Source organism: Streptomyces sp. SDT5-1 (genome assembly GCF_052245995.1).
In the GTDB taxonomy this organism is placed as follows: Bacteria; Actinomycetota; Actinomycetes; order Streptomycetales; family Streptomycetaceae; genus Streptomyces.
Window position 1 is genome coordinate 4665399 of sequence record NZ_CM125963.1, and the last position, 54618, is coordinate 4720016.

54 protein-coding genes, 1 tRNA gene and 1 riboswitch (2 of these 56 running past the window's edge) are annotated in these 54618 nt (G+C 71.6%); of the genes, 33 read left to right on the forward strand and 22 right to left on the reverse strand.

All coding sequences use genetic code 11. The features are described 5' to 3' along the window. Positions 1 to 142, reverse strand: partial view of a phosphate signaling complex protein PhoU gene (phoU, locus tag ACTWJ8_RS21545; protein ID WP_356375672.1) — the beginning only. Its footprint begins 536 nt before the window's first position; the window shows 142 of its 678 coding nt (coding positions 1-142); the start codon lies at positions 140 to 142; its stop codon lies beyond the left edge, outside the window. 196 nt (positions 143 to 338) lie between these two features. On the opposite strand from phoU, the gene ACTWJ8_RS21550 reads away from it, so the two are divergent. Continuing rightward, complete coding sequence (locus ACTWJ8_RS21550) at positions 339 to 1625, forward strand: sensor histidine kinase (protein WP_356375669.1); 1287 nt, start codon at positions 339 to 341, stop codon at positions 1623 to 1625. Further along, positions 1622 to 2302 (forward strand): response regulator transcription factor, encoded by a 681-nt coding sequence (locus ACTWJ8_RS21555; protein ID WP_356375667.1) that lies wholly within the window; start codon positions 1622 to 1624, stop codon positions 2300 to 2302. Before ACTWJ8_RS21550 ends, ACTWJ8_RS21555 begins: the two co-directional genes overlap by 4 nt. Before the next feature lie 79 nt (positions 2303 to 2381). On the opposite strand, the gene ACTWJ8_RS21560 is transcribed toward ACTWJ8_RS21555, so the two are convergent. Beyond that, positions 2382 to 3023, reverse strand: a complete 642-nt coding sequence (locus ACTWJ8_RS21560) for a DUF461 domain-containing protein (RefSeq protein ID WP_443260044.1) — start codon at positions 3021 to 3023, stop codon at positions 2382 to 2384. Between the two features lie 632 nt (positions 3024 to 3655). On the opposite strand from ACTWJ8_RS21560, the gene ACTWJ8_RS21565 reads away from it, so the two are divergent. The 11 genes from ACTWJ8_RS21565 to ACTWJ8_RS21615 all read left to right on the forward strand — a co-directional run bounded on the left by ACTWJ8_RS21565 (position 3656) and on the right by ACTWJ8_RS21615 (position 15775). After that, the gene (locus ACTWJ8_RS21565; protein ID WP_266712542.1) at positions 3656 to 4138 is read left to right on the forward strand and encodes a CarD family transcriptional regulator; all 483 of its coding nucleotides are present in this window, start codon (positions 3656 to 3658) and stop codon (positions 4136 to 4138) included. 238 nt (positions 4139 to 4376) lie between these two features. After that, positions 4377 to 5138 carry a 2-C-methyl-D-erythritol 4-phosphate cytidylyltransferase gene (ispD, locus tag ACTWJ8_RS21570; protein ID WP_356375660.1) on the forward strand — a complete coding sequence of 254 codons (762 nt, stop codon included), beginning with the start codon at positions 4377 to 4379 and terminating at the stop codon, positions 5136 to 5138. Next, a complete protein-coding gene (gene ispF, locus ACTWJ8_RS21575; protein ID WP_356375657.1) occupies positions 5128 to 5631 on the forward strand; it encodes a 2-C-methyl-D-erythritol 2,4-cyclodiphosphate synthase in 504 nt (167 codons plus the stop codon). The genes ispD and ispF overlap by 11 nt, the downstream gene beginning before the upstream one ends. 86 nt (positions 5632 to 5717) lie before the next feature. Continuing rightward, on the forward strand, positions 5718 to 6263 hold the full coding sequence (locus tag ACTWJ8_RS21580) for a GNAT family N-acetyltransferase (protein ID WP_443260045.1): 546 nt from the start codon (positions 5718 to 5720) through the stop codon (positions 6261 to 6263). Beyond that, positions 6263 to 7732: an ABC transporter substrate-binding protein gene (locus tag ACTWJ8_RS21585; RefSeq protein WP_443260046.1), complete on the forward strand. Its 1470-nt coding sequence runs from the start codon at positions 6263 to 6265 to the stop codon at positions 7730 to 7732. The genes ACTWJ8_RS21580 and ACTWJ8_RS21585 overlap by 1 nt, the downstream gene beginning before the upstream one ends. Further along, positions 7729 to 9447 carry an ABC transporter permease subunit gene (locus ACTWJ8_RS21590; protein WP_356375648.1) on the forward strand — a complete coding sequence of 573 codons (1719 nt, stop codon included), beginning with the start codon at positions 7729 to 7731 and terminating at the stop codon, positions 9445 to 9447. Before ACTWJ8_RS21585 ends, ACTWJ8_RS21590 begins: the two co-directional genes overlap by 4 nt. 312 nt (positions 9448 to 9759) lie before the next feature. Beyond that, positions 9760 to 11082 carry an MDR family MFS transporter gene (locus ACTWJ8_RS21595; RefSeq protein ID WP_443260047.1) on the forward strand — a complete coding sequence of 441 codons (1323 nt, stop codon included), beginning with the start codon at positions 9760 to 9762 and terminating at the stop codon, positions 11080 to 11082. 4 nt (positions 11083 to 11086) lie between these two features. Then, positions 11087 to 11491 (forward strand): PPOX class F420-dependent oxidoreductase, encoded by a 405-nt coding sequence (locus ACTWJ8_RS21600; protein WP_356375642.1) that lies wholly within the window; start codon positions 11087 to 11089, stop codon positions 11489 to 11491. Positions 11492 to 11587: 96 nt separating this feature from the next. Further along, positions 11588 to 12985, forward strand: coding sequence for a cysteine--tRNA ligase (gene cysS, locus ACTWJ8_RS21605; RefSeq protein WP_356375639.1), 1398 nt, complete (start codon positions 11588 to 11590; stop codon positions 12983 to 12985). 87 nt (positions 12986 to 13072) lie between these two features. Then, positions 13073 to 14023 (forward strand): 23S rRNA (guanosine(2251)-2'-O)-methyltransferase RlmB, encoded by a 951-nt coding sequence (rlmB, locus tag ACTWJ8_RS21610; RefSeq protein WP_356375636.1) that lies wholly within the window; start codon positions 13073 to 13075, stop codon positions 14021 to 14023. Positions 14024 to 14116: 93 nt separating this feature from the next. Next, on the forward strand, positions 14117 to 15775 hold the full coding sequence (locus ACTWJ8_RS21615) for a DoxX family protein (RefSeq protein ID WP_356375633.1): 1659 nt from the start codon (positions 14117 to 14119) through the stop codon (positions 15773 to 15775). Between the two features lie 66 nt (positions 15776 to 15841). Here the strand turns inward: ACTWJ8_RS21615 and ACTWJ8_RS21620 are convergent, their stop codons facing one another. The 4 genes from ACTWJ8_RS21620 to ACTWJ8_RS21635 form a co-directional block, all read right to left on the reverse strand. Then, positions 15842 to 16597, reverse strand: coding sequence for a nucleotidyltransferase family protein (locus tag ACTWJ8_RS21620; protein ID WP_443260048.1), 756 nt, complete (start codon positions 16595 to 16597; stop codon positions 15842 to 15844). Between the two features lie 64 nt (positions 16598 to 16661). After that, complete coding sequence (locus tag ACTWJ8_RS21625; RefSeq protein WP_356375628.1) at positions 16662 to 17120, reverse strand: hypothetical protein; 459 nt, start codon at positions 17118 to 17120, stop codon at positions 16662 to 16664. Positions 17121 to 17360: 240 nt separating this feature from the next. Then, positions 17361 to 18497 carry an ABC transporter ATP-binding protein gene (locus tag ACTWJ8_RS21630; protein ID WP_356375625.1) on the reverse strand — a complete coding sequence of 379 codons (1137 nt, stop codon included), beginning with the start codon at positions 18495 to 18497 and terminating at the stop codon, positions 17361 to 17363. 363 nt (positions 18498 to 18860) lie between these two features. Beyond that, entirely contained in the window at positions 18861 to 20264 is a 1404-nt protein-coding gene (locus ACTWJ8_RS21635) for an RNA-guided endonuclease InsQ/TnpB family protein (protein WP_443260049.1), read from the reverse strand. A gap of 183 nt (positions 20265 to 20447) precedes the next feature. On the opposite strand from ACTWJ8_RS21635, the gene ACTWJ8_RS21640 reads away from it, so the two are divergent. Both ACTWJ8_RS21640 and ACTWJ8_RS21645 read left to right on the forward strand, forming a co-directional pair. Further along, positions 20448 to 20520 (forward strand) — tRNA-Thr (locus tag ACTWJ8_RS21640). Between the two features lie 157 nt (positions 20521 to 20677). Further along, positions 20678 to 20959, forward strand: a complete 282-nt coding sequence (locus ACTWJ8_RS21645; RefSeq protein ID WP_356375616.1) for a hypothetical protein — start codon at positions 20678 to 20680, stop codon at positions 20957 to 20959. Here the strand turns inward: ACTWJ8_RS21645 and ACTWJ8_RS21650 are convergent. Further along, a complete protein-coding gene (locus ACTWJ8_RS21650) occupies positions 20956 to 22386 on the reverse strand; it encodes an NAD(P)/FAD-dependent oxidoreductase (protein ID WP_356375613.1) in 1431 nt (476 codons plus the stop codon). The genes ACTWJ8_RS21645 and ACTWJ8_RS21650 overlap by 4 nt on opposite strands. A 77-nt stretch (positions 22387 to 22463) precedes the next feature. On the opposite strand from ACTWJ8_RS21650, the gene ACTWJ8_RS21655 reads away from it, so the two are divergent. The 3 genes from ACTWJ8_RS21655 to ACTWJ8_RS21665 are packed head-to-tail and all read left to right on the forward strand — an operon-like array spanning position 22464 to position 24807. Continuing rightward, entirely contained in the window at positions 22464 to 23351 is an 888-nt protein-coding gene (locus tag ACTWJ8_RS21655) for an aminoglycoside phosphotransferase family protein (RefSeq protein ID WP_443260050.1), read from the forward strand. A 43-nt stretch (positions 23352 to 23394) separates the two neighbouring features. After that, positions 23395 to 23868, forward strand: a complete 474-nt coding sequence (locus tag ACTWJ8_RS21660; protein WP_356375607.1) for a GNAT family N-acetyltransferase — start codon at positions 23395 to 23397, stop codon at positions 23866 to 23868. 42 nt (positions 23869 to 23910) lie between these two features. After that, positions 23911 to 24807: a bifunctional helix-turn-helix transcriptional regulator/GNAT family N-acetyltransferase gene (locus ACTWJ8_RS21665; protein WP_443260051.1), complete on the forward strand. Its 897-nt coding sequence runs from the start codon at positions 23911 to 23913 to the stop codon at positions 24805 to 24807. A 12-nt stretch (positions 24808 to 24819) separates the two neighbouring features. Here the strand turns inward: ACTWJ8_RS21665 and ACTWJ8_RS21670 are convergent, their stop codons facing one another. Further along, positions 24820 to 25827, reverse strand: a complete 1008-nt coding sequence (locus ACTWJ8_RS21670; RefSeq protein ID WP_443260052.1) for a zinc-binding dehydrogenase — start codon at positions 25825 to 25827, stop codon at positions 24820 to 24822. Between the two features lie 48 nt (positions 25828 to 25875). Then, positions 25876 to 27060 carry an NAD(P)-binding protein gene (locus tag ACTWJ8_RS21675; protein WP_443260053.1) on the reverse strand — a complete coding sequence of 395 codons (1185 nt, stop codon included), beginning with the start codon at positions 27058 to 27060 and terminating at the stop codon, positions 25876 to 25878. A 133-nt stretch (positions 27061 to 27193) separates the two neighbouring features. Here ACTWJ8_RS21675 and ACTWJ8_RS21680 point away from each other — a divergent pair, with 133 nt between their 5' ends. After that, the gene (locus ACTWJ8_RS21680) at positions 27194 to 27868 is read left to right on the forward strand and encodes a pentapeptide repeat-containing protein (protein ID WP_443260054.1); all 675 of its coding nucleotides are present in this window, start codon (positions 27194 to 27196) and stop codon (positions 27866 to 27868) included. Between the two features lie 16 nt (positions 27869 to 27884). On the opposite strand, the gene ACTWJ8_RS21685 is transcribed toward ACTWJ8_RS21680, so the two are convergent. The 3 genes from ACTWJ8_RS21685 to ACTWJ8_RS21695 all read right to left on the reverse strand — a co-directional run bounded on the left by ACTWJ8_RS21685 (position 27885) and on the right by ACTWJ8_RS21695 (position 30353). Further along, complete coding sequence (locus ACTWJ8_RS21685) at positions 27885 to 28385, reverse strand: hypothetical protein (RefSeq protein WP_356375592.1); 501 nt, start codon at positions 28383 to 28385, stop codon at positions 27885 to 27887. Positions 28386 to 28449: 64 nt separating this feature from the next. Further along, a complete protein-coding gene (locus ACTWJ8_RS21690; RefSeq protein WP_356375589.1) occupies positions 28450 to 29082 on the reverse strand; it encodes a response regulator transcription factor in 633 nt (210 codons plus the stop codon). Continuing rightward, the gene (locus ACTWJ8_RS21695) at positions 29079 to 30353 is read right to left on the reverse strand and encodes a sensor histidine kinase (protein WP_443264957.1); all 1275 of its coding nucleotides are present in this window, start codon (positions 30351 to 30353) and stop codon (positions 29079 to 29081) included. The genes ACTWJ8_RS21690 and ACTWJ8_RS21695 overlap by 4 nt, the downstream gene beginning before the upstream one ends. A gap of 326 nt (positions 30354 to 30679) precedes the next feature. Between ACTWJ8_RS21695 and ACTWJ8_RS21700 the strand changes: the two genes are divergently transcribed. The 4 genes from ACTWJ8_RS21700 (at position 30680) to ACTWJ8_RS21715 (ending at position 34630) form a co-directional block, all read left to right on the forward strand. Then, positions 30680 to 31246 (forward strand): GlcG/HbpS family heme-binding protein, encoded by a 567-nt coding sequence (locus ACTWJ8_RS21700; protein ID WP_356375586.1) that lies wholly within the window; start codon positions 30680 to 30682, stop codon positions 31244 to 31246. Between the two features lie 185 nt (positions 31247 to 31431). Continuing rightward, complete coding sequence (locus tag ACTWJ8_RS21705) at positions 31432 to 32031, forward strand: ankyrin repeat domain-containing protein (RefSeq protein ID WP_356375583.1); 600 nt, start codon at positions 31432 to 31434, stop codon at positions 32029 to 32031. Next, entirely contained in the window at positions 32028 to 33173 is a 1146-nt protein-coding gene (locus ACTWJ8_RS21710; protein ID WP_443260055.1) for a YncE family protein, read from the forward strand. Before ACTWJ8_RS21705 ends, ACTWJ8_RS21710 begins: the two co-directional genes overlap by 4 nt. Positions 33174 to 33223: 50 nt before the next feature. Further along, a complete protein-coding gene (locus ACTWJ8_RS21715) occupies positions 33224 to 34630 on the forward strand; it encodes a M1 family metallopeptidase (protein WP_443260056.1) in 1407 nt (468 codons plus the stop codon). Here ACTWJ8_RS21715 and ACTWJ8_RS21720 read toward each other — a convergent pair. Continuing rightward, positions 34623 to 36191 carry a M4 family metallopeptidase gene (locus tag ACTWJ8_RS21720; protein WP_356375996.1) on the reverse strand — a complete coding sequence of 523 codons (1569 nt, stop codon included), beginning with the start codon at positions 36189 to 36191 and terminating at the stop codon, positions 34623 to 34625. The genes ACTWJ8_RS21715 and ACTWJ8_RS21720 overlap by 8 nt on opposite strands. Before the next feature lie 313 nt (positions 36192 to 36504). Then, positions 36505 to 37080: a TerD family protein gene (locus ACTWJ8_RS21725; protein WP_356375574.1), complete on the reverse strand. Its 576-nt coding sequence runs from the start codon at positions 37078 to 37080 to the stop codon at positions 36505 to 36507. A 161-nt stretch (positions 37081 to 37241) separates the two neighbouring features. Between ACTWJ8_RS21725 and arfB the strand changes: the two genes are divergently transcribed. Continuing rightward, positions 37242 to 37667, forward strand: a complete 426-nt coding sequence (gene arfB / locus ACTWJ8_RS21730; RefSeq protein WP_443260057.1) for an alternative ribosome rescue aminoacyl-tRNA hydrolase ArfB — start codon at positions 37242 to 37244, stop codon at positions 37665 to 37667. An 8-nt stretch (positions 37668 to 37675) separates the two neighbouring features. Here the strand turns inward: arfB and ACTWJ8_RS21735 are convergent, their stop codons facing one another. Then, complete coding sequence (locus ACTWJ8_RS21735; RefSeq protein ID WP_443264959.1) at positions 37676 to 38257, reverse strand: flavin reductase family protein; 582 nt, start codon at positions 38255 to 38257, stop codon at positions 37676 to 37678. 307 nt (positions 38258 to 38564) lie between these two features. Here ACTWJ8_RS21735 and cdgB point away from each other — a divergent pair, with 307 nt between their 5' ends. Further along, positions 38565 to 40262: a diguanylate cyclase CdgB gene (gene cdgB / locus ACTWJ8_RS21740; protein ID WP_356375568.1), complete on the forward strand. Its 1698-nt coding sequence runs from the start codon at positions 38565 to 38567 to the stop codon at positions 40260 to 40262. A 111-nt stretch (positions 40263 to 40373) separates the two neighbouring features. Then, entirely contained in the window at positions 40374 to 41336 is a 963-nt protein-coding gene (locus ACTWJ8_RS21745; RefSeq protein ID WP_443260058.1) for a carbohydrate-binding protein, read from the forward strand. Between the two features lie 37 nt (positions 41337 to 41373). On the opposite strand, the gene ACTWJ8_RS21750 is transcribed toward ACTWJ8_RS21745, so the two are convergent. From ACTWJ8_RS21750 to ACTWJ8_RS21760, 3 genes are all read right to left on the reverse strand, one after another. Further along, positions 41374 to 42303: a 1-phosphofructokinase family hexose kinase gene (locus ACTWJ8_RS21750; protein WP_356375562.1), complete on the reverse strand. Its 930-nt coding sequence runs from the start codon at positions 42301 to 42303 to the stop codon at positions 41374 to 41376. A 104-nt stretch (positions 42304 to 42407) separates the two neighbouring features. Then, entirely contained in the window at positions 42408 to 43544 is a 1137-nt protein-coding gene (gene nagA, locus ACTWJ8_RS21755; protein WP_356375559.1) for an N-acetylglucosamine-6-phosphate deacetylase, read from the reverse strand. Beyond that, the gene (locus tag ACTWJ8_RS21760; RefSeq protein WP_356375556.1) at positions 43544 to 44494 is read right to left on the reverse strand and encodes an ROK family protein; all 951 of its coding nucleotides are present in this window, start codon (positions 44492 to 44494) and stop codon (positions 43544 to 43546) included. The genes nagA and ACTWJ8_RS21760 overlap by 1 nt, the downstream gene beginning before the upstream one ends. A gap of 139 nt (positions 44495 to 44633) precedes the next feature. Between ACTWJ8_RS21760 and ACTWJ8_RS21765 the strand changes: the two genes are divergently transcribed. From ACTWJ8_RS21765 to otsB, 3 genes are all read left to right on the forward strand, one after another. Next, positions 44634 to 45905, forward strand: a complete 1272-nt coding sequence (locus ACTWJ8_RS21765) for an ABC transporter substrate-binding protein (RefSeq protein ID WP_443260059.1) — start codon at positions 44634 to 44636, stop codon at positions 45903 to 45905. A 10-nt stretch (positions 45906 to 45915) separates the two neighbouring features. Continuing rightward, positions 45916 to 46143, forward strand: coding sequence for a DUF3263 domain-containing protein (locus tag ACTWJ8_RS21770; RefSeq protein WP_356375550.1), 228 nt, complete (start codon positions 45916 to 45918; stop codon positions 46141 to 46143). 184 nt (positions 46144 to 46327) lie between these two features. Continuing rightward, positions 46328 to 47158 (forward strand): trehalose-phosphatase, encoded by an 831-nt coding sequence (gene otsB / locus ACTWJ8_RS21775; protein WP_443260060.1) that lies wholly within the window; start codon positions 46328 to 46330, stop codon positions 47156 to 47158. Here the strand turns inward: otsB and ACTWJ8_RS21780 are convergent. Both ACTWJ8_RS21780 and ACTWJ8_RS21785 read right to left on the reverse strand, forming a co-directional pair. After that, positions 47135 to 48520, reverse strand: coding sequence for an alpha,alpha-trehalose-phosphate synthase (UDP-forming) (locus ACTWJ8_RS21780; protein WP_443260061.1), 1386 nt, complete (start codon positions 48518 to 48520; stop codon positions 47135 to 47137). The genes otsB and ACTWJ8_RS21780 overlap by 24 nt on opposite strands. A 44-nt stretch (positions 48521 to 48564) precedes the next feature. Further along, positions 48565 to 49512 carry a glucosyl-3-phosphoglycerate synthase gene (locus tag ACTWJ8_RS21785; protein ID WP_356375542.1) on the reverse strand — a complete coding sequence of 316 codons (948 nt, stop codon included), beginning with the start codon at positions 49510 to 49512 and terminating at the stop codon, positions 48565 to 48567. A 162-nt stretch (positions 49513 to 49674) separates the two neighbouring features. Beyond that, a riboswitch (SAM riboswitch) is annotated at positions 49675 to 49829 on the forward strand. Between the two features lie 18 nt (positions 49830 to 49847). Between ACTWJ8_RS21785 and thrC the strand changes: the two genes are divergently transcribed. From thrC to groL, 4 genes are all read left to right on the forward strand, one after another. Then, entirely contained in the window at positions 49848 to 51149 is a 1302-nt protein-coding gene (thrC, locus tag ACTWJ8_RS21790; RefSeq protein ID WP_356375539.1) for a threonine synthase, read from the forward strand. 51 nt (positions 51150 to 51200) lie between these two features. Further along, positions 51201 to 51476, forward strand: a complete 276-nt coding sequence (locus ACTWJ8_RS21795) for a MoaD/ThiS family protein (protein WP_188337653.1) — start codon at positions 51201 to 51203, stop codon at positions 51474 to 51476. Positions 51477 to 51898: 422 nt separating this feature from the next. Continuing rightward, positions 51899 to 52105, forward strand: a complete 207-nt coding sequence (locus tag ACTWJ8_RS21800; RefSeq protein WP_030576453.1) for a cold-shock protein — start codon at positions 51899 to 51901, stop codon at positions 52103 to 52105. A 304-nt stretch (positions 52106 to 52409) separates the two neighbouring features. Continuing rightward, positions 52410 to 54032 carry a chaperonin GroEL gene (gene groL, locus ACTWJ8_RS21805; protein WP_356375535.1) on the forward strand — a complete coding sequence of 541 codons (1623 nt, stop codon included), beginning with the start codon at positions 52410 to 52412 and terminating at the stop codon, positions 54030 to 54032. 74 nt (positions 54033 to 54106) lie between these two features. Here the strand turns inward: groL and ACTWJ8_RS21810 are convergent, their stop codons facing one another. Both ACTWJ8_RS21810 and ACTWJ8_RS21815 read right to left on the reverse strand, forming a co-directional pair. Then, on the reverse strand, positions 54107 to 54394 hold the full coding sequence (locus ACTWJ8_RS21810; protein WP_356375532.1) for a hypothetical protein: 288 nt from the start codon (positions 54392 to 54394) through the stop codon (positions 54107 to 54109). A 59-nt stretch (positions 54395 to 54453) separates the two neighbouring features. Continuing rightward, on the reverse strand, positions 54454 to 54618 hold the 3' end of the coding sequence (locus tag ACTWJ8_RS21815; protein ID WP_443260062.1) for a DMT family transporter. It continues 240 nt past the right edge of the window; 165 of the gene's 405 nt are visible here — the last part of the coding sequence; its start codon lies off the right edge, out of view — the gene reads right to left on this strand; it ends in the stop codon at positions 54454 to 54456.

Genomic DNA, 54618 nt, shown 5'->3' on the forward strand with positions numbered 1-54618 from the left:
CGGCGATCACGGCCTCCGCCAGCTTCAGGTCGGCGTCGAGCATGGCCGTGGTGGCGCGCCCGATCGCCGACCCGACAAGGCGGGCCATCTCGACCAGGCCCTCGCCGATCGAGTCAAGTTCCTCGTGGTACGCGTCACGCATACGGCGTTCCCTCTCTGTACCTGGCTACGTATGGAACCCGTTCGGCCCCACGCTCCCACGTTCCGGCCTGTACGCGTCCGAATCCGGCACCGCAAGTGAATCGACCCCGTACCCAAGGTGAACTCTGGGCGACGAGTGTTCGAGCTGCCACTCGGATGGCTGTGGAGGAGCGCTCGATGCCGCATAACCTGAAGACATGGACGTGAACGCGGCGGTCGCCGCAGCGGCAGCGATCGCCGGAGTGTGCACCGGCGTCATCGCCATGCTGGCGTTCCGCTGGAGCGAACGCGACCAGAAGCGCCCCACCCGCACCTCCCTGCACACGGACCCGGTCCTTCCGCCCGGCGTCGACACCGTGCTCTCCGTGCTCCGCTCCTCCGCCGTCGTCCTCGACGAGGCGGACAGCGTGGTCAAGGCCAGCTCCGCCGCCTACGCCCTCGGCCTCGTACGGGGCGGGAAGCTCGCGGTCGAGCCGATGCTCCAGATGGCCCGCGACACCCGCCGCGACGGCGAGATACGCCAGGTCGAGCTGGACCTGCCGCGGCGCGGCACCGGCCGCGGCGACGCCCTCGCGGTGTCCGCCCGCGTCGCCCCGCTCGGCTCCCGGCTCGTGCTGCTGCTCGTCGAGGACCTCACCGAGGCCCGGCGCATCGAGGCGGTGCGGCGCGACTTCGTCGCGAACGTGAGCCACGAGCTGAAGACGCCGGTCGGCGCGCTCTCGCTGCTCTCCGAGGCCGTGATGGACGCCTCAGACGACCCCGAGGCCGTCGAGCGGTTCGCCGGCCGCATGCAGAACGAGGCGACCCGGCTCACCAGCCTCGTGCAGGAGCTCATCGACCTCTCCAGGGTGCAGAACGACGACCCGCTGGAGGACTCCGAGCCGGTGCGCGTCGACGAACTCGTCGCCGAGGCCATCGACCGCTGCCGCCAGGCCGCCGCCACGAAGCAGATCACGATGGCCGCCGGCGGCACCGCCGACCTGCGCGTCTGGGGGAATCGGGGGCAGCTCGCCGCCGCCCTCGGCAACCTCGTCGAGAACGCCGTCAACTACTCGCCGGCCCGCACCCGCGTGGGCATCGCCGCACGCCGCGTCAGCGCGGGCGGCGGCGACCGCATCGAGATAGCCGTCACCGACCAGGGCATCGGCATCTCGGAGAAGGACAAGGAGCGCGTCTTCGAGCGCTTCTACCGCGTGGACCCGGCGCGCTCCCGCGCGACCGGCGGCACCGGCCTCGGCCTCGCCATCGTCAAGCACGTGGCGGCCTCGCACGGCGGGGAGGTGACCGTGTGGAGCTCGGAGGGACAGGGCTCCACCTTCACGCTCCGGCTGCCCGAGGCGGCCGCCCACCGCAGCAACCCCAAGAACTCCCGAACCAGTGGCCCCGGAGACGTACGCGACGAAGACGACGCACACGGGCCCGACAACACAACCGCATACGCATCCCTTCCCGCCACTCCTGCCGCCCCGGAGGTCCTTCCGTGACCCGAGTGCTCGTCGTGGAGGACGAAGAGTCGTTCTCCGACGCCCTGTCCTACATGCTTCGCAAGGAGGGTTTCGAGGTCGCCATCGCGGCCACCGGGCCCGACGGACTCGACGAGTTCGAGCGCAACGGCGCCGACCTCGTCCTGCTCGACCTGATGCTGCCGGGCCTGCCCGGCACCGAGGTCTGCCGCCAGCTGCGCGGCCGCTCCAACGTCCCGGTGATCATGGTGACCGCCAAGGACAGCGAGATCGACAAGGTCGTCGGTCTGGAAATAGGAGCCGACGACTACGTCACCAAGCCGTTCTCCTCGCGGGAGCTGGTCGCCCGCATCCGCGCCGTGCTTCGCCGCCACGGCGAGCCGGAGGAGGTCGCACCGCAGGCCCTGGAGGCCGGGCCCGTCCGCATGGACGTCGACCGGCACGTGGTGACGGTCGGCGGCGGCAAGGTCGACCTGCCGCTCAAGGAGTTCGACCTCCTGGAGATGCTGCTGCGCAACGCGGGCCGCGTACTGACCCGCATGCAGCTCATCGACCGAGTGTGGGGCGCCGACTACGTGGGCGACACCAAGACGCTCGACGTCCACGTCAAGCGCCTGCGCGCCAAGATCGAGCCGGACCCGGGCGCCCCGAGACACCTCGTGACGGTCCGCGGCCTTGGCTACAAGTTCGAGCCGTAAGCCGCATCACACACGCACACAACGGCGGAGGGCGGAACCCGATGGGTTCCGCCCTCCGCCGTTGCGCATCGCCCGCGTGTCAGTGGCCCGCGGCGCTGTGGGAGGCCGAGGGGGACTCGGACGTCGGCGCCGAGGCGTGGTCGTCCGGAGAGGCGGACGTGGAGGCCGACGTCGACGGGGACGCGGAGGCGCCCGGCGCGGCCGGGACCTTCGTCGGGCCCCACTTCTCGAAGTAGCTCTCCGCCGGCACCACGAACGCCTTCAGCTTCACGTCTCCGGCCTTGCTGAAGGAGAAGGTGATCGGCTGCGCGTTGCCGTCGAGGACGGCGGTGCGGCTGTTGGGCAGCTCGGCGGAGGCGTTGCCCTTGCCGCCGAGGACGACCGAGCCGCCGGCGGGCACGGTGATCTTCGAGCCGCCCTTGGGGTCCGTCAGCTTCGCGGTCTTGCCGACGCCGTCGACGGTGATCGCGTCGAGCGTCTGGTCGGAGCTGCCGTTGTTGAAGAGCGTGCCCGTGACGACGGCCGGGCCCTTGGACTCGCGGTCCGGCTGCGTGATGACGGTGGCGTTCTGCACCTTGATGTCGCCGACGGAGGTCGCGGCGTTGTCCGGCTTGACCTCGAGGGTCTGCGCGTTGTTGCCGGCGCCGCACGCGGCGAGCGAGGCGATCGAGAACGCGATGGCGGCGGCGGCGAGGGCGCCGCGTCGAAGGCTGCTGCTCACGGCGGCGGCAACTCCTTGAACGTGGGCGGGCACGGGCGGCTCGCTTGTAAAGCCGCCCTAAGGGTCTGTCAGCGGCCTTAGATTACCGAGCCGTTCCCGCGCCGCCGCACCCGACCCGCCCCTGACGTCCGGACACCGTGCGGTACACGCGCCTCTCGCACCCCGATCACCTCGTGTTCCCCACGGCCGTCATTGGGTCGCGCGGCTTCACGAAGGCCCCTCGTTCACCATTCACATAAGTCCTGTCCAGGCCCCGGGGCGGATATCGGGTAAGGAATGCGCGGGGGTCCGGAAAAACGATCACGGGCGGCGGCGATTCGCGAAGATCAATTCCGGATTCGGCTCGAACGTGTCTCCGCGTCCCTGAACGGAGTAGCGAAAGTTCATCGCTTCGAAGCACGCAAACCGGGACGTTCAGCCCCTGGCGGGCCCGCCGGAGGGGCCGTAGCGTACCCGTTTCCGCTTCCTCGAAGAACGGCTCCGACCTGCGAATACCGCCCTCCACCACCCCCGCGCAGCACGTTCCTGAGGGAGTTGTCAAGCCCCGAGATATGCCCTGACCTGCGAAAACGCCATTCAGAACCCGCAGTTTCCGTGTTACCCTGGATAGCCACGGAAGGGGTACCTGTCACATGACGTTCAAGGTTGGCGACACCGTGGTCTATCCCCATCACGGGGCCGCGCTGATCGAGGCTATCGAAACTCGCCAGATCAAAGGCGTGGACAAGACCTACTTGGTGCTGAAGGTCGCCCAGGGCGACTTGACGGTACGTGTGCCAGCGGACAATGCGGAGTTCGTCGGCGTACGTGATGTGGTCGGTCAGGACGGGCTCGACCGGGTCTTCGAGGTGCTGCGCGCGTCGTACGCCGAGGAGCCCACGAACTGGTCGCGCCGTTACAAGGCAAACCTGGAGAAGCTCGCGTCCGGCGATGTCATCAAGGTCGCGGAAGTGGTCCGTGACCTGTGGCGTCGGGAGCGCGAGCGCGGACTGTCCGCGGGTGAGAAGCGCATGCTCGCCAAGGCTCGCCAGATCCTGGTGAGCGAGCTCGCTCTCGCGGAGAACACGAACGAGGACAAGGCCGAGGCCCTGCTCGACGAGGTTCTCGCGTCCTGATACGCGCGACTGTCGCGTATTGAAACAATGCCGTAGTGCCCGCTGACCCTCACGGTGTCGCCGGGCGCTGCGGCATGTTCGTACCCGTACTCACACGCACGCCGGCCCGTACTTGGCGTGCCGGGCCCGGGCAGTCGGCTCGACCAGGACTGTCACGGAAGGGCCCTGTCAAGGCGTCGCGCCCGGCACGCTGTGGCCATACCCACCTCTGCCGAGCGCACAAACCTGAACGGAACCGATGTCTGACGAAACGCGTCCATGGGACAACGCAGCAGGCAGCGCAGTACGCACCGCGGCCGTGATTCCGGCCGCCGGACGGGGCGTGCGCCTCGGTCCCGGCGCCCCCAAGGCACTGCGCGCGCTGAACGGCACACCGATGCTGATCCACGCCGTCCGCGCGATGGCGGCGTCCCGCGCCGTCTCCCTCGTCGTGGTCGTGGCGCCGCCCGACGGCGCCGCGGAAGTGAAGTCGCTGCTCGCCGATCACGCGCTGCCGGAGCGTACGGACTTCGTGGTCGTGCCCGGCGGGGAGAGCCGCCAGGAGTCGGTGCGGCTCGGGCTCGAGGCCCTGCCGTCCGGCATCGACATCGTGCTCGTGCACGACGCGGCCCGGCCGCTGGTGCCGGTCGACACGGTCGACGCGGTGATCGAGGCCGTACGGGACGGGGCTCCGGCCGTCGTGCCGGCGCTGCCGCTCGCGGACACGGTCAAGGAGGTCGTGCCGACGACGGACGGTTCGCCGGAGCCCGTCGTCGCGACGCCCTCGCGGGCGAAGCTGCGGGCCGTGCAGACGCCGCAGGGCTTCGACCGGGCGACGCTCGTGCGGGCGCACGAGACGGTGACCGAGGATGTGACGGACGACGCGAGCATGGTCGAGCGGCTCGGGCATCAGGTGGTCCTCGTGCCCGGGCACGAGGAGGCGTTCAAGGTGACGCGGCCGCTCGACCTGCTGCTGGCCGAGGCGGTCCTTGCCCGGAGGAGGGCGAACGTTGGCTTCTGAGGTTTCGGGCACGGTGCTGCCGCAGGTCGGTATCGGGACCGACATCCATGCGTTCGAGGACGGGCGTGAGCTCTGGTGCGCCGGGCTGAAGTGGGAGGACTCGGGGCCCGGGCTCGCCGGGCACTCCGACGCGGACGTGGTCGCGCACGCGGCCTGCAACGCGCTGTTCTCCGCGGCGGGGCTCGGTGACCTCGGTCAGCACTTCGGGACGGGCCGTCCCGAGTGGGCCGGGGCGAGCGGGGTCGTGCTGCTCGCCGAGGCGGCGCGGATCGTACGGGCCGCGGGGTTCGTGATCGGGAACGTGGCGGTGCAGGTGGTCGGCCCCCGGCCCAAGATCGGCAAGCGCCGCGAGGAGGCGCAGAAGATCTTGTCGGAGGCGGCAGGCGCCCCGGTCTCCGTCTCCGGCGCGACCACGGACGGCCTCGGCTTCCCGGGGCGCGACGAGGGCCTGATGGCGGTGGCGACGGCCCTGGTGGCCCGCACGGGCGGCTGAGGCTGCCGCGGGGCCCCCGGGGCGCTTATTGCGTATGGGTTGCAGGTAGGGTGGAGGGGCAATGACGGTCGGGGCTTGAGGCGGCGATGGGTGAATACGTGATCCGCGTGGCCGAGGAGGCCGACGTGGACGAGGCCCGCGCCGTCATGCTGGACACCGTGTACCGCGACCTCCGGTCCGGATACGTACCGCGCTGGCACGCCGACATCATCGACCCGGTCGCCCACTACCTGCGCCCCGAGCGCTGCACCCTCCTCGTCGCGCAGCACCGCGAGACCCACGAGATCGTCGCCACCGGCGCCGTCCGCGACCGCGGCCCCGCCGCCCCGCCCAACCCGCAGTGGGTCGCCGACCGCTTCCCCTCCGGCAGCACGGCCCAGCTCTGCCGCATCTACGTACGCCCCGAGCACCGCAGGAACGGACTGGCCCGTGTCCTCGTGCGGGAGCTGACCGACTTCGTCGTCGGCGTCGGCGGATACGAGGCGGTCTACCTGCACACCGACCCCGCCGTACCCGGCGCCGAACCCTTCTGGCGGTCCGTCGCCCAGGAGGTCTGCGACGAGCGGGAGCTGCCCGGCGGCGGCCAGGGCATCGTGCACTTCGAACTGCCGCTCCCCGCGCCCGTCGTCTGATGCGACGCCGCGGCCTCCTGCTGGCGGCGGCCGGCATCGGCCTCACGTCCGCCTGCGGCTCGTTCACCGGCACCGCCCGCCGCGGCCGGATCGCCGTCGACCTCGCCTTCGCGCCCACCCAGGGCCTCTCCCCGTACACGGACGACGGCCTGCTGCTCAGCCGCCTCGCCGTCGTCGACGGGCTCACCCGCATGGACACCGAAGGCGTCGTGCACCCCGCGCTCGCCGAGAAGTGGACCCGTACGTCCGCCACCACCTGGGAGTTCACCCTGCGCGCCGCCCGCTTCCAGGACGGCGGGCGCGTCACCGCCGACGCCGTCGAGGGCGCGCTCACCCACGCCGCGCGGGCGAAGACGCAGCCCCGCGTGCTCAGCGACACCCGGATCACGGCCCGCGCCGCGGGGGAGCGCACCGTACGGATCACGACCGGGGCCGCCGACCCGCTGCTCCCCGCCCGCCTCGCGAACCCCTCGCTCGCGATCTTCTCCCCGGCCGCGTACGGCAGGAAGGACGGCCGCGTCGACCCCGTCGGCACCGCCACGGGGCCCTTCGCGCTGACCGAGGTGAACGGCGCCGTCTCCGCGACACTCGACCGCTTCGACGAGCACTGGCGCGGCCGGGCGGAGGCCCGCGGCCTCGACGTGACCTTCGTCGCCGACAACAACGCCCGTGCCAACGCGCTGCGTTCGGGCCAGATCGAGATCGCCGAGTTCGTGCCCGCCGCCCAGGCCCTCGTCCTCGGCGACCGCGCCCGCAAGGTCGCCACCGTCCGCACCACGACCCTGTACCTGAACACGCGTACGGGCCCGCTCGCCGACCCCGGCCTGCGCGCCGCCGTCCGCGAAGCCGTCGACACCTCCGCCCTCGCCCGCAGCGTCTACGAGGGGTACGCCACGCGCGGCACCGGCCTGCTCGGCCCCGGTTTCGCCTGGGCCGACGGGCAGCAGCTCCCCGTCACAGGGCGCGCGAGGGCGACCACGCCGCACCGGCAGACGCTCACCCTCGCCACGTACACGAACCGCGCCGAACTCCCCGAGGTCGCCGCCGCCCTCCAACAGCAGCTGCGGCGCGCCGGGTTCGCGGTGCGGCTCGTCGTGAAGGACTACGCCCGCCTCGAATCGGGTGCGCTCGACGGCGCGTACGACGCGTTCCTGATGTCCCGCTCCACCGCGCTCGACACCGGCGACCCGGTCTCGTACCTCGCCTCCGACTTCACCAGCGGCGGCAGCTTCAACATCTCGCAGCTGCGGGACGACCGGGTCGACGCCGCCGTGCGCGAGGCCGCGGGCCTCGAAGGAACGGAACGGCACCGGGCCACGCTGCGCGCCGAGGCCGCCATCCTCGGCACCGACGCCGCCGTGCCGATCGTCCACGAACAGCACCTGCAGGGCGTCGGCGCCGGAGTGCGCGGCGTCGTCCTCGACCCCTACGAGCGACAGTTCGTCGGTCTGGAGACGCGCGCCCGATGAAACGTGCCGCCGGGAACCTGTCCGTGACGGCGGGCCGCGTGGGCGCCGCCGCAGGACTCCTCGTGCTCACCGCGCTGCTGCCCTGGCTGACCCGCACCGACCCCGCGCTCACCGTCCTGCACGCCCGCTACGGCGACGCGCCCACGACACCGGAGCAGCTCGCCGAGGTCCGCGACCAGCTCGGCCTCGACCAGGGCCCCTTCACGTTCCTCGGGCAGTGGCTGCGCGGCATCGCGCACGGCGACCTCGGAACGTCCTGGGTGACCGGCGCCGACGTCGCGTCCGACGTGGGCTCCGCGTTCTGGGTGTCCCTGTCCCTCATGGCGTACGCGATGGTCGTCGCGGTCGTCGTCGCGGTCGCGCTCTGCGTGCCCGCGCTCCGGCGTGCGCGCTCCGAACCGGTGCACGGAATGGGCGCGGGCATCCTCGCCGCGCTCCCCGAATTCCTTCTCGCCTCCGTCCTCGCCACGCTGTTCGCCGTCCACCTCGGCTGGTTCCCCGCCCAGGGCTGGGCCTCACCGGCCTCCGCCGTGCTGCCCGCGCTCGCCCTCGGCATCCCCGCGGGCGCCGTCCTCGGGCGGCTCGCCCAGGACGCGCTGCCCGCCGCGTTCGCCGAACCCTGGGTGCGGACGGCCCGCGCCAACGGCATGCCGCGCTCCCGCGTCGCCCGGCACGCGGCGCGGCGGGCGCTGCCCGCCGTGCTGCCGCAGGCCGGGCTCACCGTCGTCGGGCTCACCGGCGCCGCGGCAGCCGTCGAGGCCGTCTTCGCGATCCCGGGGCTCGGCGGCACGGCCGTCGCCGCGGCGCTCGACCTCGACCTGCCGCTGCTCCAGGGCTGCCTCCTCGTCCTCCTCGCGCTCGGCGTGGTCGCCGCGGTGGTCGTCGGCCGCGTACGACGCCGGTTGCTCGGACCGGCGCTCGAAGCCGGCGCGCTCCCCGGGCTCGCACCGGTGCGCGGGGGCGGACGCGGGCGCCTGTACGTCGCCGGGGCGCTGGCCGCCGTACTCCTCGCCGTCATCGCCTGGGGCCTCACCCGCGACCCGCTCCACGTCGACCTCGCATCCCGCCTCACCGGGCCCTCCGCGACGCACCCCTTCGGCACCGACGCGCTCGGCCGCGACGTCCTCGCCCGGCTCGGCCACGGGGCGCTGCGCACGCTCGCCGTCGCCGCGGCCGTCTGCGCCGCCTGCTTCGTCGTCGGCGTCGGCCTCGGCCTGATGCGCTGGACGGCCGGGCTCACGGAGGTCGCGAACGCGATGCCCGCGATCCTGGCGGGGCTCCTCGTCACCGGCCTGTTCGGGGCGGGCGTCACGGGCGCGGCCGTCGCCGTCGCCGCGGTCGGCTGGGCGCCGCTCGCCGCGCACACGGCGGCGGTCGCCGAGGCGGAGCGCGGCGCCGGATACGTCGAGGCGGCCGTCGCCTCCGGCGCGAGCGGGTGGCAGGTGCTGCGGCGGCACGTGCTCGGCGCGGTGCTGCCCACGGTCGGGCGGCACGCGGTGCTGCGGCTCGCGCCGACGACGCTGGCACTCGCCTCCCTCGGCTTCCTCGGCCTCGGCACGCAGCCGCCCACGCCCGAGTGGGGGCGGCTCCTGATGGAGAACCTGCCGTACGCGGAGCGCGCGGCGTGGTCCGTCCTCGCCCCGGCGGCGGGCCTCGCGGCCGTCGGCGCGATCGTCGTCCTCGTCTCGTCCGGCAGCTTCGGGCGGCGCCGATGACCGACCACGGTGCTCCGCCCCGGACCCCGCCGCTCCATCGCCGCAGGGGCTTGATCGCGCGCACCTTGCGCGGCCGGGCCCGGCGGGACCGGGCCCGCCTCTCGGGCGGCGCGATCGTCGTCCTGGTGTCGTCCGGCGGCTTCGGGCGGCGTCGATGACTGGCCCCGGTGCTCTGTCCCGGACCTCGCTGCTGCATCGCCGCGGGGGCTTGTTTGTGCGCGCCTTGCGCGGCCTGGCCCGGCGGGTCCGGGCCCGCCTCTCGGGCGGCGCGATCGTCGTCCTGGTGTCGTCCGGCGGTTTCGGGCGGCGTCGATGACCGGCCACGGGGCTCCGCCCAAGTCCCCGCGCCGCCGGCGGGTCCGGGACGAGCTGCGCGGGCTCCCGTCGTACGTGCGGCTCCTCGCCGGCACCCAGCTCGCCTTCAACCTCGGCTTCTACGCCGTCCTGCCCTACCTCGCCACCCACCTCTCCGAGAGCATCGGACTCGCCGGGTGGGCCGTCGGGCTCGTGCTCGGGCTGCGGACCTTCAGCCAGCAGGGGCTGTTCGTCGTCGGCGGCGCGCTCACCGACCGGTTCGGGCCCCGCCCCGTCGTCCTGGTCGGCTGCCTGCTGCGGATCGCCGGATTCGCGTGGCTCGCCTTCGCGGACAGCACGGCCACCGTCGTCGGCGCGGTCGTCCTCGTCGGGTTCGCCGCCGCGCTGTTCTCGCCGGCCGTCGAGTCGGAGACCGCCCGCGAGGCCGTCCGCCACGAACGGGACACCGGAACCCCGCGCGCCCAGGTGCTCGGCGTCTTCTCCGCGGCCGGGCAGGCGGGCGCGTTCCTCGGGCCGCTGCTGGGCACCGCGCTGCTGTACGCGGGGTTCCGGGCGGCATGCCTGGCGGGCGTGCTCGTCTTCACGGCCGTGCTCGCCGGGCACGCGCGCCTCATGCCGCGCCGTGCACCCGTGCGGACCCGCCGCGTGCGGGGCGCCCGCACCGTGTTCGCGAACCCCCGGTTCCTCGCGCTCTGCCTCGCGTACAGCGGCTACCTCATCGCGTACAACCAGCTCTACCTCGCGCTGCCCGTCGAACTCACCCGGGCCACCGGATCCCAGGACGCCGTCGGCCCGCTCTTCGCGCTGTCCTCGCTGCTCGTCGTCTGCGCACAGCTGCCGGTGACCCGCTGGAGCGCCGCCAGGCTCGCACCGAGGACCGCGCTCACCGGAGGCCTGCTCCTCGTGGCCACCGGGTTCGCCGCGGTCGCGGCCACGACCCCGTACCTCCCGGACCGCACCCCGTATGCCCTGCTGCCCGCCTGCGCGCTGATCGTGCTGCTCACGCTCGGCCAGATGCTGCTGGTGCCCGCCGCCCGCGGACTCGTCCCCGACCTGGTCGACGAGCGGCACCTCGGCCTCGCCACGGGCGCGCTCTCCTCCGTCTCGGGCCTCGCCGTCCTGGCCGGAAGCGCCGGAACGGGCGCGCTGCTCGACCTCCCCGCACCCGCCCTGTGGACGGCGCTCGCCGCGGTGCCGCTGGGGGCCGCGGTACTGGCCCGCTGCGTGACACCCGTGCGGGCGGAGGGCCGAAATACCGGCGCGGCGGGGTGCGTTCCCGGAGGATCGGGTACGCGCCAACCGTCCCCCGAGAAGGAGTGAGGCCATGTCAGCCCAGCTGTCCGACGAGCTCAAGGCACTGCTCGACAGCAAGGTCTTCATCGCGGTAGCCACCATCCAGCCCGACGGGAGCCCGCAGGTGTCCCCGGTCTGGGTGAAGCGGGACGGCGACGACGTCCTGTTCTCCACCACCGTCGACCGCCGCAAGACGAAGAACCTCGAGGCGGACCCGCGCGTGACGGTCCTCGTCCAGCCCGCCGACAACCCCTACGCCTACGCCGAGATCCGCGGCACGGCCGAGATGACCACGGAGGGCGGCCAGGACCTCATCGACGAGCTGTCGGTGAAGTACACGGGCAAGAAGTACGCCGACTTCAACCCGGCGTCCGGCCAGGACGCCGAACGTGTCGTCGTCCGCGTCCGCGCCCGCAAGGTCGTCGGCCGCGTCTGAGCGATCCACGCTCCGGCGGGGGCCGGGTTCCGTCCGACGACACCGGTCACCCGCCGGAGGCTCATGGCACTCCCTTCGGCCTACTACCCTGGAGGGGTGACTATTCGCCTGTACGACACCAGCGCCCGGCAGATCCGTGACTTCGAGCCCCTCACACCGGGCTGTGTCTCGATCTACCTCTGTGGCGCCACCGTGCAGGCGGCCCCGCACATCGGGCACATCAGGTCCGGGCTCAACTTCGACATCATGCGCCGCTGGTTCACGTACCGCGGCTACGACGTGACGTTCGTGCGCAACGTGACGGACATCGACGACAAGATCATCACGAAGGCCGGGGAGCAGCACCGCCCCTGGTGGTCGATCGGCTACGAGAACGAGCGCGCGTTCAACGACGCGTACACCGCCCTCGGCTGCCTCCCCCCGACCTACGAGCCCCGCGCCACCGGACACGTCACCGAGATGGTCGAGATGATGCGCGGCCTCATCGAGCGCGGCCACGCGTACGAGGCCGACGGGAACGTGTACTTCGACGTCCGCTCGTTCCCCGGCTACCTCGAACTGTCCAACCAGGAGATCGACAACCTGCGGCAGCCCTCCGGCGAGGGCGAGACCGGCAAGCGCGACTCCCGCGACTTCGCGATGTGGAAGGCCGCCAAGCCCGGCGAGCCCAGCTGGGAGACCCCGTGGGGCCGCGGCCGCCCCGGCTGGCACCTGGAGTGCTCCGCCATGGCGCACAAGTACCTGGGGTCCGCCTTCGACATCCACGGCGGCGGCATCGACCTGATCTTCCCGCACCACGAGAACGAGATCGCGCAGGCCAAGGCCTTCGGCGACGCGTTCGCCCGCTACTGGGTGCACAACTCGTGGGTCACCATGTCCGGCGAGAAGATGTCGAAGTCGCTGGGCAACTCGGTCCTCGTGTCCGAGATGGTCAAGCACTGGCGCCCCATCGTGCTGCGCTACTACCTCGGCACCCCGCACTACCGCTCCACCATCGAGTACAGCGAGGAAGCCCTGCGCGAGGCCGAGTCCGCGTTCGCGCGCATCGAGGGCTTCGTGCAGCGCGTCACCGAACTCGCCGGAGGCACCGTCGCCCCCGCCGACGAGGTGCCGCCCGCCTTCGCCGACGCCATGGACGACGACCTCGGCGTCCCGCAGGCCCTCGCCATCGTGCACACCGCCGTCCGGCAGGGGAACTCCGCCCTCGCCGCCGACGACAAGGAAGCCGCCGTCGCCCGCCTCGCCGAGGTCCGCGCCATGCTCGGCGTCCTCGGCCTCGACCCGCTCGACGAGCAGTGGGCCGGCGCGTCCGACAGCGGCGGCGAGGACCTGCACGGCGTCGTCGACCACCTCGTACGGCTCCTCCTGGAGCAGCGCGAGGCCGCCCGCGCCCGCAAGGACTGGGCCACCGCCGACGCCATCCGCGACCGGCTCAAGGAGTCCGGCCTGAACATCGAGGACAGCCCCTCGGGTCCGCGCTGGACCCTGGGCTGAACCACCACCGGTGTGCCGCCCGGCGCTCCGGGCGGCACACTGCATAGACGTACGAACACACCCGAAGACGTAAGAGACAGGTAGGTCATGGCCGCCAACAGCAACCGCCGCATGTCCGGCAAGAAGGGCGCGCAGGTAGGCAGCGGTGGCCAGCGGCGCCGCGGCCTCGAGGGCAAGGGCCCCACCCCGCCCGCCGAGATGCGCAAGGGCCACGCCAAGCAGCGCGCCGCACAGGCCAAGGCCAAGCGTGCCCAGGGCCGCCCCGGCAACCGCACCGGAGGACCGCGCGGCAAGTCCACCTCCGAGATGGTCGTCGGCCGCAACCCGGTCGTCGAGGCGCTGCGCGAGAACGTGCCCGCGGTGACGCTGTATGTGCAGCAGTTCATCGACAACGACGAGCGCGTCCGCGAGGCCCTCCAGCTCGCCGGCGAGCGCGGCGGCATCCACCTCATGGAGGCCCCCCGCCCCGAGCTCGACCGCATGACCAACGGCCTCAACCACCAGGGCCTCGTCCTCCAGATCCCCGCGTACGAGTACGCGCACCCCGAGGACCTCGTCGCCGCCGCCCACGACGAGGGCGCCGACCCGCTGATCGTCGCCCTCGACGGCGTCACCGACCCCCGCAACCTCGGCGCCGTCGTCCGCTCCGTCTCCGCCTTCGGCGGCCACGGCGTCGTCGTGCCCGAGCGGCGCGCCGCCGGCATGACGGCGGGCGCGTGGAAGACCTCGGCGGGCACCGCGGCGCGCACGCCGGTCGCGCGCGCCACCAATCTCACCCGCGCCCTCGAGCAGTACAAGAAGGCGGGCATCGCCGTCGTCGGCCTCGCCGCCGACGGCGAGCACACCGTCGACGACCTGGAAGCCCTCGAGGGCCCCGTCGTCATCGTGGTCGGCAGCGAGGGCAAGGGCCTGTCCCGCCTCGTCGGCGAGACCTGCGACTTCCGCGTCCGCATCCCGATGCCGGGCGGCGCCGAGTCCCTGAACGCCGGCGTCGCCGCGGGCGTCGTCCTCTACGAGGCGGCCCGCCGCCGCGCCTGACCCGCACACCGCTCCGGGCCCCGCGATCCTTGACGGGGCCCGGACATTTCGGTGGGCCTGAGGCAGTGTCCTAAACACACATCACTCGGTTAGATGAGTGTGGACACCAGAACGCCCCGCACACCCTCGGGTGACCGCACGTCGGGATTCGACGACGGTCCCGCGCTGAGCATGGTGAAGGTTCCGTGCGATCCGGCGCAGGTCATCGTCAATCACGCGAGTTTCCGCGTGCAGCTCCCCACGGCGCAGCAGACGCAACTCCCGCGCATCTCACGGCACTTGAGCGCCACGGGCGTGGCCGGAGCCGACGCGGCGACCACCCGCATCCCCGTCATCACCGCCGCGGGGACGCCCGGCGCAAGGCGCCGCCGACCCGTCGTCATGAACGGCGGAGGGCTGGACACCAGCGGGCTCCTCCAGGGCGCCCGCCGCACCGGCGAACCGGCGGACGAAGGCGTCGCCACCCAGGTCATCCCCCGCGTCGACGAACGCGACTTCGGCGACGACCTCGGCCTGTACCGCGACTCGCCCACCGACGACGCCACCCGGCAGACACCCGAGGTCACCGACACCCCGACCCGGATCCTGCCCCGCATGCGTCCCTCCGGCAGCGCCTTCGAGGAGACCGACGAGCTCGAGCAGCTCCCCGGGGACGACGCGTACGACGTCAGGATCGGCTCCCCCGACGGCGGCAGGGACGGCGGCGCGGCCGGCGAGACCACCGCCGCCCGCCGCTACGGACCCGTCCGGCACGCCTACTACCCCGGCCGCCGGATGAACCTCGGCGTCGTGCTGCTCCCGCTGCGCGTCTTCCTCGGCTTCATCTCCATCTACGCCGGCATGGGCAAGCTCTGCGACCCCGTCTACTTCGACGGCGGCGAGCGCGGCTCCATGGTCAAGTGGCTGCACTCCCTGCACCCCTGGGCCCTCGCCGAACCGCTCCGCGACTGGGCCCTCCAGCACCCCGTCGGCGCCGGACTCGTGATCGCCTTCCTCCAGGTCATCGTCGGCGTCCTCACCGTCCTCGGCCTCTGGCAGCGGCTCGCCGCCGGCATCGGCGCACTGCTCTCCGCCGCGCTCCTCGTCACCGTCAGCTGGAAGACCGTCCCCGCCTACGACGCGCCGGACATCATCTACCTCGCCGCCTGGTCCCCGCTGATCATCGCCGGCGCCCCCGTCTACTCCGTCGACGGACGCCTCGCGGGCAGCGCCTGGCGGCGACTCGGCCCCCGCGCCGCCCTCTGGGACCTGCGCACCTACGTACTGCGCCGCGGCACCGTCGTCGCCACCCTCGTCATCGGCGGCACCCTGCTCATCGGCTCGCTGCTCGGCGGCGCCGTCCGCGACGCCGACCGCGTCACCGCCCCGGGACCCGGCGACGCCCCGCGCAACGAGGTGCCAGGCTCCCCGCTGCCCTCCGAGCCCGGCAGCCGCAGCCCGCACCACCGGCACTCGCAGAGCCCGTCGGCCTCCAGCTCCGGCGCGCCCACGCAGGGCACCACCGCGAGCCCGTCCGGCGCGCCCAGCTCCGCGACCGCGACCGCGGGCGCCACCAGCGGCACGAGCGGCACCACGACGACGCCCACCCAGGGCACCACCGCGGGCCAGGCCCCGCCGCAGGAGTCGGCGCCGCAACAGCAGCAGCCGCCGGCCAGCACCAGCGGCGGCTCGCCGACCTCGTCCGGCGGCACGTCCTCGGGCGGCCAGGACACCCAGAAGCCCGGCCTCGTGGGCGGCCTCCTCGGCGAGTGACCGTACGACGACGGGGCCCCGCACGATCCACGTGCGGGGCCCCGTTCGCGTACCGGAGAAGGCGCCTCAACGGCCCTGCGCGGACAGCTCCTTCGCGGCCTCCGTGAGGTCCTTCGCCGTGTCGATCGCCCGCCAGTACGCGCCCTGCGGCAACTGGAACCCGGCCAGCCGCTTCCCACGGGCCAGCCGCGGGAACGTCGTGCGCTCGTGGTCCCCGAGATCCGGCAGCAGCGACGCGAACTCCGCGGCGAACACATACACCCCCGCGTTGATCAGATACGGCGACGGCGGCGCCTCGATGAAGTCCGTGATGTGACCGAACGCGTCGGTCTCCACGGCGCCCCACGGGATCCGCGGCCGGGCCAGCGCGAGCGTCGCCGTCGCCTCCCGCTCATGGTGGAAGTCCGCCATCTCGCGCAGCGAGAACCGCGTCCAGATGTCGCCGTTCGTCGCGTACCAGGGGCGATCGGCGTGCGGCAGCCGCGCCGCGGCGAACTTCAGACCGCCGCCCCGGCCCAGCGGCTCCTTCTCGACGACCGTCGTGACCCGCAGCGGCAACTCCACCTGGTCCAGCCACTCCTGGAGCACCTCGGCCAGATGGCCGCAGGACACCACGGCGTCGGTCACGCCCTCCGCCGCGAGCCAGTTCAGCTGATGTCCGATGATCGGAACGCCCGTCCCCGGGATCTCCACCATCGGCTTCGGCCGGTCGTCCGTGTAGGGACGCAGCCGTGAGCCCTGGCCGCCCGCCAGGACCACGGCCTGGGTCGGCCGGTGCGGATACGAATGAGGGCCGTGCGCGGACGGTTCAGCGGTCGTCATGACCGGAACTGTACGTGCGCACGGCCCTGGGGGACGCGGGCGACTCGGGGGCGGGGCGGGACGCTCAGGCCCGGAAGCCCGCCACTCCGGAGGCGAACGACGTGTCGCAGACGGGGCGGGCGTACGACTGCGCGCGCGCCGGTCCGTACGTCTCCACGGCGGCCCGGCCGAGCGCCTTCGCGATCGCCATGCAGTGCTTGGCGAGCGACGGGCGGCGGTCGATCTCCTGCTGGAGGTGGGTCAGTGCCACGCCGGGGTTGTCCTCCTGGAGTTCGAGGAGGAGACGGTCGCGCAGCACGTCCTGGGGGGCGCGCGACTTCGCGCGCTTGGAGACGTCCTGCGAGGAGGCCGTGAGTACGGAGTCCGAGGAGCTCCCGGACCAGTTGACTCGGGTGACCGCGAGCGTCCCGGAGAGCACCAGCATCACCGGCAGGACGAAGGCGAGCGTACGGGCGGCGCGGCGGGCGGGGCCCCGGCCCCGGGCTCGGCGCGACTTCTGGGTGTAGTTGGCAGAGTGCGTCACGCGAGTGAGCGTAGCGCTCGGTGATGATTTGGCGACATTTGGTCACTCTGATGAGGGACGATCAAAGAGGTTTTGTTGCTTACGTGTTGACGTCGCTGGGCCAAATGCCCGGGTTGCCGGGGTATTTGTCGACAATGGCGCGCGGTGTGTCCCGCACACGCAGAGGGCCCCGCACCGAAGTACGGGGCCCTCTGTACGAGTTACCGGGCGTCGACCGGGGCCGGACCTGGATCAGCCGGATCAGTCGGAGAGACGCTCACCCGTCGACGTCGAGAACACGTGGCTCTCGCCCGCGCGCGGCACGACGTGCAGCTGGGCGCCCTTGTCCGGCACCTGCCGACCGTTGACACGGACGACCAGGTCCTTGGACTCGCCGTCGACCTTGGCGGTGCCGTAGACGTAGCCGTCGGCGCCGAGCTCCTCCACCACGTTCACGGAGATCGCGAGGCCCGCGGGGGCGTCCGAGTCGTCCTTCGTGAGCGTCTTGGCGACACCCGCGTCCGTCTCGACCACGTCGAAGTGCTCCGGACGCACACCCACCGTCACCGTGCGGTCGCCCTTGTCGGACGCGGCCTTCAGCGCCTCACGGTTGACCGGCACGACCGAGTTGCCGAACTTCACGCCGCCGTCGGTGATCGGGACCTCGACCAGGTTCATGGCCGGGGAGCCGATGAAGCCGGCCACGAACAGGTTGGCCGGACGGTCGTACATGTTGCGCGGCGTGTCGACCTGCTGCAGCAGACCGTCCTTCAGCACCGCCACACGGTCGCCCATCGTCATGGCCTCGACCTGGTCGTGGGTGACGTACACGGTCGTGATGCCGAGACGGCGCTGGAGCGACGCGATCTGCGTACGCGTCGACACACGGAGCTTGGCGTCGAGGTTCGACAGCGGCTCGTCCATGAGGAACACCTGCGGCTCACGCACGATGGCGCGACCCATGGCGACACGCTGACGCTGACCACCGGAGAGCGCCTTCGGCTTGCGGTCCAGGTACTCGGTCAGGTCGAGGATCTTCGCGGCCTCCTCGACCTTCTGCCGGATCTCCGCCTTGTTCACGCCGGCGATCTTCAGGGCGAAGCCCATGTTGTCGGCGACGGTCATGTGCGGGTACAGCGCGTAGTTCTGGAACACCATGGCGATGTCCCGGTCCTTCGGCGGCAGGTGCGTGACGTCGCGGTCACCGATGCGGATCGCACCGCCGTTGACGTCCTCGAGACCCGCGAGCATCCGCAGGGAGGTCGACTTTCCGCAGCCGGACGGGCCGACGAGGACGAGGAACTCGCCGTCCTCGATCTCGATGTCCAGGCCGTCGACCGCGGGCTTGGTGGACCCGGGATAGACACGGGTCGCCTTGTCGAACGTGACAGAAGCCATGGCTGTGAAGCCCCCTTCACCGGCAGGAACGTGCCGGACGATCCGTTGTAAAGCGGGTGAGCCGCCCTGGCGGACGCCACGGCGGTGTAGCACTGGTGTAGTCCATGCGAGTGAACTGCTCGGACTGTAAGCGGCGGGCAGCCGGTTTGTCAGTACCCCGGGCCACGCGACCTTCGAGGAAATTTTCGGGCAGCCAGAGCAACCCACTTTTGACCCCGTCTCGTGACTTCCTGCTTCACAGCCCGCCGCCGGCGGGCAACGGGCTACCCCGCCGCACCGCACGGTCTCACGCAGGCTCCCCAGGCATTCCGGCCGACGGCCCATCGGTCCGTACTGCGAAGAACAACAACCACTGCCGCATCCCTACGCGGCCACCACAATCCCCTCCGGCAACTCCGACGCCCGAATCACCGACGGCACCGACCGCCCGGGCGGCAGCGCCGAAGCCACCAACCAGTACAGCCGCATCCCCTCGTCCCGAAGATTCACCGCCGCGTTCACATCACGGTCGTGCACCGCACCGCACTCGACGCACACCCAGTCCCGCACCGACACATCCAGCTTCGGGCCCTTCACATGGCAGGCCGAGCAGCGCCGCGTCGACGGAAAGAACCGGTCCACGACCACCAGCGTCCGCCCGTACCACTCGCACTTGTACTTCAACTGCCGCAGAAGCTCGCCCCAGGACGCATCCCGCAACGAGTCATTGAGCCGCGCCTTGCGCCGCCCCTCGCCCTTCGCCGCAGCCATCAGGGACACGATCGACAGGTCCTCCACCACGAGCACTTGGTTCTCGCGCACGAGGCGGGTCGTCAACTGATCCAACATGTCCCTGCGCACGTCCCCCGTCTGGGCATACAACCGCGCGATCCTCCGCCGTACCTTCTCCCGGTTCCGCGAACCCCGCTTCTTCCGATGCAACTCCCGCTGAAGCCGGACCAGCTCGGCCGCATACCGCCGCAGCAACCTCGGATGATCCACCTTCGTGCCGTCGTCCAACGTCACCAACGACGCCAACCCCAGATCCACCCCCACCGCCCGCGGCTCCCGCGACCCCGCCACAAGCGCCGCAGGCAACGCCTCGATGACCTCCTCCACGAGAAACGCCACAAAGAACCGCCCGGCCCGATCCCGCGACACCGTCACCCGCACCGGCACCACACCCACCGGCAACGGCCGCGACCACCGCACCTCCAACGGCGCACTCTGCAATGCCAGCTTCAAGACCCCCGTACCAGGCCGCCCCACATCCTCCCGCCAACTGAAACCCGTCCGCGCATACGTCGCCACATCCCGGGACCGCCCCCTCTGCTTCCGCTTCGGATACTTCGCCCGCCCCTGAAAGAACGCCTGAAACGCAGCCTGCAAATGCCGCAACGGCTGCTGCAGCACCGTCGACGAAACCTCCCCCAACCACGCCGACCCCTCCGCCCGACGCCACCCCGTCAACGCCCGACACGTCTCCGCGAACCCCACCGACACCCGATGCTCACGCCACGCCCTCGACCGCAGCGCCAACCCCTCGTTGTAGACCCAACGACACGCGCCGAACGTCCTCACCAACTGTTCCGCCTGCACCTCGGTCGGATAACAGCGATATCGGTAGACCCGCTCCCGCGTCCCTGCCTCCTTGGTCCGGCGTTTCACCGGGCCGGCCGGACCGCTCTGGGGCCTGCTGCTGTCGGCGATACCCAGCGCCTCACGTTTGACCCGCCTGGCCTCGGCACCGGTCACCGACCGTGGTTTCTCCGCCGGAACGTCCCCCATGAGCCCCCGCCCACTTCCTGCGATCCGATAGTCGGAACAGCATGTTCGTACGGTCAACGAACGGGTGCTCGGGAGGTTACGCACGCAGGGTCGGCGACAGGGTGTGCGGAAACTTCTTGGCCTGGGAGAAGCGCGGCTGTGTAAAGTGTTCAAGCCTTCGCGTACGGCATTGTGGTGCGCGGTGCCGCCTTAGCTCAGTTGGTAGAGCACCGGCTTTGTAATCCGAAGGTCGTCGGTTCGATTCCGACAGGCGGCTCTGGAAAAGCCCAGGTCACACCTAGTGTGCCTGGGTTTTTTGCTGAGTCCGACGGAGCCCTCGGACTTCGCTGGTTCCCGCTGGCGCCGACCTTCCGACATGATGCTGTGCGGGCGGGCCGCCGTCCGTCCGTCACATCCTCGGGGGAGATCACCGTATGAAGCGCGTTCTGGCCGCTCTCGTCACTGTCGCCGTGCTCGGCGCGCCGCTGACCGCGTGCGGTTCGTCGAAGAGTGTCAGTGGGACCGTCGTCAGCAAGAACACGGACCGTGAGTGCTCGACGAAGAAGAAGGGGTCGAAGCGGACCCGCAGCTGTCACACGGAGTACGAGCTGCAGGTCCGCGCCAAGGGTGGTGACCAGGAAGAGGTCGACGTCAGCCTTGGTGACTACAACCAGTGCGCGGAGGGGTCGAAGTACCCCAAGTGCACGCGGGGCTAGCGGCCCGCGATCTTGTCCGCCCATTGTGCGAGGCGGGAGCTCTCCGTGGTGTGGGTGGTGAGTTCGCGGCGGTCGGCGGCGTAGTACGTGGCGTACATGCCGTGGACGCCGAGCCAGCGCAGGGGTTCGGGTTCCCATTTGCGGACCTTGTGGTTGGCCCAGGGGAGGGCCGTGAGGTCGGTGGGGCCGGATTGGCCGGAGTCCTGTTGGACGAGGTCGCGGAGGGTGCGGGCGGCGAGGTTGGCGGTGGCGACGCCGGAGCCGACGTAGCCGCCGGCCCAGCCGAGGCCGGTGGAGCGGTCGAGGGTGACGGTGGCGCACCAGTCGCGGGGGACACCGAGGACGCCTGACCAGGCGTGGTCGATGCCGATGCCGGCGAGCTGGGGGAAGAAGCGGGTCAGGATCTCGTGGAGGGCTTCGACGGTCTTGGGCTGGGTGCGGCCGTCGTTGTCGGTTCTGGAGCCGTAGCGGTAGGGGACGCCGCGGCCGCCGAGGGCGATGCGGTCGTCGGCGGTGCGTTGGGCGTACATGTAGGCGTGGGCCATGTCGCCGAGGGTTTCGCGGCCTTCCCAGCCGATGGTTTCCCATTGCGATGTCGTCAGCGGCTCCGTGGCGATCATGGAGGAGTTCATGGGGAGCCAGGTGCGGCGTTGTCCCTTGAGGGAGGCGGTGAAGCCTTCGGTGCAGCGCAGGACGTAGGGCGCGCGGACGGTGCCGTAGGGCGTGATCGCGTGTTTGGGCTTGATCTCGGTGACGGGCGTTGATTCGTGGATTGTCACGCCGAGGGATTCCACCGCTGTCGCCAGGCCCTTGAGGAGTTTGACCGGGTGCAGGCGTGCGCCGTGCGGGGTCCAGGTGGAGCCGACGGCGCCTGCGACTCTGATGCGGTCGGCGGTTTCGCGGGCGCCGTGGAGGGTGCGGTCCTTCTCGCCGTAGGTGAGTTCGGTTTCGTGGAAGGACTTGAGGCGGGCCAGCTGGGCGGGGGTGTACGCGACTTCGAGGACGCCGCCGTGGTGGATGTCGGCGTCGATGGATTCGGCGCGGGCGACGTCGATGACCTCGGTGACGGTGTCGTTCATGGCCTGTTGGAGGCGGACGGCGGCGTCGTGGCCGTGGAGTTTGGCGTAGCGGTCGCGGCCGGCGATGCCGTTGTAGAGCCAGCCGCCGTTGCGGCCGGAGGCGCCGTAGCCGCAGAACTTCTGCTCCAGGACGGTGATGCGCAGGAAGGGGGCGGCTTTCTTGAGGTAGTAGGCCGTCCACAGGCCGGTGTAGCCGCCGCCGACGATGACGACGTCGGCGCTGGTGTCGCCGGGCAGGGGGTCGCGGGTGAGGGGGATGCCGTCGTCCGCGTACCAGAACGATATGCCGCCGTTGATGGTGCCGGTGGTGTCGCGGGGTTCGCCGCTGCCGCTGATGCCGTTGCTCATGGCGCGGGAGATTACTGGGCGGTGGCGGTTTGCGGGAGGGCGAGGTGGGGTGGGGGTCCGGTGGTTAGGGTCCGGGGATGATCGATGTTCCGGTGGGCCTGGTGGAGTCGCAGTACGCGTATGCGGGGGAGGCGGGTCGGGCGTTCGTGGCGGCGCTTCCCGGGCGTGTGGCGGAGTTCTTGGAGCGGTGGGGGCTGACGGTCGACGGGCCGTTGATGCATGGGATGGCGGCGCTGGTGGTGCCGGTGGTGGGTGGTGGTCGGCGGGCGGTGTTGAAGTTCCAGGTGCTGGACGAGGAGACGGAGGGGGAGCCGGTCGCGCTGCGGGCGTGGGGTGGTGAGGGCGCGGTGCGGTTGCTGGAGTACGACGAGGTGACCGGGACGATGCTGCTGGAGCGGTTGGACTCGGGCCGGATGTTGAGTGGTGTGGAGGATTCCAGGGCGGCGGTGCTGGTGATCGCGGAGTTGTTGGGGCGGTTGACGGCGGGTCCCGCTCCGGAGGGGATGCGGTCGTTGTCGGGGATCGCGGCGGGGATGGTGGCGGAGGCTCCGGAGGCGTTGCGCGGGGTGGCGGACGCGGGGGAGCGGGCGTTGTTGGCGGATTGTGCGGCGGCGGTGCGGGAGGTGGCCGGTGAGGCGGGGGATCGGTTGCTGCACTGGGATCTGCATTTCGAGAACGTGCTGGCGTCGGACCGTGAGCCGTGGTTGGCGATCGATCCGAAGCCGTTGGCGGGTGATCCGGGGTTCGATCTGTGGCCCGCGCTGAACAATCGGTTCGAGCCGGGGGAGACGGTGTGGCGGTTCGACGCGATGTGCGGGGTGCTGGGTCTTGACCGGGAGCGGGCGCGGGCGTGGACGCTGGGCCGGGTGCTGCAGAACGCGTTGTGGGACATCGAGGACGGTCGTGAGCTGGGTGCGGTGGACCTGGAGATCGCGCGGATCCTGCGGGGGCGTCTCGCGGGTTAGTCCTGGTGGTCCGGCTGTCGGTGGGGCGGTTTAGTCTGCGGCCATGATTCGTACCGCGACTCCTGCCGATGTTCCTGTCATTCACGCGATGGTCCGTGAGCTCGCCGACTACGAGAAGGCGCTGCATGAGGCGCGGGCGTCGGAGGAGCAGTTGCGTGAGGCGCTGTTCGGGGAGCGTCCGGCGGCGTTTGCGCACATCGCGGAGGACGCGGCGGGTGAGCCGGTGGGGTTCGCGTTGTGGTTCTTGAACTTCTCGACGTGGCGTGGGGTGCACGGCATTTATCTGGAGGACTTGTACGTGCGTCCTTCGGCGCGTGGTGGCGGTCACGGCAAGGCGTTGCTGACGGAGTTGGCGCGGTTGTGCGTGGAGCGGGGGTACGAGCGGCTGGAGTGGTCGGTGTTGAACTGGAACGCGCCGTCGATCGCGTTCTACGAGGCGATGGGTGCGCGTCCGCAGGACGAGTGGACGGTGTACCGGTTGACGGACGAGGCGTTGAAGGCGGCGGGGTCCGTGTAGCGGGGCTGGCGCTCACCGGCGTTCTCTGACTACGGTCAGAGAATGAGTGGGAGTGGGTCCGAGGTCGCGCGGGTGCGCCGGTTCAACCGTGTGGTCGGTGAGCGGGTGGGCGTGCTGCAGGAGCGGTTCCACGGCACGGACCGGCCCTATGGGCAGGCCCGGCTGCTGTGGGAGATCGGTGAGGCCGGGGCGCCGCTCGATGTGCGGCGGCTGCGGCAGCGGCTCGGGCTCGACTCCGGGTACGTGAGCCGGTTGCTGCGTGCTCTGGAGGCGGACGGGCTCGTGGTGGTGGAGCCGCTGGTGAGCGATCGCAGGGTGCGCACCGCGCGGCTCACGGAGCGCGGGCGGGCCGAGTGGGATCTGCTGGACCGGCGCAGCGACGAGGCGGCGGGTTCGCTGCTGGCGCCGCTGAGCGCGGCCCAGCGGGGGCGGCTCGTGGCGGCGATGGCCGAGGTGGACCGGCTGCTGACGGCGGGCACGGTCGCGCTGGACGAGGTGCCGCCGGATCATCCGGACGCCGAGTGGTGCCTGCGCGGCTACTTCGCGGAGCTTCAGGAGCGCTTCGACTCGGGTTTCGACCCGGCGCGCAGTCTGCTGCCCGACGCCGGTGAACTCCGGCCGCCGCGCGGCCTGTTCGTGGTGGCGCGGCTGCACGGGGAGCCGGTCGGCTGCGCGGGTCTGAAGCTGCCGCCGGGTGGTGCGGCCGAGGTGAAGCGGATGTGGGTGGCGCCGCGCGTCAGGGGGCTCGGTCTGGCCCGTCGTTTCCTCGCGGAGCTGGAGCAGCGGGCGGTCGGGCACGGGGCGCGGCTGCTGCGGCTGGACACCAACAGGGCGCTCGGCGAGGCGATCGGGCTGTATCGGGCGTACGGCTTCGAGGAGGTCGAGGCCTTCAACGACGAGCCGTACGCCCATCACTGGTTCGAGAAGCGGATCGGCTGACCGGGGGCGGGGTCAGGGTTCCAGGACGACCTTGCCGGTGGTGCGGCGGGTCTCCAGTGCGCGGTGTGCGGCGGCCGCTTCGGCGAGCGGGAAGCGGTGCACGGCGGGGGTGAGGATGCCGCGGGCCGCGTGGTCGAGGGCGGCGAGTTCGAGGGTGCGCATCGGGTTGTCGCCGCCTGCCTTGCGCATCATGGGCGGGCCGAGGACCTGTTCCTGGGTGAGGCCGCGACGGGCGAGTTCGGCGTCGTCGAGCAGGTGCGGGCCCTGGTCGGCGTCGATGCCCTGGGCGGACCAGCCGAAGACGAGGTGGAGGCCGCCGGGGCCGAGGAGGTCGAGGGCGTGTTCGGTGGTGGGGCCGCCGACGCCGTCGAAGAGGACGGTTGCGGTGCGTCCCGCGAGGAACTTCCGGGCGTGTGCGGGCCATTCGGGGTCGTTGTAGTCGAGGGCGAGGTCGGCGCCGTTGGCTTCGACGGCGGCGGTCTTGGCGGGGCCGCCGGCCAGGCCGATGACGGTGCCGCCCGCGTGCTTCACGTACTGCACGAGGAGGGTGCCGATGCCGCCCGCGGCGGCGGGGACGAGGGCGATGGTGTCGGGGGTGACGGTGGTGAAGTTGAGGATGCCGAGGGCGGTGCGGCCGGTGCCGATCATGGCGACGGCGCCCGCTGCGTCGAGACCTTCGGGGATCTCGTGGAGCCGGTCCGTGTCGGTGACGGCGAGTTCGGCGTAGCCGCCGGGGACCATGCCGAGGTGGGCGACGACCTTCTTGCCGTGCCAAGTGGGGTCGGTGTCGGGGCCGAGCGCGTCGACGGTGCCGGCGACCTCGCGGCCGGGGATCGTCGGCAGGTCGGGGAGGGCGGGGAGCGGGCCCTGGACGCCGGAGCGGATCGCGGTGTCGAGCAGGTGCACGCCCGCGGCCTCGACCGCGATCCGTACCTGGCCGGGGCCCGGTGCGGGGTCGTCGGTCTCCTCGTACGTGAGGTGGTCGGCGGGGCCGAAGGCGTGCAGGCGGACGGCGTGCATGGTGACTCCCCGTGGAGGCGTGGACCGGCTGGCCGCCAGTCTTCGACCTCAAGCGCGGTTGAGGTCAAGGCCGCGGGTGGTGACGGGCCGCCGCAGCGCCAGCGTCGTCGCCTCGATGGCGCTGGTGAAGGAGACCTCGGAGAGCACTCCGGGCGCCGCGACCATGTCGCCGGCCAGGTAGACGCCGTCGCCGCGGTCGATGGCGGGGCGGTCGCGCCAGGTGGTGCCGGGGCGGTCGAGGGCGCCGGTGCGGCCCTGGGCGAGGGCGTCGCGGCGCCACGTCGTGCGTTCGCGCCAGCCGGGGAGGGCCAGGTCGAGGAGGGTCTCGGCGCGTGCGGAGCCGTCGGCCTTCGACTCGTCGGGCGCGATGGGGACCTGCCCCTGGATCAGGCTCTCGACGTGCGGGGCGAGGGTCTTGTCCTGTGCGGTGAACCGTTCGAGCCATGCGGGGAAGTCGATGCCGGACACCGCGAAGGCGTCGCCGCGGCGGCTGCGGACGGCCAGGTCGATCAGTGTCGTACGGCCGCTCTGCCAGGTCAGGGAGGAGTCCCCGATGAGCCTGCGGGCGGCGTCGAGGGAGGTGGCGACGACGACCGGGGTGTCGGTGGGCAGGGCGTCGATCCGGCTCAGGGTCTCCATGCGCACGCCGAGGTTCCAGGCGCGGGAGGCCATGCGGTCGACGACCTGCGACCAGCCGCCGACGGGGTAGTGCGCCTCGGGCGGCACCTTGGCGGTGCGACGCAGCCGTTCCTGGACGAAGCGGGCCGAGAGGGAGCCGGGATCGTGGTGGAACAGGGCGACGGCCGTGTAGTGCGCGGCGGCCCGCGCGGCGTCGGGGCCCGCGACGCGGGTGGCCCAGGTGGTGAAGTCCTCGTCCACGGGCACCCGTTCGGGCCGGTGCCGCAGGAGGCGGAGCAGTCCGGCCGGCGGGGTGCGGCGCAGCACGCCGCCGCGGTGGAAGCGCAGCCGGGCGCCTTCGAGGGCCGGAATGGGCGCGAGCGGCCCGATGAGCCCCCGCTGCTCGAGCCAGGTCCAGTGCGGGCCGCCGTTGTAGAGGGCGTGGGGGCCTTCGTGGGTGAGGTAGGGGGCTTCGGAGGTGCGGGCGCGGCCGCCGAGGGTGTGGTGGGCCTCCTGGAGGGTGACGTGGGCGCCGGACTCGGCCGCGGTGATGGCGGCGGTCAGCCCGGCGAGTCCTCCGCCGATGACGGTGAGGGCGGGGGCGGGGTGGCGCATGGGTGCTCCTGACTGCGTGATCGGCGTTCCGGTGGCCTTCACGAGTACGACGGGCGGGGCGGGCCCGGATGTGACATCGGCGGCGTACGTGCAGGTGGGAGGCGTTGTCAGTGGTGGGGTGCAGCATGGGTCCATGAACGACGGGCGTGGTGGTGCGGGCAAGGTGAAGAAGGCGCGGCGGCCGCAGGTGCGGCTGCCTCCGCTGGTGCCGTGGGAGGGGCGCGGTCTGGAACCGGACGGGGACTACGACGGGGTGGAGTTCCGCGGCGCGGACCTCGCGGGGCAGGAGGGGATCGGGGCGCGGTTCATGGACTGCGCGCTGGCGGCGTGCGCGCTCGACGAGACGGGCCTGGCGCGGGCCAGATTCATCGACTCGGTGCTGACCGACGTGCGGGGAGTCGGGACGAATCTGGCGGAGGCGTCGCTGCGGGACGTCGAGGTGGTGGACGCCCGGCTCGGCGGGGTGCAGCTGCACGGGTCGACGTGGGAGCGGGTGGTGATCAGGGGCGGGAAGATCGACTACCTGAACCTGCGGAAGGCGCGCCTCAAGGACGTCGTGTTCGACGGGTGCGTGCTGGTGGAGCCGGACTTCGGGGGAGCGCGCCTGGAGCGGGTGGAGTTCGTGGGCTGCGCGCTGAAGGGCGTCGACCTCTCGGGGGCGACGCTGGCGGACGTCGATCTGCGGGAGGCGGCGGAGCTGGGGATCGCGCGGGGTGTGGACCGGTTGGGCGGCGCGGTCATCTCACCGGCCCAACTCCTGGACCTGGCCGAGGTGTTCGCGGCGGAACTGGGGGTGCGGGTGGAGTAGTGGCGGGCCGGGCGGGTCAGGGCAGGCGGGGGAAGCGGGCCTGGAGGTCCCACAGGGCCGGGTTGTCGCCCAGGTCCTCGTGCATGTCGGTGAGGTCGGCCAGCAGGTCGTGCAGGAAGTCCCGGGCCTCGCGGCGCAGTTCGGAGTGGGAGAACGTCAGCGCGGGCTCCTCGGCCGGCATCCAGTCGGCCTCGATGTCGACCCAGCCGAAGCGGCGCTCGAACAGCATGCGGTCGCTGGACTCCGTGAAGTCGAGCTCCGCGTGCTGCGGGGTCGCCGAGCGGCTGCCGCGCGGGTCCTTGTCGAGCTGCTCGACGATGTCGCACAGCGCCCACGCGAAGTCGAGCACCGGCACCCATCCCCAGGCTGTGGACAGCTCCCGGTCGGCCTTGGTGTCGGCCAGGTACACGTCGCCCGCGAACAGGTCGTGGCGCAGCGCGCGGACGTCCGCGCGCCGGTAGTCCGTCTGCGGCGGGTCGGGGAAGCGGCGGGAGAGGGCGTAGCCGATGTCGAGCACGTAGAGATGGTGTCACGGGCGCGAGTACCCGGCCGCACGGGCAGGGGCGTCCGGCGCCGCGGTCTCACGGCAGGAGCCGCTGCTCCTTCGCCACGGAGACGGCGCCGGCCCGGGTGTCCACGCCGAGCTTGTCGTAGATCCGGCCCAGGTGCGTCTTGACCGTGGCCTCGCTGATGAACAGGGCCTTGGCGATCTCCCGGTTGCCCAGTCCGTGCGCGAGCTGGGCGAGGATGTCGCGCTCGCGGTCGGTGAGGGTGGGCCGCGGCTTGCGCATATTGGCCATCACGCGGCTCGCGACGGGCGCGGACAGCGCGGTGCGGCCCTCGGCGGCGGCGTGGATCGCGGCGAACAGTTCCTCGGGGCGCTCCGCCTTCAGCAGATACCCGGTGGCGCCCGCCTCGATGGCGCGGGTGATGTCGGCGTCGGTGTCGTACGTGGTCAGCACCAGCACGTGCGGGGTGGGCGCGGGCCCCGACGTGAGCCGGCGGGTCGTCTCGACGCCGTCCATGCCCTCGCCGAGCTGGAGGTCCATCAGCACGACGTCGGGCCGCAGCTTCGCCGCCGACGCCAGCGCCTCCTCCCCGGTCCCGGCCTCCCCGACGACCTCGATGTCCGCGGCACTGTCCAGCAACGCGAGCAACCCGGCACGGACGACGACGTGATCGTCACAGAGCAGGATGCGGATGGGCGCTGTCATGACGGCTCCGTCTCGTCTTCGGGGCGGGCCCCGGTGCCGGGCGAGTGTTCGTGGTCCTGGGCGTCGGTGGGCAATGCAAGCCCCTGCGGCGATTGAGCAGCGGGGCCCGGGGCAGAGCCCCGCGACCGCACCCCCGGCGCCGGTGGAAGGGGGATCGAGGCGGAGACGACCGCCCCCTCACCCGGCGCCGACTCCAGCGACAATCTGCCACCCAGCTGCCGCACCCGCGCCCGGATCGCCGGAATCCCGTGCCCCCGCACCCCGGACGCCCCCGCGGGCAGCTCCGCGGGATCGAAGCCCCGCCCGTCGTCGGCGACGTCGAGGACCACCTGATCGTCGAGCAACGTCAGCGTGATCACCGCACTGCCCGCCCCCGAGTGCTCCCGTACGTTCGCCAGCGCGCCCTGCGCGATCCGCAGCAGCGCCGACTGCACCCGGTCGGGCAGCCGGTCCGCGCGCCCGTCGTCGTCGACACGGACCCGCACGTCGAGCCGGTCGCCCGACTCCCGCGCCGCGACCGCCCGCAGCGCGTCCGTCAGGCCGTGCGCCAGGTCGGCGGGGGCCAGATCGTGCACGAAGCGGCGCGCCTCCGTGAGGTTGTGCTCGGCGATCGACGCGGCGGTGCCGACATGCGCGCGGGCCTTGCCGGGGTCGGCTTCCCACACCCGCTGCGCGGCCTGCAGCAGCATCCGCTGGCTGGACAGGCCCTGCGCGAGCGTGTCGTGGATCTCCATGGCGAGCCGCTGCCGCTCGGCGAGGGTGCCCTCGCGGCGCTCGGACGCGGCGAGTTCGCGGCGGGTGCGGATCAGGTCGTCGATGAGCCTGCGCTGCCGCGCCGCCTGCCGCTTCATCTGGAGGAACACGGCGGTCGCGATCATCACGACGGCCGGCGGGCCGAGCACCAGGTCCGGGTCGAGGCGACCGGCGAGCCGCAGCTGGGCGAGGATGACGAGCACCGTCAGCAGGCCCACCAGGACGAGGGCGGCGCGGGTCGGGAGCGTCCGCAGACCGGTGTAGAAGAGCGGCACCGCGCACCATGCGAAGCTCGGCGCGAGCACCGTGAGCACCACCCACACCACGACGACCAGCGTCAGCCACACCCGCTGCCCGACGGTGGCCCGCTCGGCGACGCCGCGCACGACCCCCGTCCCGTAGGAGAGGGCGAGCACCGCGGACAGGGCGACGATCCACGGGGTGCGACCGTCGTGCGCGTGGCGCAGCAGGAAGCGGGCCAGGGCGACGGCGAGCAGCAGGAAGAACGAGGCGTGCATGACCGCGGTGAGACGGCGGGAGTCGGCCTCGTAGCCGGCGTCGGGACGTTCCTGGCGGGTCCTGGTCACGGCTGCCCTGCACCTCCCTCACGGCGTCGACCTGGGCAAACAATCCCATTGTCGCCGGGTTGTACGCCCCTGGGGTCAACCGATCGGATGACCCCGCTGTCGACCGCCCGGCGCTCCGCGACGAGCCGGTCCGTCGACGGGTGAGGGCGGGTTCCGGACCCAGGATTGATGTCAGAGCGGGACGGCGGCCGACACGGCGGCCACCCGGTCGACCTCCTCCTCCACCGCACCTCCCCCTTCACCCAGGAGTCGTTCCCATGCAGCACGCCAAGAAGGTCTCGAAGCGCACCCGCGTCATCACCGGCACCACGCTGGCCGCCGCGATCGCCGTCGGCGGGTTCGGCGCGTACTCGGCGAGCGCCGCGGACACGGAGCCGGCCGCGCAGGCCGCCGCCAAGCCCGCCGCCGCGAAGGCCGGCAACACGTACCAGTCGAAGCACCTCACGGTGGCCGCCGCCACGGACGCCGCCGAGGCCGTCCTCAAGGCCGCGCAGAAGGAGAACCAGAAGGTCTCCGTCGCCGTCGTCGACCGCAACGGCAACACGATCGTCGAGCTGCGCGGCGACGGCGCGGGACCGCAGTCGCCGGAGTCCGCCGTGAAGAAGGCGTACACCGCGGTGTCGTGGAACGCGCCGACGTCCGAGCTCACGAAGCGTCTCGAGCAGACCCCGAACCTGAAGGACATCCCCGGCACGCTGTTCCTCGCGGGCGGCGCCCCGGTCACCGCCGACAACGCGCCCATCGCGGGCATCGGTGTCGCGGGCGCGCCCTCCGGCGACCTGGACGAGAAGTTCGCGCAGGCGGGCGTCGCGACCCTCAAGTAACGCGACCCCCGAGCAACGCGACCCTCGAGCAATCGGTGCCCTCGGCCCCGGGACACGCCTCACCGGCGACGGTGTCGCGGCCCCGGGGCCCGGCCCCACCGACCGAGCCCTGAGCAACGATGTACGTGCACGCACTGTCCACCGGCACGATCCTGCGGCGCGCAGGGACGATATGGAGCCGCATCATGCAGCACACCGAGAACCGCACGCTCCTCGCCGCCGCCGAGCAGGGCGACGCCGACGCCGTCCGGGGCGCGCTCGCCGCGGGCGCCGACGTCGAGGCCCGCGACCCGCACCGCCGCACGCCCCTGCTCCTCGCCGCGCTGAACGACCACGTCGCCGCAGCCGAGGCCCTCGTCGCGGCCGGCGCCGACCCGAACGCCCAGGACGACCGCGACGACAGCCCGTGGCTGGTCACCGGCGTCACCGGCTCCGTCGCGATGATGCGGGCGCTGCTGCCGGGACACCCGGACCTCGAGCTCACCAACCGGTTCGGCGGCGTCTCCGTGATCCCGGCGTCCGAACGCGGCCACGTCGACTACGTGCGCGCCGTGCTCCGCGAGACCGACATCGACGTCGACCACGTGAACCGGCTCGGCTGGACCGCCCTCCTGGAAGCCGTGATCCTCGGCGACGGCGGCCGCGACCACCAGGAGATCGTGGAGCTGCTCATCACCGCGGGAGCCACCCCCGACCTCGCCGACGGCGACGGCGTCACGCCCCTCGAGCACGCCGAGCGCCGGGGCTTCACGGAGATCGCCGACTTGCTGCGGGCCGTACGGTGAGGCGCGCCGTCCTCGCGGCGATCGCCGTCGCCGTCCTCGCCACCGGGTGCGCCGCGACGGAGGGGGAATCCGACACCCCTTCCCACAAGGCGAGTTCGCCGGCGAAGAACCGGCCCGCCGAAACGCCCGAAGCCGCCGGGACCTCCGAGGCGGCCAGGACCCCCGACGGGACCCTCCTCCTCGCCGACTTCGGTTCCGACACCGTCACCTTCGCCGACCCGGCACCCGGCAAGGGCGCCTTCGACTCGGTGAAGGTGGGGCACGCCCCGTACGGGCTCGTCGTCGGGGACGACGGACGGGCCTGGGTCGCGACCGCGGAGGGCGTCGCCGTCGTCGACACCGACAAGCGGGTGCGCGAGGCGCTGATCCCGTACGAGACCGAGGGGATCGGGCCCGTCACCGACGGCGAGTACCGCGGCGGCGGCATGGGCATCGCCCTCGCGCCCGACGGGAAGCACGTGTACGTCGGGGTCAACGTCCCGGACGGGAACGGGACCGTCGAGACCATCGACACCGCGCGACGGAAGGTCGTCGACACCGCGGACGTCGGCCGCAGGCCCTTCGACGTCGACGTGTCGCGCGACGGACGGCAGGTGTACGCGACGGACCACGACTCCTTCGACGTCACCGTCCTCGACACCCGCGGCGGCGACACCCGCCGCATCGAGGTCGCCCCGTACGGCACCGAGGGCGGGCTCGGCTCCTGGCTGAAGCCGCACTACGCGGCCGTGCGCCCCTCCGACGGAAAGCTGCTGTTCCCCTTCGAGGGCGAGAAGCTCGTCGTCGTCGACCCGGACACCGGCCGTTCGAGCGTGCGGCGGATGACCGCGAACACGCATCAGCACGGCGTCGCGGTCACCGCCGACGGCACGCTCCTCGCCGTCGGCACGGGCCCCATCGACCCCTCCGAGGACGAGGGCCCCTCGCTGACCGTGCGCGCCCCCGACGGCAAGGAGAAGGTGATCCCGCTCGACGGGCCGCACGAGGACGTCGCCGTCTCCCAGGACGGCCGCACCGCGTACGTCACCGGAGGCTTCACCCGCGACGGCTACTGGAACGGCATCACCGTCGTCGACCTCGGCAGCGGCGAGACCCGTCGACTGCCCGTCGGCGAACGGCCGTTGGGGATCGCCGTCCTGTAGGGGCCGGGCCGCGCGTCCGTAACGGGACATTGGGGTCATAGGATCTCGGCGTGCGCCGCCGAATCCGCCTCCCCGCCGCCCTGCTCTGCGCCGTCGCGGCCCTCGCCGCCGTCACCGGCTGCGACGGCGGCGTCAACGGCAGCCCCGGCGCCTCCGGACTGCGCGACCCGTACTTCCCGAAGCTGGGCAACGGCGGCTACGACGTCGGCCACTACGACCTCGACCTGTCCTACGACCCCGACAGCCGCCGCCTCTCCGGCACCGCCGAGATCACCGCGACCGCGCGCCAGGACCTCAGCGCCTTCAACCTCGACCTGAAGGGCCTCACGGTCGACAAGGTCACCGTCGACGGCGCGGAGGCCGCCGCGAGCCGCGCCGGGTACGAGCTGACCGTGCGCCCGCACGACGAGCTGCCGAAGGGCCGCACCTTCCACGCCACCGTCCGCTACGACGGCGAACCCCTCACCATCACCGACGCCGACGGCAGCCAGGAGGGCTGGCTGCGCACCGCCGACGGCGCGCTCGGCCTCGGCGAACCCACCGGCTCCATGGCCTGGTTCCCCGGCAACCACCACCCTTCCGACAAGGCGACGTACGACATCCGCGTCACCGTCCCCAGCGGCGTACAGGCGGTGTCGAACGGCGAGTTGAAGCGCAGGCAGCCGTCGTCCGACGGGCGGCACACCGCGTACGAGTGGCGGGTGCGGCAGCCGATGGCGAGCTATCTGGCGACCGTCGCGATCGGCCGGTACACGACGCGCAGCTACACCACGCCTTCCGGCCTTCCGGTCCGCGTCGCCGTCGACCGGACCGTGCACGACGCCGACCGCGTCCTCGACCGCATCCCCGACGTCATGGCGTGGGAGACGAAGACGTTCGGCCCGTACCCCTTCGACTCGACCGGCGCCGTCGTCGAGCGGCCCGGCGACGTCTCGTACGCCCTGGAGACCCAGAACCGGCCCGTGTTCCCCGGCGCGCCCGACCTGAGCACGCTCGTCCACGAGCTGGCGCACCAGTGGTACGGCGACTCGGTCACCCCGGAGTCCTGGCGCGACATGTGGCTGAACGAGGGCTTCGCGACGTACGCGGAATGGCTGTGGGCGGAGGACCACGGCGGCGACAGCGCGCAGCGCACGTTCGACAAGCTCGCGAAGCGGCCGGCGAGCGACGCCGTCTGGTCGTTCCCGCCCGCCGAGCCGCCGAACGCCGCGCACATCTCCGACGCCCCGGTCTACGAGCGCGGCGCGATGGTGCTGCACCAGGTCCGCAGGACGATCGGCGACGCCAAGTTCTTCGCCCTGCTGCGGAGTTGGCCTGCGGACCACGAGTACGGGAACGCCGACACGGCCGACTTCACGGCCTACGTGGAGAAGCGGAACCCCGGCAAGGGCGAGGCCCTTGCCGGGGTCTGGGAGAGCTGGCTGTACGGGAACGGCAAGCCGGATCCGGCTAGTTGACGTTCACGGCCTTCCAGGCGGCGGCGACGGTGGTCGCCTCCGTGCTGCTCGCGCCGTACAGGTCGCCGGCCGCCTTGATCGTGGCCGCGCGGGCGGCCGCGTAGTCGGTCGTCGACGTCATGTACGTGGACAGAGCCTTGTACCAGATCTGCACGGCCTTGTCCCGGCCGATGCCGGTGACGGTGGAGCCGTCGGAGGTGGGCGAGTCGTAGTTCACGCCGTTGATGGTCTTCTTCCCGCTGCCCTCGCTGAGCAGGTAGAAGAAGTGGTTGGCGACGCCGGACGAGTAGTGCACGTCGAGGCGGCCGGTGGAGCGCGACCAGGAGTCGGCGGACTTGCCGTCCTTGCTCGGCTTGTCCATGTAGCGCAGCGGGGTGCCGTCGCCGTTGATGTCGATCTTCTCGCCGATGAGGTAGTCGCCGACGTCGGCGCTGTTGTTCGCGTGGAACTCGACCGCCGTGCCGAGGATGTCGGACGTCGCCTCGTTGAGGCCGCCGGACTCCTTGCTGTAGTTGAGGTTCGCCGTGGCGGAGGTCAGTCCGTGGCTCATCTCGTGGCCCGCGACGTCGAGCGAGGTCAGCGGGTGGGTGTTCCCGATGCCGTCGCCGTACGTCATGCAGAAGCAGCTGTCGTCCCAGAACGCGTTGACGTAGGCGTTGCCGTAGTGGACGCGGGAGTAGGCGGCCTTGCCGTCGCCCGCGATGCCGCTGCGGTTCAGGGACTCCTTGTAGAAGTCCCAGGTCTCCGCGGCCCCGTAGGCGGCGTCGACGGCGGCGGTCTGCCGGTCGGCGGCGGTGCCGTCGCCCCACTTGTCGTCGGCGTCGTGGAAGAGGGTGCCGGTGCCGGACGTGCCGCCCTTGAGGTCGTACGTCTTGTGGCCGCCGCGGGCGCCGTCCACGAGGTCGTAGCCACCGGAGGCGGCGGTCGAGCCGACGTCGACGGAGCCGCTGTACATGCTGGTACCGGTGCCGTTCTCGATGGCCTGGTACTGGTAGATCACCTTGCCGCTGTCGGCGTCGGTGATCACGTGCAGCTCGCTGGGCGTGCCGTCGCGCTGGGTGCCCTTGACGACGGTCTCGTACGCCAGGGTGGGCGCGGTGGAGGCGTCGGCGGCCCAGACGACCTTGCGGGCGGAGTCGGCGGTGGCGCCCTTGACCGAGTCGCCCGCGGCGGACTTGGCGGACTTCTTCGCGGTGGTCGTGCTGGTGGCGGCGTCCGTCGACGCCACGGATATGGAGCCCTTGCGCGCCTTGGTGGTGCCCTTCACGTCGCCGCCCTTGGCGGTGTGCACGACGAGGTCGCCGCCGAGGACGGGCAGCCCGTCGAAGGTGCGCTCGTAGCGGGTGTGGGTGGTGCCGTCGGCGTCCTTGACGACGTCGCGGGGCACCAGCTTCTCGCCCTTGGCGAGCTTCAACTCGCGGGCGGTGGCGGGGGCTTCGGCCTTGGCGTCCTGCAGGGCGGTGGCCCGTTGCGAGGCGCTGAGCGGGAGCGCCGTGGCGCCTGCCGCACGGTCGGTGGCGGCGGTCGCCGAGGTGCCGGCCGTGACACCGACGACCACCATGGCGGCGGACGCGGCGAGAGCGGCGAGGCGGGGAGCGGTAGAGCGGATTCTCACTCGGACTCCTTAGGTACCCGTGTGGGGATGGGTGCGTGGGGGTTCGGAGGGAGAGTGGCACTCGCGATCAGCCCGGTGACAGAGACCTGTCAAAACTTTGCCGGTTCGTGTCCGAATGGCGCGGGTGATTGTCCGTTAATCGATGGGCTGTGGCCGATTCGAGGGTCTTGCGTCGAGGGTCGTGCGCACAGCACCGCGCCCCGCTTGCGCACAGCACTGAGCCCCGGCCGGGGGCCGGGGCTCAGAGGGTGGCGGTGACTCAGACGTTCACGCCGAAGTCCTGCGCGATGCCGACGAGGCCCGAGGCGTAACCCTGGCCCACGGCGCGGAACTTCCACTCCGCCCCGTTGCGGTACAGCTCGCCGAAGACCATCGCGGTCTCGGTCGCGGCGTCCTCGGAGAGGTCGTAGCGGGCGATCTCGGTGCCACCGGTCTGGTTCACGATCCGGATGTACGCGTTGCGCACCTGGCCGAAGTTCTGCGAGCGGGACTCCGCGTCGTAGATCGAGACCGGGAAGACGACCTTGTCGACGTCGGCGGGGAGCGCCGACAGGTTCACGTTGATCGCCTCGTCGTCGCCCGCGCCCTCGCCCGAGCGGTTGTCACCGGTGTGCACGATCGACTGGTCCGGCGTCTGCTTGTTGTTGAAGAAGACGAAGTGGCCGTCCGAGTAGACCTTGCCCTGCGTGTTCACCGCGATCGCCGAGGCGTCGAGGTCGAAGTCCGTACCCGTGGTGGTGCGGACGTCCCAGCCGAGGCCCACGGTGACGGCGGTCAGGCCCGGAGCCTCCTTGGTGAGCGAGACGTTGCCACCCTTGGACAGGCTTACTGCCATGGTTCGGGAGTCCTTCCCTCGTTAAGTACGTAAGTGCAGCCGAAGCTACCCGTACCCGTAGGAACGCGGTGAGGGGTGGGGAAGGTTCCAGATCTCTTTACTTTCTTTACTCCGCCGGAAATCGGGTGACGCCCCGCGCGGTGACGCGCGACCATGGAGCCATGTCAGGGCCCTATCCCATCCGCGGTTCGGTCGTCCTTCCGGAGGCCGAGCTGGTCTGGCGTTTCTCGCGCTCGTCGGGGCCGGGCGGCCAGCACGTCAACACGTCCGACTCGCAGGTCGAGCTGCGCTTCGACCTCGCCGCCACGAAGGCGCTGCCCGACGTGTGGAAGCGGCGCGCCCTGGAGCGGCTCGCTCCGCGCCTGGTGGACGGCGTGCTCTCCGTACGGGCCTCCGACCACCGCTCCCAGTGGCGCAACCGCGAGACGGCGGCGGTGCGCCTCGCTTCCCTCCTGGCCGAGGCCACGGCCCCGCCTCCGAAGCCGCGGCGCCCCACACGCGTGCCCCGCGGCGTCAACGAACGCCGCCTGCGCGCGAAGCGGGCCCGCTCCGACACGAAGCGGGGCCGCTCGGGCCGGGACTGGTAGCCGGGGCCCTACTTGCCGAGGTGGCGGTACCGCCCCCGGAAGTACATCAGCGGGCCGCCCTCCGCGCTCGGCAGGGACGCCGACAGGACACGGCCGATGACCAGCGTGTGGTCGCCCGCGACGACCCGGTTCTCCGTCCTGCACTCCAGCGTCGACAGCGCCCCGCCCACCAGCGGCGCCCCCGTGTACTCGCCCCGTACGTACGGAATGTCCTGGAAGAGGAGCCGGTCGCTGAGTCGGCCCTTCATGGCGAAGCGCCCCGCGATGTGACTCTGGGACTCCGCGAGCACCGAGACCGCCCACAGGGGCTGCTCGTCGAGGAGGTCGTCCATCCGGGAGCCGTTGCGCAGCGACACCATCACCAGCGGCGGGTCGAGGGAGACGGACATGAAGGCCGTCGCCGTCATGCCCGCGTCCTCGCCCGCGGGCCCGTCGGGGTCGAGCTGCGGTTCGTGCGCGGTCAGCAGGACGACGCCTGCGGCCAGTCGGGACAGGGCGGCGCGGAACTCGTCGTTGCTCACCCCCTCAGCATGCCCGGGGGCGGGTGTGGGGGTGGGGGAGGGGACCGATGTGGCGGGGGACGTCTTCAACACGCCTCAAACGCTAGCCTCGCCCGTGCGCGCCCCGCATCGGGCCGACGACCGAGGTCGGTCCTAGGACCATGGGCGCGGTACGTGTTCAGGAAACGCACAGAACCCACCCACCAATCCGACTCAATCCTTCATGTTCTGCTGTGACTTGAGTCACAGGAGCCATTATTTGTTGACCCTGTGTACCGGGTGCACAGCTCGCTGTGATTCAGTGGCGGTCGACACTGAGAATGAACGTGCTGCTGCACGTGCGAAGCGAGCCGATGCGAAATCTGGAGTGCTGTCGAGGTCTCGGGGAGAACTGAGCATGGAGACCGAGTCGGAGCCGTACGTCCGTCTTGCGACCCTGCGTCAGCTGCACCAGGTGATGGCGGACATGAACACCGCCCGCAGTCTGGCCGACACCCTCCAGACCGTGGCGGACGGAGTCGTGAGCGGGCTCGGCTACGAGCTGGCGTGCGTGAACCTCGTACGTCCCGACGGTGACCTCGTCGTCGCCGCCTTCGCGGGAAACTCCGCCGCCGAGGCCCTCATCACCGGACGCGTCGGCTCCCGCGCCGCCTGGGACCGCCGCCTCGCCATGGGCAAGCAGTGGGGCGAGCTGCGCTTCATACCGCACACCGAGGGCTGGATCCTCGACGAGGACGACGTCCCGCAGTGGTTCACCGCCGGCCCGCCGCCCCGCTTCGAGGACGAATGGCACCCCGCCGACCGCCTCTTCGCGCCGATGTACGCCACCGGCACGTCCGGCGGCGAACTCCTCGGCGTGATCTCCGTCGACCGCCCCCGCAACGGCCGGATCCCCGGCGCCTGGGGCCGTGAGGCCCTCCAGATGTACGCCTTCCAGGCCGCCATCGCGATCAGCAACGCACGGCTGCGCTCCAACATGCAGCGCGCCCTCGTCCGCCTCGAGCGCGAGCAGCAGGCGCTGCGGGCCAGCGAGGAAAGCTTCCGCCAGGCCTTCGAGTACGCGCCGTCCGGCATGGCCATCGCCGAGATGGGCGGCGACCAGCACGGCCGGATCCTGCGCACGAACGACGCGCTGTGCCGCCTCCTTGGCCGCCCGGCCTCCGCGATGCGCCGCTACTCGTTCGCCGATCTCGTGCACCCCGAGGACATCGGCACCCTGCTGCGCACCTCCGCCGAGGGCGGCCGCGCCGAGCTGCGCCTCGCCCGCCGCGACGGCACGTACGTCTGGGTGTCCCTGCGCAACTCGGTGGTCGCCGACGCCGCCGACGGTCCGCGCTTCCTGCTCACCCACGTCGAGGACATAGAGGAGCGCAAGCGCCGCGAGCTCCAGCTCGCCCACCGCGCCTCGCACGACTCGCTGACCGGCCTGCCGAACTCGGCGGAGCTGCGCTCCCGGCTCTCCGCCCGGCTCTGCCGCCGCCCGCAGGAGCCGGGCCCCAGCGCCGTCGACTCCCTGGACGCGGCCTACGGCGACCACCGGGGCGGCGCGGCGGCCGACGACGGCATGGGGATCGGCTACGACTTCGGCGCCCCCGTCCCGCACCAGTCGAACCTGTACGAGGCCTTCGACGGCTTCGACCACCACGTGCACGTCGTCGCGCCCGAGCACGACGAGTCGTCCGGCGCCGACAGCGGCACGAAGGGCCTCGCTGTCCTCTTCTGCGACCTCGACGGCTTCAAGTCGATCAACGACCGGTTCGGGCACAACGCGGGCGACGCCGTCCTCATCGAGGTCGCCCGGCGCCTCACCAGCGTCGTACGGGACGGGGACACGGTCGCCCGGCTCGGCGGCGACGAGTTCGTGGTGCTCGCCGACGGGCTCGGCCGCGAGGACGCCCAGGACCTCGCCGTCAGGTTGCGGAACGCCATCATTCCGCCGATTCGGGTGGACGGCAGGGCGGTCCGGGTGGGGGCCAGTTTCGGCATCGGCTGGGCCCACTGCGGCATGACGGCGGAGGAAGTGCTGCAATCCGCTGACCAGCGGATGTACGTAGAGAAAAGATCACGCAGCAAGCAGCACAGGCGGGCCGGATAGCCCCTACATTGGGCGCGGTTCCGCGGACCCGGTGAGGTCAAGGCCACGCCGTGGGGTCACTCGCAGCGGGTACCCTCGCCGAGGTAAGCAACGTGTAGGGAGTGATCTGGGATGGCGCCCGGCAACAACGGCGGGAGCACCACGCCCGAGGACGACGATCCGTTCGGCTATCTGTACGCCGACGGTCAGGCGGCCGGGGCGACCCCGCCCGAGGGCGCGGGCGGCGGATACGGCTACCCGAACCCGAGGTCGTCGTACAACCCGGTCAGGGCCAACCAGATCCGTACGGTCGGCGAGCGCCAGTACGGGCAGCCCCAGCAGACGCAGGGGTACCAGCAGGCGCAGGCCTACCAGCAGCCGAACGCGCACTACCAGGCGCCCGAGACGCTGCCCGGCGGCGGCGTCCCCGGCCAGGCGGGTCCGCCCACGGCGCCGATCCGCGGGGGCGGCCGAGGCCGTGGCCCGAACACGAAGGCGCTGCTCATCGGCGCGGTCGCCGTGGTCGCCGCCGTCGTCATCGGCATCGGCGTCGCCATGCTCAGCAACGACTCGGGCGACGACAAGGGCGCGGAGGCCGGCGGCAAGCCGTCCGGCGACTCCCAGTCCGCGCAGCCCAGCGAGAAGCCGTCGAACTCGGCGTCCGCGAACCCGGTCGACCTGCCGAAGACCGACGCGAAGACGCTCAAGCTGGCCGGCGGCACGTCCACCGCGTCCGACGTGCAGGGCGCGAAGGCGGACGGCGGCGTGTACGTCGCGGGCTTCAACCAGGTCGGTGCGAGCCTGACCTGGACGGTCAACAACGTCCCGAAGGACGGCACGTACAAGCTGCACGTGGACTACGGGGTGCCCGGCAAGGACTCGGACGCCACGATCGACGTCAACGGCACGAAGCAGTCCCGCCCGCTGAACATGAAGAACTTCGCCGGCGCCAAGGAAGGCGACTGGGCGAAGGGCTGGACGAACACCTGGGCCATCGTCCAGCTCACCAAGGGGACGAACGCGATCACGATCTCCTGCGAGCAGGGCAACCAGTGCGACGCCAACTTCGACCGCATGTGGCTCACGCAGGGCTGATCCACGGCTGACCCCGGGCCGACCCGCTCGGGGCCGCCTACGCCGCGCCGACCTGCTCCGCGACCCTGATGCGGCCCACCAGGTCCTCGTACGTCGGGGCGTCGAACTCGCCCGCCACCGGGGACACCACCGTCGCCGCCGAGAGCGCTACCGCGCGGGCCAGGCGCTGCGGCCACGGCAGATGGTCGGCGTGGCCCGAGAGGAGTCCCGCGACCGCCGAGTCGCCGGCGCCCGTGGGGTTGCCGCGCAGACGGTCGGGGGCCGGGGCGCGCCACTCGCCCTCCGGGGTGAGGGCGCACAGCCCTTCCGCGCCGAGCGAGGCGACCACCGCGTGCGCGCCGCGCCGCCGCGCGTCCTTCATGGCCTGCAACGGCTCGTGGGAGCCGGTGAGTTCGGCCAACTCGTCCGCGTTCGGCTTCACCAGGTCGGGGCGGGCCGCGACGCCGCGGCGCAGCGGTTCGCCGCTGGTGTCGAGGAGGACGGGCACGGAGGCGGCCCGCGCGGCCCTGACGAGCGTCGCGTAGGCGCCGACCGGCACGCCCGGCGGCAGGCTGCCGCACAGCGCCACCGCCGAGGCCGACCGCAGCAGCTCCCCGTACGCCTCCTGGAAGGCCGTCCACTCGGCGGGGGTGATCGTCGGGCCCGGCTCGTTGAGCTGCGTCGTGTCGCCGCTCTGCGCGTCGACGACGGCGATCGTGCGGCGGGTCGCGCCGGAGACGGGGACCAGCGCGTCCGCGATCCGGGGCGTCTCCAGCAGCTGGTCCTGGAGCGTGCGGCCCGTCGCCCCGCCCACGAATCCCGTCACGGTCACCTCGTGACCGAGCGCGGCCAGCACGCGCGCCACGTTGAGCCCCTTGCCGCCGGGCCGCTCGGTGACCTCGGTGACGCGGTGCGTGGCGTGCGGGCGCAGGGACCGCACCCGGTACGTGATGTCGAGTGCGGTGTTCAGCGTGACCGTGAGGATCACAGGACCTCACCCCCCTTACGTACTTCCAGTAACGGGGCCTGATCATGCCAAAGTCGAGGCGGTTGGCCCAGACCGCGGGCCAACCGCCTTGTACGCGCGCGGAGTTACGGGCGCAGCAGCCACTCGCCCTTGCGGAGCACGCCCTTGACCTCGAACTCCGCGTCCAGGACCACCAGATCGGCGTCCTTGCCGGGCTCCAGGGAGCCCACCGTGTCGTACAGGCCCAGGAGTTGGGCCGGGTTCGCGGAGATCGCGCGGACGACGTCCTCGACGGGCAGCCGGTCGACCGTGACGGCCCGCTTGAACGCCCGGTCGAGGGTGAGCGTCGAGCCGGCGATGGAGCCGCCCTCGACGAGCCGCGCCACGCTGTCCTTCACCTCGACCTCCAGCGGGCCGAGCATGTAGCGCCCGTCGCCGAAGCCCGCGGCGTCCATCGCGTCGGTGATGAACGCGACGCGCTCGGCGCCCTTGTGATGGAACGCCAGCTCCAGGGCGGCCGGGTGCAGATGCGTGCCGTCGTTGATCAGCTCGACGGTGATCCGGTCGTCCTCCAGGAGCGCCGCGATGGGCCCCGGGTCGCGGTGGCCGAGCGGCGGCATCGCGTTGAACAGGTGCGTGGCGACGGTGGCGCCCGCGTCGATGGCCTCGACCGTCTGCTCGTACGAGGCGTCGGTGTGCCCGATCGCGGCGATCACGCCGTGCTCGGCGAGCAGCCGCACGGAGTCGATGCCGCCGGGCAGCTCGGTGGCCAGCGTCATCATGCGGGCCTGCCCGCGCGCGGCGTCGATCAGCTTGCGGACCTCGGCCGGGTCGGGGTCGCGAAGCAGCGTCTCGTCGTGGGCGCCCTTGCGGCACGGCGAGATGAACGGGCCCTCGAAGTGGATGCCCGCGATCTCCCCGTGCTCGGCCAGCTCGGAGAGCAGCCCGGCGCGCTGCACCAGGAAGTCCATGTCGCTGGTGACGAGGGACGGCACGATCGTCGTCGTGCCGTGCTGCTGGTGCGTGCGCACCCCCGTGAGGACCTCGTCGATGGCCCCGGAGGTGAAGGAGGCGCCACCGCCGCCGTGGTTGTGCATGTCGACGAAGCCGGGCACCACCCAGTGCCCTGTCAGGTCGACGGTCTCCGCGTCGGCGGGTGCGACCCCGACGAGCTTCCTGCCGTCGACGAGGACGCGCCCGTCGTCGACGATCCCGGTGGGCAGCACCACCTTGGCGCCGGTGAGCACCTTCGCTGTGGCCATCAGGCGGTTACCTCCGTGGTGTCGACAAGGGCATCGGCGAGCAGGTCCCAGGCGAGCAGACCCGCGCCCAGGCATCCGGCGCTGTCCCCGAGGACGGCCGGGACGATCGTGGGGAGCGCCTGGAAGGTGACACGCTCCGCGACGGCCGCACGCAGGGGTGTGAACAAGGTTTCCCCGGCCTCGGCGAGCCCGCCACCGATGATGAGCGTGCGCGGGTCCAGCAGAGTGAGCGCGAGCACCAGGCCGTCGGCGAGCGCGTCCACGGCGCTCCGCCAGACTTCTTCGGCCTTCGGGTCGCCCGCGTCGACGGCCTTCGCGCAGTCCGCGGCGGTCGCCTTCGCGTCGCCGCTCGCCTCCTGCCAGGCGAGGGTGACCGCGGAGGCGGAGGCGTAGCGCTCCAGGCAGCCGCGCTGGCCGCAGCCGCAGTCGATGCCGCCGGGACGGACCACGACGTGGCCGATCTCGCCCGCGGAGCCGTGCGCGCCGGGTTCGATGCGGCCCTCGATGCCGATGGCGCCCGCGATCCCGGTGCCCAGCGGCATGAACAGGAACCGGTCTGCGTCCTTGCCCGCCCCCAGCCGCCCCTCGCCGAGCCCGCCGGTGCGCACGTCGTGGCCGAGCGCCACGGGGATGCCGCCGAGCCGCTCGCTGAGGAGTTCCCGCATGGGTACGTCGCGCCAGCCGAGGTTGGCCGCGAACAGCGCGACCCCGTTCGTCTCGTCGACGACGCCGGGCACCGCGACACCGGCCGCGCGGGCGGGCTCGCCGAGGTGCCGCTCGCCGTACGCCCGCAGTTCGGCGGCGAAGTCGAGGATGGACTCCACGACCGCGTCGGCGCCGCGCTCGCGCCGGGTCGGACGGCGAGCCTGGTGCAGCAGTGTGCCGTCGGCCCCGACCAGGGCGGCCTTCATCCCGGTGCCGCCCACGTCCAGGGCGATGACATGTTTCACGGGGGACAGTCTCGCGCGTCCACCCTTGAGAGGTCTAGTCCAGTCCCCGTCCGTTTCCGGTCCGGCGCCCATGTGGTGTAGACCTTCTGAGGACCATGGGAGAGGCCTGTGGCGTGAAGGACAAGGGTGGAGTGCGGCAGTGCGCAAGGGGAGGACGACTCTGACCGTGGCGGCCGCGCTCGGGGTGGTGGCCGCGTCGTCGCTGCTCACGGCCTGCGGAAGCGGTGACTCGGACGACGCCGTCACGCTGCGGCTTGTCGCGGCCGACTACGGCGACTCCAAGGCCAACACCTCCCAGAAGTACTGGGACGACGTCAGCGCCGCCTTCCACAAGCAGCACCCGAACATCAAGGTCGACGTCGACGTCTACTCCTGGGACGTCGTCGACCAGAAGGTCAAGGACATGGTCGCCGCGGGCAAGGCGCCCGACATGGCGCAGATCGGCGCCTACGCCGACTACGCCGCGGCGGGCAAGCTCTACCCCGTCGACAAGCTGCTCTCCGTGCCGGTCCAGGCCGACTTCGTGGGCCAGATGAGCCAGGCGGGCGAGATCAACGGCGCCCAGTACGGCATGCCGTTCGCCGCCTCCACGCGCCGCCTCTTCTACAACAAGAAGCTCTTCGACGAGGCCGGCATCACGCCCCCGAAGACCTGGTCGGACCTCGTCTCCGACGCCAAGGCCCTCAAGGCGCAGGGCGTGCGCTACCCGTTCGCGCTGCCGCTCGGCAGCGAGGAGGCGCAGGCCGAGACGCTGATCTGGATGCTCAGCAACGGCGGCGGCTACACCGACAACGTCGGCTCCTACGCCCTCGACGACGAGAAGAACGTCGAGGCCCTGTCCTGGCTCAAGGACGACCTCGTCACCAAGGGCCTCACCGGACCCACCGAGCCCGGCGACCTCAACCGCACGCCCGCCTTCCAGGCCTTCGCCAAGGGGCAGGTCGGCATGCTCTCCGGCCACCCCACGCTGATGAACATGGCGAAGGCCAAGGGCGTCGACTACGGCGACGTGGCGATCCCCGGCCCCGACGGCACGCCCAAGTCGACGATGGGCGTCACCGACTGGATGATGGCGTTCAAGCAGGGCGGCCACCCCAAGGAGACCGGCGCGTTCCTGAACTTCGTCTACGACAAGAAGAACGTCCTCGACTTCTCCCGCACGTACACCGTCGCGCCGGTCACGGTCTCCGCGTCCGACGCGATGACGTCCTCGCCGAAGGACAAGGCGCTGCGGCCCTTCATCGACGAACTCGCGGGCGCCACCTACTACCCGGCGAACAAGACGTCCTGGCCCGAGGTCAGCGCCGAGATCAAGAAGCAGATCGGCTCCACCGTCACCCGGCAGGGCAGCGCGGCGGGAACGCTGGGCGCGATCCAGAACGACGCGGCGGCCGCGGAATCCGCCGAGTAGCGTGGCCGGTATGGAGCCTCTCGGTGACCGCGAGCGCGCGGTGCTCACGTTCGAGGGCCGGAGCTGGCCCTCGCCGGGGGCCAAGGAGCGGGCGATCCGCGAGGACCTCGACCTCGCGCCGGTCCGCTACTACCAGCTCCTGAACGCGCTCCTGGACGACCCGCGGGCCCTGGAGTTCGCCCCGGTGACGGTGAACCGCCTACGCCGCGTCCGGGACGCCCGGCGCGCCGAGCGCTAGCCCGACCCTGGGGCTCCGCCCCGGACCCCGCTGCTCAATCGCCGCAGGGGCTTGAAACAGCAAGCCCCGCCGAGGGGAACCCATCGAGCCCCGCCGGCGGTGGATCTTTCAAGCCCCGCCGTCGATTGAGGCGCGGGGGCCGGGGCGGAGCCCCGGGAGCGCGACCCCGGCTATCGTCAACGGCATGGCCCGCCATGAGTACGCCCCCCGGACGACCGCAGGACGCGATGGCCTGGACGCCCTCCTGGCCCACCCGCGGAGCGCGGTCGTCGCCCTCGACTTCGACGGCACGCTCGCCCCCATCGTCCCGGACCCCGACCAGGCCCGCGCCCACCCCGACGTCGTCCCGGCCCTCGCCGCCCTCGCCCCGAAGGTCGCCGCGATCGCCGTGATCACCGGCCGCCCGGCGGGCGTCGCGGTCCGCCACGGCGGATTCGCCGGCGTCCCCGGACTCGAACACCTCGTCGTCCTCGGCCACTACGGCGCCGAACGCTGGGACGCCGTCACCGGAACGGTCAGTGCCCCCGCCCCGCACCCCGGCGTCGCCGCCGTCCGCTCCGAACTCCCCGGCATCCTCGCCGAAGCGAACCTCTGGCACGACACGTACATCGAGGAGAAGGGCCGCGCCGTCGCGGTCCACACGCGCCGCGCGAGCGACCCGGAGGCGGCCTTCGACACCCTCCGCGCACCCCTGGCGGAGCTCGCCGCCCGGCACGGCCTGATCGTGGAACCGGGCCGCATGGTCCTCGAGCTGCGCCCGCCGGGCGTCGACAAGGGCGTGGCGCTCACCGAGTACGTACGGGAGGTCGGCGCCCGGTCCGTGCTGTACGCGGGCGACGACCTCGGCGACCTCCCGGCCTTCGCCGCGGTGGAGAAGCTGCGCTCGGACGGCGTGCCCGGCCTGCTGGTCGCGGCGGACACCGTCGTACCGGAACTCGCCGAGCGGGCCGACCTGACGGTGGCGGGCCCCGAGGAGCTCGCCGGCTTCCTGTCAGCCCTGGCGCAGCGCCTCTAGCTGCTCGATGAACCAGGCCCCCGGCGGCAGCGCCGTCGCCGCGGCGGCCAGCCGCTTCGTGCGCTCGGCGCGCTCGTCCTTCGGCATGGCGAGCGCGTCGGCGAGCGCCCGCGCGGTGCCGCCCACGTCGTAGGGGTTCACGGTCAGCGCGTCCTCGGCCAGCTCCTCGTACGCCCCTGCCTCCCGCGACAGCACCAGCGCGCACCCGTCGTCGGAGACCACGGGAACCTCCTTGGCGACGAGGTTCATGCCGTCGCGGATCGGGTTCACCAGGGCCACGTCGGCAATCCGGTACGCGGCGAGCGAGCGCGCGAAGTCGTCCTTCACGTGCAGCACGACCGGCGTCCAATCCTCCGTGCCGAAGCGGGAGTTGATGGACTCCGCGACCCGCGCCACCTCGTCCGTGTAGTCCCGGTACACGGCGAGGTCCTGTCGCGACGGATAGGCGAACGCGACGTGCACGACCCGCTCCCGCCACTCGGGCCGCTCGTCGAGGAGCAGCTCGTAGGCCCGCAGCCCGCGCACGATGTTCTTCGACAGCTCGGTGCGGTCCACCCGCACGATCACCTTGCGGTCCTCGCCGATCTGCGCGCGCAGCGCCGCGAGCCGCTCGTCGACGTCGTCCCTGTGGGCCCGCTCGCGCAGGAAGTCCGCGTCGGCGCCGAGCCCGTGCACCCCGATCCGGGTGCCGGACGTGCCGCCCACGAGATGCGTACAGCAGTCGGTGAAGGCGTCCGCCCAGCGCCGCGTCAGGAACGCACAGCGGTCGGCGCCGAGCATGCCCTTGAGGACCTGCTCGGCGATGTCGTCGGGCAGCATCCGGAAGTAGTCGACGGGCGCCCACGGCGTGTGCGAGAAGTGGCCGATCCGCAGGTCGTCGCGCAGCTCCCGCAGCATCCCGGGCACCAGCGTCAGGTGGTAGTCCTGCACGACGACGGTCGCGCCCGGCGCCGCCTCCTCGGCGAGCGCCTCGGCGAAGGCCCGGTTGTACGCCTCGTAGGACGCCCACTGTCGGCGGAACTCCGGGCCGAACGACGGTTCGAGAGGCGTCTGGTACAGCATGTGGTGCACGAACCACAGGACCGAGTTCGCGATCCCGTTGTACGCGTCCGTGTGCACGTCCGGCGCGATGTCGAGCATCCGCACGCCGGGCTCGGTGACGCCGCGGCGCACCGCCTCCCTGTCGCCCTCGCTCAGCGCCGAGCACACCCACAGCTTGTCCTCGACGACGCTGAGCGCCGACACCAGACCGCCACCGCCGCGCTTCGCCTCGATGTCCCCCGCGTCGTCGACGACGTACGAGACGGGGCCGCGGTTGGACGCGACGAGAACCTCAGCAGCACCATGCGTCGTGGATCCCATACGGGCACGCTAGCCCGGCCGGGAAACGTTCAAACGTGCGGTGCTCATGCCACGCGGCGCTCCGCGTACTCCTCGATCTCGATCATCGGCGGGCGCTCCTCCGTGTCGACCGCGTGCACCCGCGGCTCGAAGCCGCCCTCGCCGCGCTCGAACTGCGTGAGCACCGGCCGCACGAGGTGCCCGCGCGCGAGCCGCAGCTGGGCCGTGCGGTAGATCGCCGCCGCCATCCGGCCGAGCGCCTGCCCGTCCTGGTGCCGGTGCTTGCGCACCCCGACGTCGACCTGGGCGAGACCGTCGAGGCCCACGGTGTGCAGCGCGTCCACGAGCAGCCCCAGCTCCACGCCGTACCCCACGGGGAACGGCAGCCGTTCGAGGAGCGAGCGCCGGGCCGCGTACTCGCCGCCCAACGGCTGCACGAATCCGGCCAGCCGCGGCCAGTGCAGATTGAGGATCGGGCGGGCCATCAGCTCGGTCACCCGGCCGCCCTGCCCCGCGGCCCCCGCCAGCGGACGGTCGTACATCGCCTTCACGAAGTGCACGCTCGGCTCGGTGAGCAGCGGGCCGACGATCCCGGAGACGAAGTCCGGCGAGAACTCCTTCAGGTCGGCGTCGACGAAGCACACGATGTCGCCCGACGTGACGAACAGCGAGCGCCACAGCACCTCGCCCTTGCCGGGGCCCGCCGCGATCCTCGGCAGCACCGTGTCCCGGTGCACGACGCGCGCCCCGGCCGCCGCCGCGACCTCCGACGTGCGGTCGGTGGACCCGGAGTCGATCACCACGAGTTCGTCGACGAGCGGCACCGCCTCCGTCATCAGCGAGCCGCGTATCGCGGAGACGATCTCCCCGACCGTCTCCTCCTCGTCGAGCGCGGGCAGGACGACGCTCACGGTCTGGCCCGACGCGTGCTTGGCGGCGATCACCCGGTGCAAGGGATGATCCGCCACCGACCAGGAGCGCCTGTTCAGCCAGCGCTCGACCTCTTCCAGCACGGTCTGGGTTCCTTCCCTAAGGATCCGCATGTGATCCATCTCGCGGTTCGGACGACTATCTCAAGGGTCCGGGCCTTCGGTTACAGTCTTGAACAAGGCCGATGACCGCCGCATGTCGGGGGTGGTCGACCGTTCCACAAACGAATGCACACAATCGAATACCGCTCATCCAGAGGGGCAGAGGGATACGGCCCGTTGAAGCCCCGGCAACCCTCCAGCCGGTCTCGTCCGCACATCGCAGTGCGCCCGCGAGGCTCCCGGCTAGTGAAGGTGCCAAATCCGTCTCGCGGCGAGATGCGTCGCGAGGAAGATGAGGAGAAAGGGCCTCGCCTCTCATGGCTGTACAGACTGTCGCCACCGAAACGACCGCCAAGACCGTTGATCTCGGTCCTGCCTCCGGCCTTTCCTGCCGGGAGTGCGGCGCCGTCGTCCCGCTCGGCCCCGTCTTCGCCTGCGTCGAGTGTTTCGGACCGCTCGAAGTCGCCTACGACCTGCCCGACGGCGACCCCGAGGCGCTCCGCAAGCAGATCGAGGCCGGCCCCGCCAACATCTGGCGCTACGCCCCGCTCCTCCCCGTCCCGGCCGACGTCGCCGAGAAGCCGAACCTGAACCCCGGCTGGACCAAGCTCGTCAAGGCCGACAACCTCGGCCGTGAACTGGGCGTCGCCGAGGGCAAGTTGTTCGTCAAGGACGACTCCGGCAACCCCACGCACTCCTTCAAGGACCGCGTCGTCGCGCAGGCCATCGAGGCCGCCCGCGCCTTCGGCTTCACCACCCTCTCCTGCTCCTCCACCGGCAACCTGGCCGGCGCCGTCGGCGCCGCGGCCGCCCGCGCCGGCTTCCGCTCCTGCGTGTTCATCCCGCACGACCTGGAGCAGGGCAAGGTCGTCATGGCCGGTGTCTACGGCGGTGACCTCGTCGCCATCGAGGGCAACTACGACGATGTGAACCGCTTCTGCTCCGAGCTCATCGGCGACCCGCTGGGCGAGGGCTGGGGCTTCGTGAACGTGAACCTGCGCCCGTACTACGGCGAGGGTTCCAAGACGCTCGCGTACGAGATCTGCGAGCAGCTCGGCTGGCAGCTGCCCGACCAGCTGGTCATCCCGATCGCGTCCGGCTCCCAGTTCACGAAGATCGACAAGGGTCTGAAGGAGCTGATCAAGCTGGGCCTCGTCGAGGACAAGCCCTACAAGCTCTTCGGCGCCCAGGCCGAGGGCTGCTCGCCGGTCTCCGTCGCGTACAAGGGCGGCCACGACGTCGTCCGCCCGCAGAAGCCGGACACCATCGCCAAGTCCCTCGCCATCGGCAACCCGGCCGACGGCCCGTACGTCCTCGACATCGCCCGCCGCACCGGCGGCGCCGTGGAGGACGTGAACGACGAGCAGGTCGTCGAGGCGATCAAGCTGCTCGCGCGCACGGAGGGCATCTTCGCGGAGACCGCGGGCGGTGTGACGCTCGGCGTCACGAAGAAGCTCATCGAGGCGGGCCAGATCGACCCCTCGCTCACCACCGTCGTCCTGAACACCGGTGACGGGCTCAAGACGCTCGACGCGGTCGCCGATTCCTCTCAGGCCACCGCCACCATCCGGCCGAGCCTGGACGCGTTCCGCGACGCCGGTCTCGCCGCCGACCACTGAGCCCGGCCCGCCACTGAGCCCACCGACTTCGCAGCAACGGGAGTTCCCAGCATGAGCGTCAACGTCCGCATCCCCACCATCCTGCGCACCTACACCGGCGGCCAGGCCGAGGTCCCCGCCGAGGGCGCCACCCTCGCCGACGTCATCGCCGACCTCGAGAAGAACCACACCGGCATCGCCGCCCGCGTCCTCGACGACCAGGGCAAGCTGCGTCGCTTCGTCAACGTGTACGTGAACGACGACGACGTCCGCTTCGAGCAGGGCCTGGAGACGGCCACGCCCGACGGCGCGGGCGTCTCGATCATCCCCGCCGTCGCCGGCGGCTGATCGATTACCCACTGTCGTCTGAATTGCCCCCTCCGCGAGAGAAGCGGAGGGGGCAATTCTGCATGGTTGAGCGCGGTACAGTTGGGGAAGCTGCTGCGATTTCACGAACGGTGCATGACGGGCGCATATGAGTTCTCGCCCGCGGCCCGACAAGAAGCAGCCAAAGTGCCCTGCCCTTTCGGGTCCTTTACGGCATTTGTGCGGCCCGAGTTGCCCTGAGAACCGGTGAGTTGCCCCGGTTTCCCCGATCTGGCGTGCCCAGAATTCTCGTCCGATTGACCTGTTGCAGACGGCAGTTGGGCAGATACATTCAGCCGCGGTCGACGCGTTCCGGCGCACACCCCCAACCAATGGGGGGTGAGGTCTGACCCGGGTCCGCGAAGTGCGGTCCTGTGCAAGGGCCAGTAATAGGGGAGTTAGGCATGGCTCAGGGCACCGTCAAGTGGTTCAACGCGGAGAAGGGGTACGGCTTCATCGCGGTCGACGGTGGTGCGGATGTTTTCGTCCACTACAGCGCGATTCAGATGGACGGCTACCGCACCCTCGAAGAGGGTCAGCGGGTCGAGTTCGAGATCTCGCAGGGCCAGAAGGGGCCGCAGGCCGACATGGTCCGCGTGGCCGCCGGCTGAACGCGCGCGTCAGACTGCAAGCTTGCACGTCGCACGTCATGGAGGGCTCGTCTCCCGGTTCACCGGGGGCGGGCCCTTCGTGCTGCCCGGGACGTGCGCGTTCAGGGGAGCACCTTGCACTCGAAGGGGTCGAGTGCTAATCATTGGGCTTAGCACTCTCCGAGTGAGAGTGACAAAACTTGGATCGGGTCGGTGAGGTCCGCAGGCCGGGTGGTGCAAGGAGCCACAAGGTGTGCAGGCCGTCCGTCGCGGGCACCAGCACGGTCCTTTTGCGTTTCCACCCCGTCCGGGAGGACCACTTCACATGGCCAAGATCATCGCGTTCGACGAGGAGGCACGGCGCGGCCTCGAGCGCGGCATGAACCAGCTCGCCGACGCCGTCAAGGTGACCCTGGGCCCCAAGGGTCGCAACGTCGTCCTCGAGAAGAAGTGGGGCGCCCCCACGATCACCAACGATGGTGTGTCCATCGCCAAGGAGATCGAGCTCGAGGACCCGTACGAGAAGATCGGCGCCGAGCTGGTCAAGGAGGTCGCGAAGAAGACGGACGACGTCGCCGGTGACGGCACGACGACCGCGACCGTCCTGGCCCAGGCCCTGGTCCGCGAGGGCCTGCGCAACGTCGCCGCCGGCGCCAACCCGATGGCCCTGAAGCGCGGCATCGAGCGCGCCACCGAGGCCGTCTCCGCCGCCCTTCTCGAGCAGGCCAAGGAGGTGGAGACCAAGGAGCAGATCGCCTCCACCGCCTCCATCTCGGCCGCCGACACCCAGATCGGCGAGCTCATCGCCGAGGCCATGGACAAGGTCGGCAAGGAAGGCGTCATCACCGTCGAGGAGTCCCAGACCTTCGGTCTGGAGCTGGAGCTCACCGAGGGTATGCGCTTCGACAAGGGCTACATCTCGGCGTACTTCGCCACCGACATGGAGCGTATGGAGGCCTCGCTCGAGGACCCGTACATCCTGATCGTCAACTCGAAGATCGGCAACGTGAAGGACCTCCTTCCGCTGCTCGAGAAGGTCATGCAGTCCGGCAAGCCGCTGCTGATCATCGCCGAGGACGTCGAGGGCGAGGCCCTGTCGACCCTGGTCGTCAACAAGATCCGTGGCACCTTCAAGTCCGTCGCCGTCAAGGCCCCGGGCTTCGGTGACCGCCGCAAGGCCATGCTCGGCGACATCGCCATCCTCACGGGCGGCACCGTCATCTCCGAGGAGGTCGGCCTCAAGCTGGAGAACGCCGGTCTCGACCTGCTCGGCCGCGCCCGCAAGGTCGTCATCACCAAGGACGAGACGACCATCGTCGACGGCGCCGGTGACAGCGACCAGGTCCAGGGTCGCGTCAACCAGATCCGTGCCGAGATCGAGAACAGCGACTCGGACTACGACCGCGAGAAGCTCCAGGAGCGCCTCGCCAAGCTCGCCGGCGGCGTGGCCGTCATCAAGGCGGGCGCGGCCACCGAGGTCGAGCTCAAGGAGCGCAAGCACCGCATCGAGGACGCCGTCCGCAACGCGAAGGCGGCCGTCGAAGAGGGCATCGTCGCCGGTGGTGGCGTGGCCCTCCTCCAGGCCTCCGCGGTCTTCGAGAAGCTCGAGCTCGAGGGTGACGAGGCGACCGGCGCCAACGCCGTGAAGCTCGCCCTGGAGGCCCCGCTCAAGCAGATCGCCGTCAACGGTGGTCTCGAGGGTGGCGTCGTCGTGGAGAAGGTGCGCAACCTGACCGTCGGTCACGGTCTGAACGCCGCCACGGGCGACTACGTCGACATGATCGCCGAGGGCATCATCGACCCGGCGAAGGTGACGCGCTCCGCGCTGCAGAACGCCGCCTCCATCGCCGCGCTGTTCCTCACCACCGAGGCCGTCATCGCCGACAAGCCGGAGAAGGCCGCCGCGGCCGCTCCGGGCGGCATGCCGGGCGGTGACATGGACTTCTGAGCCGGTAACGGTTCAGCCCGTCCGTAGCAGAGGGCGGCCCCGACTCTTCGCCGAGTCGGGGCCGCCCTTGTGCGTTATGCCGCGTTCTCCTGGAAGGACTTCCAGGTGTCGCGCCCCGCGCGCCCCGCGCTGGTGGCGGCGGCCTGCGCCTGGTGGAAGGCGCGGGTGGCGAGTTCGGACGGTGGGGTGTCCCACGTTCCGGTCCAGCTGCGGCCCGCGCGGGCCAGCTCGTAGACGAGGACGCCCGCACCGGCCATCGCCGTGAGCGTGCCGACCCCCGTGAGCACGGCGCCCGCCGTCAGCAGGCGCCGGTCCGGGCGGAACTCGGTCCAGGAGATCTTCGAAAAGGTGCTGTCAGCCATGCGCTCAGGATGCGGGAGGCCGAGGCCCCCCGCATGCCGAGCGACGGCCTGGGGTGACGTCACCGCTTCGGGCCGTCCGAGAGCTTGAGCCAGACGACGCCGCCGATGATCAGGGCGAGCCAGAGGCCCTTGGCCGGGGTGAGCGTCTCGTCGAAGAAGACAGGGCCGAGCAGCGCCGCGCCGACGGCGCCGATGCCGGCCCACACGGCGTATCCGATACCGAC

Bases quoted from the DNA above. Each gene is read 5' to 3' on its own strand.
- ACTWJ8_RS21550 (WP_356375669.1), top strand. From the start codon at position 339: ATGGACGTGAACGCGGCGGTCGCCGCAGCGGCAGCGATCGCCGGAGTG.
- ACTWJ8_RS21565 (WP_266712542.1), top strand. From the start codon at position 3,656: ATGACGTTCAAGGTTGGCGACACCGTGGTCTATCCCCATCACGGGGCC.
- ispD (WP_356375660.1), top strand. From the start codon at position 4,377: ATGTCTGACGAAACGCGTCCATGGGACAACGCAGCAGGCAGCGCAGTA.
- ACTWJ8_RS21580 (WP_443260045.1), top strand. From the start codon at position 5,718: ATGGGTGAATACGTGATCCGCGTGGCCGAGGAGGCCGACGTGGACGAG.
- ACTWJ8_RS21585 (WP_443260046.1), top strand. From the start codon at position 6,263: ATGCGACGCCGCGGCCTCCTGCTGGCGGCGGCCGGCATCGGCCTCACG.
- ACTWJ8_RS21590 (WP_356375648.1), top strand. From the start codon at position 7,729: ATGAAACGTGCCGCCGGGAACCTGTCCGTGACGGCGGGCCGCGTGGGC.
- ACTWJ8_RS21595 (WP_443260047.1), top strand. From the start codon at position 9,760: ATGACCGGCCACGGGGCTCCGCCCAAGTCCCCGCGCCGCCGGCGGGTC.
- ACTWJ8_RS21600 (WP_356375642.1), top strand. From the start codon at position 11,087: ATGTCAGCCCAGCTGTCCGACGAGCTCAAGGCACTGCTCGACAGCAAG.
- rlmB (WP_356375636.1), top strand. From the start codon at position 13,073: ATGGCCGCCAACAGCAACCGCCGCATGTCCGGCAAGAAGGGCGCGCAG.
- ACTWJ8_RS21615 (WP_356375633.1), top strand. From the start codon at position 14,117: ATGAGTGTGGACACCAGAACGCCCCGCACACCCTCGGGTGACCGCACG.
- ACTWJ8_RS21620 (WP_443260048.1), bottom strand. From the start codon at position 16,597: ATGACGACCGCTGAACCGTCCGCGCACGGCCCTCATTCGTATCCGCAC.
- ACTWJ8_RS21630 (WP_356375625.1), bottom strand. From the start codon at position 18,497: ATGGCTTCTGTCACGTTCGACAAGGCGACCCGTGTCTATCCCGGGTCC.
- ACTWJ8_RS21635 (WP_443260049.1), bottom strand. From the start codon at position 20,264: ATGGGGGACGTTCCGGCGGAGAAACCACGGTCGGTGACCGGTGCCGAG.
- ACTWJ8_RS21645 (WP_356375616.1), top strand. From the start codon at position 20,678: ATGAAGCGCGTTCTGGCCGCTCTCGTCACTGTCGCCGTGCTCGGCGCG.
- ACTWJ8_RS21650 (WP_356375613.1), bottom strand. From the start codon at position 22,386: ATGAGCAACGGCATCAGCGGCAGCGGCGAACCCCGCGACACCACCGGC.
- ACTWJ8_RS21655 (WP_443260050.1), top strand. From the start codon at position 22,464: ATGATCGATGTTCCGGTGGGCCTGGTGGAGTCGCAGTACGCGTATGCG.
- ACTWJ8_RS21660 (WP_356375607.1), top strand. From the start codon at position 23,395: ATGATTCGTACCGCGACTCCTGCCGATGTTCCTGTCATTCACGCGATG.
- ACTWJ8_RS21665 (WP_443260051.1), top strand. From the start codon at position 23,911: ATGAGTGGGAGTGGGTCCGAGGTCGCGCGGGTGCGCCGGTTCAACCGT.
- ACTWJ8_RS21670 (WP_443260052.1), bottom strand. From the start codon at position 25,827: ATGCACGCCGTCCGCCTGCACGCCTTCGGCCCCGCCGACCACCTCACG.
- ACTWJ8_RS21675 (WP_443260053.1), bottom strand. From the start codon at position 27,060: ATGCGCCACCCCGCCCCCGCCCTCACCGTCATCGGCGGAGGACTCGCC.
- ACTWJ8_RS21680 (WP_443260054.1), top strand. From the start codon at position 27,194: ATGAACGACGGGCGTGGTGGTGCGGGCAAGGTGAAGAAGGCGCGGCGG.
- ACTWJ8_RS21690 (WP_356375589.1), bottom strand. From the start codon at position 29,082: ATGACAGCGCCCATCCGCATCCTGCTCTGTGACGATCACGTCGTCGTC.
- ACTWJ8_RS21695 (WP_443264957.1), bottom strand. From the start codon at position 30,353: ATGCACGCCTCGTTCTTCCTGCTGCTCGCCGTCGCCCTGGCCCGCTTC.
- ACTWJ8_RS21700 (WP_356375586.1), top strand. From the start codon at position 30,680: ATGCAGCACGCCAAGAAGGTCTCGAAGCGCACCCGCGTCATCACCGGC.
- ACTWJ8_RS21705 (WP_356375583.1), top strand. From the start codon at position 31,432: ATGCAGCACACCGAGAACCGCACGCTCCTCGCCGCCGCCGAGCAGGGC.
- ACTWJ8_RS21720 (WP_356375996.1), bottom strand. From the start codon at position 36,191: ATGGTGGTCGTCGGTGTCACGGCCGGCACCTCGGCGACCGCCGCCACC.
- ACTWJ8_RS21725 (WP_356375574.1), bottom strand. From the start codon at position 37,080: ATGGCAGTAAGCCTGTCCAAGGGTGGCAACGTCTCGCTCACCAAGGAG.
- arfB (WP_443260057.1), top strand. From the start codon at position 37,242: ATGTCAGGGCCCTATCCCATCCGCGGTTCGGTCGTCCTTCCGGAGGCC.
- cdgB (WP_356375568.1), top strand. From the start codon at position 38,565: ATGGAGACCGAGTCGGAGCCGTACGTCCGTCTTGCGACCCTGCGTCAG.
- ACTWJ8_RS21745 (WP_443260058.1), top strand. From the start codon at position 40,374: ATGGCGCCCGGCAACAACGGCGGGAGCACCACGCCCGAGGACGACGAT.
- nagA (WP_356375559.1), bottom strand. From the start codon at position 43,544: ATGGCCACAGCGAAGGTGCTCACCGGCGCCAAGGTGGTGCTGCCCACC.
- ACTWJ8_RS21770 (WP_356375550.1), top strand. From the start codon at position 45,916: ATGGAGCCTCTCGGTGACCGCGAGCGCGCGGTGCTCACGTTCGAGGGC.
- otsB (WP_443260060.1), top strand. From the start codon at position 46,328: ATGGCCCGCCATGAGTACGCCCCCCGGACGACCGCAGGACGCGATGGC.
- ACTWJ8_RS21780 (WP_443260061.1), bottom strand. From the start codon at position 48,520: ATGGGATCCACGACGCATGGTGCTGCTGAGGTTCTCGTCGCGTCCAAC.
- thrC (WP_356375539.1), top strand. From the start codon at position 49,848: ATGGCTGTACAGACTGTCGCCACCGAAACGACCGCCAAGACCGTTGAT.
- ACTWJ8_RS21795 (WP_188337653.1), top strand. From the start codon at position 51,201: ATGAGCGTCAACGTCCGCATCCCCACCATCCTGCGCACCTACACCGGC.
- ACTWJ8_RS21800 (WP_030576453.1), top strand. From the start codon at position 51,899: ATGGCTCAGGGCACCGTCAAGTGGTTCAACGCGGAGAAGGGGTACGGC.
- groL (WP_356375535.1), top strand. From the start codon at position 52,410: ATGGCCAAGATCATCGCGTTCGACGAGGAGGCACGGCGCGGCCTCGAG.
- ACTWJ8_RS21810 (WP_356375532.1), bottom strand. From the start codon at position 54,394: ATGGCTGACAGCACCTTTTCGAAGATCTCCTGGACCGAGTTCCGCCCG.